Source organism: Nocardioides nitrophenolicus (assembly GCF_016907515.1).
GTDB lineage: Bacteria > Actinomycetota > Actinomycetes > Propionibacteriales > Nocardioidaceae > Nocardioides > Nocardioides nitrophenolicus.
Genome location: NZ_JAFBBY010000001.1, coordinates 5,403,946 through 5,460,525, shown reverse-complemented (window position 1 = coordinate 5,460,525; position 56,580 = coordinate 5,403,946). Strand labels below are relative to the sequence as shown.

56 protein-coding genes (2 of these 56 cut by a window edge) are annotated in these 56,580 nt (G+C 71.8%); 2 read left to right on the top strand and 54 right to left on the bottom strand.

Features of this window, described 5'->3' with window-relative positions; all coding sequences use genetic code 11:
• From metK to JOD66_RS25975, 39 genes are all read right to left on the bottom strand, one after another.
• On the bottom strand, window positions 1-33 hold the beginning of the coding sequence (gene metK / locus JOD66_RS26165) for a methionine adenosyltransferase (protein WP_204839697.1). 1,167 nt of this gene lie to the left of the window's left edge; the window shows 33 of its 1,200 coding nt (coding positions 1-33); it begins with the start codon at window positions 31-33; its stop codon lies beyond the left edge, outside the window.
• Between the two features lie 80 nt (window positions 34-113).
• Window positions 114-1,364: a bifunctional phosphopantothenoylcysteine decarboxylase/phosphopantothenate--cysteine ligase CoaBC gene (coaBC, locus tag JOD66_RS26160; protein WP_204839696.1), complete on the bottom strand. Its 1,251-nt coding sequence runs from the start codon at window positions 1,362-1,364 to the stop codon at window positions 114-116.
• A gap of 10 nt (window positions 1,365-1,374) precedes the next feature.
• Window positions 1,375-1,704, bottom strand: coding sequence for a DNA-directed RNA polymerase subunit omega (gene rpoZ, locus JOD66_RS26155; RefSeq protein WP_204839695.1), 330 nt, complete (start codon window positions 1,702-1,704; stop codon window positions 1,375-1,377).
• 43 nt (window positions 1,705-1,747) lie between these two features.
• The gene (gene gmk, locus JOD66_RS26150; RefSeq protein WP_204839694.1) at window positions 1,748-2,305 is read right to left on the bottom strand and encodes a guanylate kinase; all 558 of its coding nucleotides are present in this window, start codon (window positions 2,303-2,305) and stop codon (window positions 1,748-1,750) included.
• Window positions 2,302-2,622: an integration host factor, actinobacterial type gene (gene mihF / locus JOD66_RS26145; protein ID WP_204839693.1), complete on the bottom strand. Its 321-nt coding sequence runs from the start codon at window positions 2,620-2,622 to the stop codon at window positions 2,302-2,304. The genes gmk and mihF overlap by 4 nt, the downstream gene beginning before the upstream one ends.
• A gap of 88 nt (window positions 2,623-2,710) precedes the next feature.
• Window positions 2,711-3,184, bottom strand: coding sequence for a hypothetical protein (locus JOD66_RS26140; protein WP_204839692.1), 474 nt, complete (start codon window positions 3,182-3,184; stop codon window positions 2,711-2,713).
• Entirely contained in the window at window positions 3,181-4,005 is an 825-nt protein-coding gene (pyrF, locus tag JOD66_RS26135) for an orotidine-5'-phosphate decarboxylase (protein ID WP_204839691.1), read from the bottom strand. Before pyrF ends, JOD66_RS26140 begins: the two co-directional genes overlap by 4 nt.
• The gene (locus tag JOD66_RS26130; RefSeq protein ID WP_204839690.1) at window positions 4,002-5,159 is read right to left on the bottom strand and encodes an alpha-hydroxy-acid oxidizing protein; all 1,158 of its coding nucleotides are present in this window, start codon (window positions 5,157-5,159) and stop codon (window positions 4,002-4,004) included. The genes pyrF and JOD66_RS26130 overlap by 4 nt, the downstream gene beginning before the upstream one ends.
• A gap of 1 nt (window position 5,160) precedes the next feature.
• On the bottom strand, window positions 5,161-6,186 hold the full coding sequence (locus JOD66_RS26125) for a quinone-dependent dihydroorotate dehydrogenase (RefSeq protein ID WP_307823728.1): 1,026 nt from the start codon (window positions 6,184-6,186) through the stop codon (window positions 5,161-5,163).
• The gene (gene carB, locus JOD66_RS26120) at window positions 6,183-9,482 is read right to left on the bottom strand and encodes a carbamoyl-phosphate synthase large subunit (protein WP_204839688.1); all 3,300 of its coding nucleotides are present in this window, start codon (window positions 9,480-9,482) and stop codon (window positions 6,183-6,185) included. Before carB ends, JOD66_RS26125 begins: the two co-directional genes overlap by 4 nt.
• Window positions 9,482-10,603, bottom strand: a complete 1,122-nt coding sequence (gene carA, locus JOD66_RS26115; protein WP_204839687.1) for a glutamine-hydrolyzing carbamoyl-phosphate synthase small subunit — start codon at window positions 10,601-10,603, stop codon at window positions 9,482-9,484. Before carA ends, carB begins: the two co-directional genes overlap by 1 nt.
• Window positions 10,600-11,883 carry a dihydroorotase gene (locus JOD66_RS26110; protein WP_204839686.1) on the bottom strand — a complete coding sequence of 428 codons (1,284 nt, stop codon included), beginning with the start codon at window positions 11,881-11,883 and terminating at the stop codon, window positions 10,600-10,602. Before JOD66_RS26110 ends, carA begins: the two co-directional genes overlap by 4 nt.
• Entirely contained in the window at window positions 11,880-12,815 is a 936-nt protein-coding gene (locus JOD66_RS26105; protein WP_204839685.1) for an aspartate carbamoyltransferase catalytic subunit, read from the bottom strand. The genes JOD66_RS26110 and JOD66_RS26105 overlap by 4 nt, the downstream gene beginning before the upstream one ends.
• Window positions 12,812-13,372 (bottom strand): bifunctional pyr operon transcriptional regulator/uracil phosphoribosyltransferase PyrR, encoded by a 561-nt coding sequence (gene pyrR / locus JOD66_RS26100; protein ID WP_204839684.1) that lies wholly within the window; start codon window positions 13,370-13,372, stop codon window positions 12,812-12,814. The genes JOD66_RS26105 and pyrR overlap by 4 nt, the downstream gene beginning before the upstream one ends.
• 152 nt (window positions 13,373-13,524) lie before the next feature.
• Window positions 13,525-13,695 (bottom strand): CsbD family protein, encoded by a 171-nt coding sequence (locus JOD66_RS26095; protein ID WP_204839683.1) that lies wholly within the window; start codon window positions 13,693-13,695, stop codon window positions 13,525-13,527.
• A gap of 174 nt (window positions 13,696-13,869) precedes the next feature.
• Window positions 13,870-14,802 carry a MinD/ParA family ATP-binding protein gene (locus JOD66_RS26090; protein WP_239545447.1) on the bottom strand — a complete coding sequence of 311 codons (933 nt, stop codon included), beginning with the start codon at window positions 14,800-14,802 and terminating at the stop codon, window positions 13,870-13,872.
• A gap of 295 nt (window positions 14,803-15,097) precedes the next feature.
• The gene (locus tag JOD66_RS26085) at window positions 15,098-16,477 is read right to left on the bottom strand and encodes a dihydrolipoyl dehydrogenase family protein (protein ID WP_204839682.1); all 1,380 of its coding nucleotides are present in this window, start codon (window positions 16,475-16,477) and stop codon (window positions 15,098-15,100) included.
• Window positions 16,478-16,716: 239 nt separating this feature from the next.
• Window positions 16,717-17,124 (bottom strand): transcription antitermination factor NusB, encoded by a 408-nt coding sequence (gene nusB, locus JOD66_RS26080; protein WP_204839681.1) that lies wholly within the window; start codon window positions 17,122-17,124, stop codon window positions 16,717-16,719.
• A gap of 8 nt (window positions 17,125-17,132) precedes the next feature.
• Window positions 17,133-17,699: an elongation factor P gene (gene efp / locus JOD66_RS26075; protein WP_204839680.1), complete on the bottom strand. Its 567-nt coding sequence runs from the start codon at window positions 17,697-17,699 to the stop codon at window positions 17,133-17,135.
• Between the two features lie 62 nt (window positions 17,700-17,761).
• Entirely contained in the window at window positions 17,762-18,211 is a 450-nt protein-coding gene (locus JOD66_RS26070; RefSeq protein WP_204839679.1) for a type II 3-dehydroquinate dehydratase, read from the bottom strand.
• Window positions 18,208-19,308, bottom strand: coding sequence for a 3-dehydroquinate synthase (aroB, locus tag JOD66_RS26065; protein WP_204839678.1), 1,101 nt, complete (start codon window positions 19,306-19,308; stop codon window positions 18,208-18,210). Before aroB ends, JOD66_RS26070 begins: the two co-directional genes overlap by 4 nt.
• Window positions 19,305-19,820 carry a shikimate kinase gene (locus JOD66_RS26060; protein WP_307823727.1) on the bottom strand — a complete coding sequence of 172 codons (516 nt, stop codon included), beginning with the start codon at window positions 19,818-19,820 and terminating at the stop codon, window positions 19,305-19,307. Before JOD66_RS26060 ends, aroB begins: the two co-directional genes overlap by 4 nt.
• Window positions 19,817-20,995, bottom strand: coding sequence for a chorismate synthase (gene aroC / locus JOD66_RS26055; RefSeq protein WP_204839677.1), 1,179 nt, complete (start codon window positions 20,993-20,995; stop codon window positions 19,817-19,819). Before aroC ends, JOD66_RS26060 begins: the two co-directional genes overlap by 4 nt.
• A gap of 24 nt (window positions 20,996-21,019) precedes the next feature.
• Window positions 21,020-21,718 carry an A24 family peptidase gene (locus JOD66_RS26050; RefSeq protein WP_204839676.1) on the bottom strand — a complete coding sequence of 233 codons (699 nt, stop codon included), beginning with the start codon at window positions 21,716-21,718 and terminating at the stop codon, window positions 21,020-21,022.
• 9 nt (window positions 21,719-21,727) lie between these two features.
• A complete protein-coding gene (locus tag JOD66_RS26045) occupies window positions 21,728-22,534 on the bottom strand; it encodes a shikimate dehydrogenase (protein ID WP_204839675.1) in 807 nt (268 codons plus the stop codon).
• 10 nt (window positions 22,535-22,544) lie between these two features.
• Window positions 22,545-23,696: an endolytic transglycosylase MltG gene (gene mltG / locus JOD66_RS26040; protein WP_204839674.1), complete on the bottom strand. Its 1,152-nt coding sequence runs from the start codon at window positions 23,694-23,696 to the stop codon at window positions 22,545-22,547.
• Entirely contained in the window at window positions 23,689-24,159 is a 471-nt protein-coding gene (ruvX, locus tag JOD66_RS26035) for a Holliday junction resolvase RuvX (RefSeq protein ID WP_204839673.1), read from the bottom strand. Before ruvX ends, mltG begins: the two co-directional genes overlap by 8 nt.
• Window positions 24,160-24,163: 4 nt before the next feature.
• Window positions 24,164-26,845: an alanine--tRNA ligase gene (gene alaS / locus JOD66_RS26030; RefSeq protein ID WP_205126565.1), complete on the bottom strand. Its 2,682-nt coding sequence runs from the start codon at window positions 26,843-26,845 to the stop codon at window positions 24,164-24,166.
• An 11-nt stretch (window positions 26,846-26,856) separates the two neighbouring features.
• Entirely contained in the window at window positions 26,857-27,120 is a 264-nt protein-coding gene (locus JOD66_RS26025) for a DUF6167 family protein (RefSeq protein WP_204839672.1), read from the bottom strand.
• Window positions 27,117-27,671 (bottom strand): hypothetical protein, encoded by a 555-nt coding sequence (locus JOD66_RS26020; RefSeq protein WP_204839671.1) that lies wholly within the window; start codon window positions 27,669-27,671, stop codon window positions 27,117-27,119. Before JOD66_RS26020 ends, JOD66_RS26025 begins: the two co-directional genes overlap by 4 nt.
• A gap of 11 nt (window positions 27,672-27,682) precedes the next feature.
• Window positions 27,683-29,065 (bottom strand): replication-associated recombination protein A, encoded by a 1,383-nt coding sequence (locus JOD66_RS26015; RefSeq protein ID WP_372442812.1) that lies wholly within the window; start codon window positions 29,063-29,065, stop codon window positions 27,683-27,685.
• A 212-nt stretch (window positions 29,066-29,277) separates the two neighbouring features.
• The gene (locus JOD66_RS26010; protein WP_204839670.1) at window positions 29,278-30,471 is read right to left on the bottom strand and encodes an ABC transporter ATP-binding protein; all 1,194 of its coding nucleotides are present in this window, start codon (window positions 30,469-30,471) and stop codon (window positions 29,278-29,280) included.
• Window positions 30,471-31,562 carry an ABC transporter ATP-binding protein gene (locus tag JOD66_RS26005; protein WP_204839669.1) on the bottom strand — a complete coding sequence of 364 codons (1,092 nt, stop codon included), beginning with the start codon at window positions 31,560-31,562 and terminating at the stop codon, window positions 30,471-30,473. Before JOD66_RS26005 ends, JOD66_RS26010 begins: the two co-directional genes overlap by 1 nt.
• Before the next feature lie 14 nt (window positions 31,563-31,576).
• Window positions 31,577-32,593, bottom strand: a complete 1,017-nt coding sequence (locus tag JOD66_RS26000) for an ABC transporter permease (protein WP_204839668.1) — start codon at window positions 32,591-32,593, stop codon at window positions 31,577-31,579.
• Between the two features lie 95 nt (window positions 32,594-32,688).
• Window positions 32,689-34,431 carry an ABC transporter substrate-binding protein gene (locus JOD66_RS25995; RefSeq protein WP_204839667.1) on the bottom strand — a complete coding sequence of 581 codons (1,743 nt, stop codon included), beginning with the start codon at window positions 34,429-34,431 and terminating at the stop codon, window positions 32,689-32,691.
• 104 nt (window positions 34,432-34,535) lie between these two features.
• A complete protein-coding gene (locus JOD66_RS25990) occupies window positions 34,536-35,561 on the bottom strand; it encodes an ABC transporter permease (RefSeq protein WP_204839666.1) in 1,026 nt (341 codons plus the stop codon).
• Window positions 35,562-35,865: 304 nt separating this feature from the next.
• Window positions 35,866-37,641 carry an aspartate--tRNA ligase gene (gene aspS / locus JOD66_RS25985; RefSeq protein WP_204839665.1) on the bottom strand — a complete coding sequence of 592 codons (1,776 nt, stop codon included), beginning with the start codon at window positions 37,639-37,641 and terminating at the stop codon, window positions 35,866-35,868.
• Entirely contained in the window at window positions 37,638-39,005 is a 1,368-nt protein-coding gene (gene hisS / locus JOD66_RS25980; protein ID WP_204839664.1) for a histidine--tRNA ligase, read from the bottom strand. Before hisS ends, aspS begins: the two co-directional genes overlap by 4 nt.
• A gap of 7 nt (window positions 39,006-39,012) precedes the next feature.
• Window positions 39,013-39,735, bottom strand: coding sequence for an MBL fold metallo-hydrolase (locus tag JOD66_RS25975; protein WP_204839663.1), 723 nt, complete (start codon window positions 39,733-39,735; stop codon window positions 39,013-39,015).
• A gap of 46 nt (window positions 39,736-39,781) precedes the next feature.
• Between JOD66_RS25975 and JOD66_RS25970 the strand changes: the two genes are divergently transcribed.
• Window positions 39,782-41,020 carry a DUF349 domain-containing protein gene (locus tag JOD66_RS25970; protein WP_307823725.1) on the top strand — a complete coding sequence of 413 codons (1,239 nt, stop codon included), beginning with the start codon at window positions 39,782-39,784 and terminating at the stop codon, window positions 41,018-41,020.
• Window positions 41,021-41,132: 112 nt separating this feature from the next.
• Here JOD66_RS25970 and JOD66_RS25965 read toward each other — a convergent pair whose 3' ends face one another.
• The 6 genes from JOD66_RS25965 to yajC all read right to left on the bottom strand — a co-directional run bounded on the left by JOD66_RS25965 (window position 41,133) and on the right by yajC (window position 48,620).
• Window positions 41,133-41,861 (bottom strand): hypothetical protein, encoded by a 729-nt coding sequence (locus JOD66_RS25965; RefSeq protein WP_204839662.1) that lies wholly within the window; start codon window positions 41,859-41,861, stop codon window positions 41,133-41,135.
• Between the two features lie 438 nt (window positions 41,862-42,299).
• The gene (locus JOD66_RS25960; protein WP_204839661.1) at window positions 42,300-44,609 is read right to left on the bottom strand and encodes a RelA/SpoT family protein; all 2,310 of its coding nucleotides are present in this window, start codon (window positions 44,607-44,609) and stop codon (window positions 42,300-42,302) included.
• Between the two features lie 22 nt (window positions 44,610-44,631).
• Window positions 44,632-45,180, bottom strand: coding sequence for an adenine phosphoribosyltransferase (locus JOD66_RS25955; protein WP_204839660.1), 549 nt, complete (start codon window positions 45,178-45,180; stop codon window positions 44,632-44,634).
• Window positions 45,181-45,184: 4 nt separating this feature from the next.
• Window positions 45,185-46,456, bottom strand: a complete 1,272-nt coding sequence (gene secF / locus JOD66_RS25950; protein WP_204839659.1) for a protein translocase subunit SecF — start codon at window positions 46,454-46,456, stop codon at window positions 45,185-45,187.
• A complete protein-coding gene (gene secD, locus JOD66_RS25945; protein ID WP_204839658.1) occupies window positions 46,456-48,288 on the bottom strand; it encodes a protein translocase subunit SecD in 1,833 nt (610 codons plus the stop codon). The genes secF and secD overlap by 1 nt, the downstream gene beginning before the upstream one ends.
• Window positions 48,289-48,290: 2 nt before the next feature.
• Entirely contained in the window at window positions 48,291-48,620 is a 330-nt protein-coding gene (yajC, locus tag JOD66_RS25940) for a preprotein translocase subunit YajC (RefSeq protein ID WP_204839657.1), read from the bottom strand.
• A gap of 187 nt (window positions 48,621-48,807) precedes the next feature.
• Here yajC and JOD66_RS25935 point away from each other — a divergent pair, with 187 nt between their 5' ends.
• Window positions 48,808-49,698 (top strand): hypothetical protein, encoded by an 891-nt coding sequence (locus JOD66_RS25935; protein WP_204839656.1) that lies wholly within the window; start codon window positions 48,808-48,810, stop codon window positions 49,696-49,698.
• Window positions 49,699-49,718: 20 nt separating this feature from the next.
• Here the strand turns inward: JOD66_RS25935 and ruvB are convergent, their stop codons facing one another.
• The 9 genes from ruvB to JOD66_RS25890 form a co-directional block, all read right to left on the bottom strand.
• Window positions 49,719-50,798 carry a Holliday junction branch migration DNA helicase RuvB gene (ruvB, locus tag JOD66_RS25930; protein WP_204839655.1) on the bottom strand — a complete coding sequence of 360 codons (1,080 nt, stop codon included), beginning with the start codon at window positions 50,796-50,798 and terminating at the stop codon, window positions 49,719-49,721.
• A gap of 17 nt (window positions 50,799-50,815) precedes the next feature.
• Window positions 50,816-51,409: a Holliday junction branch migration protein RuvA gene (gene ruvA, locus JOD66_RS25925; protein WP_204839654.1), complete on the bottom strand. Its 594-nt coding sequence runs from the start codon at window positions 51,407-51,409 to the stop codon at window positions 50,816-50,818.
• Window positions 51,406-51,930: a crossover junction endodeoxyribonuclease RuvC gene (gene ruvC / locus JOD66_RS25920; protein WP_204839653.1), complete on the bottom strand. Its 525-nt coding sequence runs from the start codon at window positions 51,928-51,930 to the stop codon at window positions 51,406-51,408. The genes ruvA and ruvC overlap by 4 nt, the downstream gene beginning before the upstream one ends.
• 90 nt (window positions 51,931-52,020) lie before the next feature.
• Window positions 52,021-52,788 (bottom strand): YebC/PmpR family DNA-binding transcriptional regulator, encoded by a 768-nt coding sequence (locus JOD66_RS25915; RefSeq protein ID WP_204839652.1) that lies wholly within the window; start codon window positions 52,786-52,788, stop codon window positions 52,021-52,023.
• On the bottom strand, window positions 52,704-53,645 hold the full coding sequence (locus tag JOD66_RS25910; protein WP_204839651.1) for an acyltransferase family protein: 942 nt from the start codon (window positions 53,643-53,645) through the stop codon (window positions 52,704-52,706). The genes JOD66_RS25915 and JOD66_RS25910 overlap by 85 nt, the downstream gene beginning before the upstream one ends.
• Before the next feature lie 76 nt (window positions 53,646-53,721).
• Window positions 53,722-54,294, bottom strand: a complete 573-nt coding sequence (gene pdxT / locus JOD66_RS25905) for a pyridoxal 5'-phosphate synthase glutaminase subunit PdxT (RefSeq protein ID WP_204839650.1) — start codon at window positions 54,292-54,294, stop codon at window positions 53,722-53,724.
• An 82-nt stretch (window positions 54,295-54,376) separates the two neighbouring features.
• Window positions 54,377-55,324, bottom strand: coding sequence for a signal peptidase I (locus tag JOD66_RS25900; RefSeq protein ID WP_204839649.1), 948 nt, complete (start codon window positions 55,322-55,324; stop codon window positions 54,377-54,379).
• Window positions 55,324-55,926: a SipW-dependent-type signal peptide-containing protein gene (locus JOD66_RS25895; RefSeq protein WP_204839648.1), complete on the bottom strand. Its 603-nt coding sequence runs from the start codon at window positions 55,924-55,926 to the stop codon at window positions 55,324-55,326. The genes JOD66_RS25900 and JOD66_RS25895 overlap by 1 nt, the downstream gene beginning before the upstream one ends.
• Window positions 55,919-56,580: the 3' portion of a hypothetical protein gene (locus JOD66_RS25890; RefSeq protein ID WP_204839647.1), read on the bottom strand. It continues 37 nt past the right edge of the window; 662 of the gene's 699 nt are visible here — the last part of the coding sequence; the start codon falls outside the window, past its right edge — the gene reads right to left on this strand; its stop codon occupies window positions 55,919-55,921. Before JOD66_RS25890 ends, JOD66_RS25895 begins: the two co-directional genes overlap by 8 nt.

Below are 56,580 nucleotides of genomic sequence, written 5' to 3'. Positions count from 1 at the left end.
CACCGACTCCGACGTGAACAGACGTCCGGTCATGGTGGTGGGAACTCCTGCGTTGGGGGCTGGATGGGCTGTGGTCCAACGATACGGACCGATGGAGGTGATGCCGGCGGGTCTCAGGAAAGTCGGGTGACCACCTGGTCCCAGATGAGGTGGGCGAGGGCCGCCTTCGACCCGTGCGGTACGTCGACCGCGGACCCGTCCGCGCCGAGGATCACCGCCTCGTTATCGGTGCTGCCGAAGACCGCTCCCCCGCTCACGTCGTTGACGACCAGCAGGTCGCAGCCCTTCCGGGCGAGCTTGGCGCGGGCCAGGTCGAGCACGCTGCCCGTGGCGTCGCCCGTCTCGGCGGCGAACCCGACGATCACGGCGTCCGGGCGGGCCCGGTAGGTCGAGATCTCCTTGAGGATGTCGGGATTCTGCTGCAGCGTGATCGTCGGAGCCGATCCGTCGTCGGCCTTCTTGATCTTCACGTCCGACAGCTCGGTGGGACGGAAGTCGGCGGGCGCGGCGGCCATCACGACCGCGTCCGCGCTCGCGGTGGCGCCGACGACGGCGTCGCGCAGGTCGGCGGTCGACTCGACCCGGACGACCTTCACGCCGGCCGGGTCAGGAAGGTCGACGTTGGCGGCGACGAGGGTGACCTCGGCGCCCCGGGCGACGGCGGCCCGGGCGAGGGCGTAGCCCTGGCGGCCCGAGGACCGGTTGCCGAGGAAGCGGACCGGGTCGAGGCGCTCGCGGGTGCCGCCGGCGGACACCACGACGTGGCGCCCGGCCAGGTCGAGCACCCGGGCGCTGTCGGAGCCGTCGGACCGGGCGGACCGCGCCAGCACGTCGCGCGCGACCTCGAAGATCTCGGCCGGCTCGGGCAGCCGCCCCTTGCCGGTGTCGGCGCCGGTGAGCCGGCCCTCGGCCGGCTCGACGACCAGCACGCCGCGCGAGCGCAGCGTGGCGACATTGGCGACCGTGGCCGGGTGCTCCCACATCTCGGTGTGCATCGCCGGGGCGAGCACGACCGGGCACCGCGCGGTGAGCAGGGTGTTGGTGAGCAGGTCGTCGGCCAGACCGTGGGCGGCCTTGGCGAGCAGGTCGGCGGTCGCCGGGGCGACGACGACCAGGTCGGCAGTCTGGCCGAGCCGGACGTGGGGCACCTCGTGGACGCCGTCCCAGACCTCGGCGGACACCGGCTTGCCCGACAGCGCCGCCCAGGTGGGCGCGCCGACGAACTCCAGCGCCGCCGCGGTCGGTACGACGGTCACGTCGTGGCCGGACTCGGTGAGCCGTCGCAGCAGCTCGCACGCCTTGTAGGCGGCGATGCCGCCGGCGACGCCGAGCACCACTCGGGGCCGGGCCCCAGCCGACGTCATGCGGGTCGGATCACTCGGCGTCGGCGACCGGAGCCTCGGCGACGGCGGCGGCCGCTGCCTGCTCGGCGGCGAGCTCGGCCGGGTCGATGTCCTCGCAGGTCAGCAGGTCCTCGTTGATCTCGCGCAGCGCGATCGAGAGGGGCTTCTCCTGGACGTGGGTCTCGACGAGCGGACCGACGTACTCGAGCAGGCCCTCGCCGAGCTGGGAGTAGTAGGCGTTGATCTGCCGGGCGCGCTTGGCGCTGTAGAGCACCAGCTTGTACTTGCTGTCGGTCTTGGACAGCAGGTCGTCGATGGGAGGGTTGGTGACACCCTCGGCGGCGATGTTCGGGGCAGACACGTGGAGAAGCCTCACTGAGGTGGGTGGGTGATCGGGTGTGCGATCAGAGTTCAACCATCAAGGCTACCAACTCCTCCACGGCAGCATGAACTTCCCGGTTGACGATCGTCACGTCGAACTCCGCCTCGGCGGCGAGCTCCTCCCGCGCGGTCGCCAGCCGGCGCTCCCGCTCCTCCTCGTCCTCGGTGCCGCGGCCGACCAGCCGGCGGACCAGCTCGTCCCACGACGGAGGCTTGAGGAAGACGAAGACGGCGTCGGGAGCCGACTCCCTGACCTGGCGCGCGCCCTGGAGGTCGATCTCCAGCAGCGCCGGCCGGCCGGCGGCGAGCGCCTCGTCGACGGGACCGCGCGGGGTGCCGTAGCGGTGCACGCCGTGGACCACGGCCCACTCCAGCATCTGGCCCTCGGCGACCAGCCGGTCGAACTCCTCGGGCGAGACGAAGTGGTAGTGCACGCCGTCGATCTCGCCCGGCCGCGGTGGGCGCGTCGTGGCCGAGACAGAGAGGTAGATCTCGGGGTGCTGCTCGCGCATCGCGGCGGCGACGGTGCCCTTGCCGACCGCGGTGGGCCCGGCGAGGACGAAGAGCTTGGCTCGGCTCATGCGTCGGGGGCGAACTCGCGCTCGAGCGCGGCGACCTGCTTGGCGCCGAGCCCGCGCACCCGGCGCGACTCGGCGATCCCGAGCCGCTCCATGACCTGGCGGGCGCGCACCTTGCCGAGACCCGGCACCGACTGCAACAGGTCGAGCACCTTCATCTTGCCGATGACCTCGTTGACCTGACCCTGCTGGAGCACCTCCTGGATGGAGGCTCCGGAGTTCTTGAGCCGGTTCTTGACCTCGGCCCGCTCCCGGCGGGCGGCGGCTGCCTTCTCGAGGGCAGCCTGGCGCTGTTCGGGGGTGAGCGGGGGCAGGGCCACGAGAGAGATGTCCTTCGTCAACGGGGGCAGCAGCGTCAATCTAGCCATTGCCCGACGTGACGGGCAATGCGGGGCTCGGAGGTGGCCGCTACATGCTCAGCGGCGTCTTGCAGACATCGCGGGCCTGCTGCTCGACGTGGGCCAGCGCGGTGGCCGTGTCCGCGGACCCCAGCCCGGCCGCCGCGGCGTCGATCGAGGCCTTGTCGTCGGCCGGCAGGTCGGCCGGCGGCTGGTCGAAGCGGTACGTCGCCGGGTCCACCCCGGCGGAGTCGAGGGCCTTCTTCAGCGCGCTGATCCGCTCGACGACGAGGCGCCAGTCGCCCGCGATGTCGTCCGGCGACTCCTTCGCCAGTGCCTCGAAGCTGGGCAGGGCCCGCAGCAGGCCGGTGGTCGGACCGGCGCTGAGGGCGGCGCCGACGTCCTGGCGGTGCTCGGCGACCGCCGCGCAGTAGTCCGCGAACGGGTCGTCGTCACCGCTGCCGCGCACCAGCAGCAGCCCGACCGCGAACGCGACGACCAGGGCCGCCACGACGACGAGGGGCAGGATGCGGCGCACGCTCACCCCCGCAGCGCGCGCAGCTCGTCGTTGGTGCGCAGCACCGCGTCGCGCAGCGCCACGGGGTCGGGCCCGAGGCGGAGCACGCCGCGCGAGGAGCTGGCCAGCACGTTGCCGACGGCGGCGCCGAAGATCCGGCGCAGATCGGCGATGGTGCCGCCCTGCTCGCCGTAGCCGGGCGCCAGGATCGGGCCCTGGAAGGCCAGGTCGAGGCCGCGGTCGTCCTCCAGGGTGGCCCCGACGACGGCCCCGAAGGAGCCCAGCGGGGTCGCGTCGGCGTTGAGCCGGCGCAGGTGGTCGAGCATGGCGCCGGAGACGCTGCGGCCCCCGGTGACGGCCTCCTGGACCTCCGGGCCCTCCTTGTTGGAGGTCGCGGCGAGCACGAAGAGGCCGGCGTCGAAGCGTCGCGCGGTGTCGACGAACGGCAGCAGCGAGCCGAAGCCGAGGAACGGGCTCACCGTCACCGCATCGCTCGCGAGCGGGGACGCCGGGTCGAGGTAGGCGTCGGCGTACGCCTGGGAGGTGGAGCCGATGTCGCCGCGCTTGATGTCGAGCAGCACCAGCGCTCCCGCCGCGCGCGACTCCGCGATCACCCGCTCCAGGACCGCGACCCCACGGCTGCCGAAGCGCTCGTAGAAGGCGGACTGGGGCTTGACGATGCCGCAGTACGGCGCGACCGCCTCCACCGCGCCGAGGGCGAAGCGCTCCAGCCCGGCGACGTCGTCGGCGTACCCCCAGGCCTCGAGCAGGCTGGCATGGGGGTCGATGCCGACGCAGAAGGGACCGCGCTCGGCCATCGCGGCGTGCAGGCGGGCGCCGAACGTCATGAGAGCCTCCGCAGGGCGTCGGGGCCGAGGTCGGCCAGGGTGGGATAGCCGTCGACGGCCATGATCAGGTCGGCCTCGGCCTGCATCGCGCGGACCTGGTGGACCGCGCCGGGAACCCCGCCGAGCGCGAGCCCATAGACGTAGGGCCGGCCGATCGCCACCGCGTCGGCGCCGAGCGCGAGCGCCTTGACGACGTCGGCGCCGGTGCGCACGCCGGAGTCGAAGACCACCGGTGCCCGGCCGTCGACCGCCGTGACGACATCGGGCAGCCAGTCGAGCGCCGCTCCCCCGCCGTTGGCCTGCCGGCCGCCGTGGTTGGAGCAGTAGATCCCGTCGGCCCCTTCGTCGAGCGCGCGCCGCGCGTCGTCGGGATGGCAGATGCCCTTGAGCAGGATCGGCAGGTCGGTGAGCGACCGGAGCCAGGGCAGGTCGTCCCAGGTGACGGGGTGCCCGAAGGTGCCGACCCAGGTCATCACGACCGTGCCCGGATCGGGGTTCGGCCCGGTCATCTCCTGGAAGACCGGGTCGGAGGTGTAGTTGGCCAGCGCCTTGCCGCGCAGCTGGGGGAAGTTGCCGCTCGCGAGGTCGCGTGGCCGCCAGCCGGGCACCCAGGTGTCGAGGGTGATCACGATCGCCTCGTAGCCCGCCTGCTCGGCGCGCCGCACCAGGCTGGCCGCGAGGTCGCGGTTCTTGGGGGTGTAGAGCTGGAACCACTTCCCGGCCTCGCCCGCCGCGGCGGCGACCTCCTCGAGCGGGTCGCTCATCAGCGTCGAGCCGATGAGGGGTACGCCGGTCGCGGCGGCCACCTCGGCGGCATGGACGTCGCCGTGCTGGTCGGGGGTGCAGATCCCGACCACGCCGACCGGAGCGAGCAGCAGCGGACTGGCGAGGGTGCGACCGAACAGCTCGACCGACAGGTCGCGCTCGGCCGGAGCGCGCAGCATCCGGGGCACCACGGCATAGCGCTCGAAGGCCGCCACGTTGGCCCGCTGAGTCGCCTCGTCGCCGGCTCCCCCGGCGACGTAGGTGCGCAGCTCGGGGGGCAGCGCGGCGAGCGCACGGGCCTCGAGGTCGGCGTAGTCGAAGGGGTGGGCGGGGAGCACCCCGCCGAGCGCACCGAGGTACAGCTCGATCTGGTAGTCCCCGAAGCTCATCTCACAGCGCCTGGAGGATCTGTCGCGGCCACATCGGGCCACCGTAGACGAGCGCGCTGTAGGCCTGCACGAGATCGGCCCCCGCGGCGACCCGGTCGCGGGCCTGCTGGGGCGTCGTGATCCCGCCGACGCCGATCAGCGTGAGCTCCGGCCCGACCCGCTCGCGCAACAGCCGCAGCACCGCGGTCGAGCGTTCGGTGAGCGGCGCTCCCGACAGGCCACCGGCGCCGATCTCCTCGACCTTCGCGGCGGGGGTGCGCAGCCCCTCGCGCGAGATCGTGGTGTTGGTCGCGATGATCCCGGCGAGGCCGAGGTCGAGCGCCAGGTCGGCGACGGCGAGCACGTCGTCGTCGGACAGGTCGGGGGCGATCTTCACCAGCAGCGGCAGCGGTGCGGACGTGACCTGGTCGGCCGTACGACGGACGTGGGCCAGCAGCGGTGCGAGCTTCTCGACGGCCTGCAGGTTGCGCAGGCCCGGCGTGTTGGGCGAGCTGACGTTGACCACGAGGTAGTCGGCGTGCGGCGCGAGCAGCCGGGTCGAGGTCTCGTAGTCGGCCTCGACGGCGGCCTGGTCGTCGTCGGGGACGACCTTGGACTTGCCGATGTTGACGCCGAGGACCAGGCCGCCGGTCCGGCGCCGGCGCTTCGCGAGGCGGGCCGCGACGGCGACGGCGCCGTCGTTGTTGAAGCCCATCCGGTTGACGATGGCGCGGTCCTCGGGGAGCCGGAACAGCCGCGGCCGGGGGTTGCCGGGCTGGGCCAGCGCGGTGACGGTGCCGATCTCGACGTGGCCGAAGCCGAAGGCGCCCATCCGGTCGTAGACCCGGGCGTTCTTGTCGAAGCCGGGCGCCAGGCCGAGCCGGTTGGGGAAGGTCAGGCCCATGGTGCGCACCGGCGCGACGCCGGGGATCGGTGCCCGGGAGAGCAGCGGGCCGCCGGCGCGCAGCGCGTCGTAGGTCAGGTGGTGCGCCCGCTCGGCGTCCAGCTTGACCAGGACGTGGTCGAACAGGCGGTCGTAGAGCCTCACGCGTGCCACTCCTGGAGGGAGCGCACGCCGATCGTGCCGCCGCGCACCGCCGCGATGCCCTGGACGGCGGCCGCCAGCCCCTGCACGGTGGTGATGCACGGCGTACCGGTCAGCACGGCCGAGGAGCGGATCTCGTAGCCATCGATGCGCGAGTCGCCGCCACCGCCCGACGACGTGGTGGAGCCGTGGGGGGTGTTGACGATCAGGTCGATGTCGCCGGCCAGGATCATGTCGACCACGGTCGGCTCGCCCTCGGGTCCCTTGCCCTCGAAGTGCTTGCGGACGACGGTCGCCTGGACGCCGTTGCGGCGCAGCACCTCGGCGGTGCCCTGGGTGGCGAGGATCTCGAAGCCGTAGTCGACGAGCACCCGCGCCGGGAACACCATGGTCCGCTTGTCGCGGTCGGCGATGGAGATGAAGACCTTGCCCGAGGTCGGCAGCGGGCCGTACGCCGCGGCCTGCGACTTGCTGAACGCCGTGCCGAAGTCGGCGTCGAAGCCCATCACCTCGCCGGTCGACTTCATCTCCGGACCGAGCACGGTGTCGACGAACTGGCCGTCCTTGGTGCGGAACCGGTTGAACGGCAGCACCGCCTCCTTGACCGCGATCGGCGAGTCGGCCGGCAGGGTGCCGCCGTCGCCCTCGGCCGGCAGCACGCCGGTCGCGCGCAGCTCGGCGATCGACTCCCCCAGCATCAGCCGGGCCGCGGCCTTGGCCAGCTGGGTGCCGGTCGCCTTGGACACGAACGGCACCGTGCGCGAGGCGCGCGGGTTGGCCTCGATGACGTAGAGCACGTCGGCGCCCAGCGCGAACTGGATGTTGATCAGGCCGCGCACGCCCACGCCCTCGGCGATTGCCGTGGTGGCCTCGCGGATCCGGGCGATCTCGGCGTTGCCGAGGGTGATCGGCGGGAGCGCGCACGACGAGTCGCCGGAGTGGATGCCGGCCTCCTCGATGTGCTCCATGACGCCGCCGAGGAAGAGGTCGGTGCCGTCGTACAGCGCGTCGACGTCGATCTCGACCGCGTCGTCGATGAACCGGTCGACCAGGACCGGCCGGTCCGGGCTGATCTCGGTCGCCGCCGCGATGTACGCCTCGAGCGCCTGGTCGCTGTAGACGATCTGCATGCCCCGCCCGCCGAGGACGTACGACGGCCGCACCAGCACCGGGTAGCCGATGCTGTGGGCGATCGCCTGGGCCTCGTCGTACGACACGGCGGTGCCGTGCTTGGGCGCGACCAGACCGGCGTCGGCGAGCACCCGCCCGAAGGCACCGCGCTCCTCGGCGAGGTCGATCGCCTCGGGGCTGGTGCCCACGATCGGGACGCCGGCGTCCTGCAGGCCCTGCGCGAGACCGAGCGGCGTCTGCCCGCCGAGCGTCGCGATCACGCCGGCGATCGGGCCCGCTGCCCGCTCGGCCTCGTAGATCTCCAGCACGTCCTCGAGCGTGAGCGGCTCGAAGTAGAGCCGGTCGGAGGTGTCGTAGTCGGTCGAGACCGTCTCGGGGTTGCAGTTGACCATGATCGTCTCGTAGCCCGCCTCGGCCAGCGCGAGGCTGGCGTGGACGCACGAGTAGTCGAACTCGATGCCCTGGCCGATCCGGTTCGGCCCGGAGCCGAGGATGATCACGGCCTGCTTGCCCTCGGCCCGCGGCTGGACCTCGCTCTCCTCGTCGTAGGAGGAGTAGTAGTACGGCGTCTGGGCGGCGAACTCGGCGGCGCAGGTGTCGACCGTCTTGTAGACCGGGCGCACGCCCAGTGTCTGCCGGGCGATCCGGACCTCGGACTCCTGCAGCCCGCGGATCGCCGCGATCTGGGCGTCGGACAGGCCGTGCCGCTTGGCCAGGCGCAGCGCCCCGGCGTCGAGGGTCTCGGTCGCGGCGACCCGCTGGGCGACCTCGTCGATGAGGAAGACCTGGTCGACGAACCACGGGTCGATCTTCGTGGCGTCGTGGATCTCCTCCTGGGTGGCGCCGGCGCGGATCGCCTGCATCACCTTCTGCAGCCGGCCGTCGTGGGGCACCTTGATCTGGTCGAGCAGGGCGGTCTTGTCGCCGACCGGCGAGGCCCAGTCGAACGGCGCGTGCTTGTTCTCCAGCGAGCGCAGTGCCTTGTTGAGCGCCTCGGTGAAGCTGCGGCCGATCGCCATCGCCTCGCCGACCGACTTCATGTGGGTGGTCAGCGTCGGGTCGGCGGTCGGGAACTTCTCGAACGCGAACCGCGGCACCTTCACCACGACGTAGTCGAGGCTCGGCTCGAAGGACGCCGGGGTCTCCTCGGTGATGTCGTTGGGGATCTCGTCGAGGGTGTAGCCCACCGCGACCTTCGCCGCGATCTTCGCGATCGGGAAGCCGGTCGCCTTCGACGCCAGCGCCGAGGACCGGGAGACGCGGGGGTTCATCTCGATCACGATCACCCGGCCGTCGGCGGGGTTCACGGCGTACTGGATGTTGCAGCCGCCGGTGTCGACGCCGACCTCGCGGATGATGCCGATGGCGAGGTCGCGCAGGTGCTGGTACTCGCGGTCGGTGAGGGTCATCGCCGGCGCGACGGTGATCGAGTCGCCGGTGTGGACGCCCATCGGGTCGAAGTTCTCGATCGAGCAGATGATGACGACGTTGTCGGCCTTGTCGCGCATCACCTCCAGCTCGTACTCCTTCCAGCCGATGATCGACTCCTCGATCAGCACCTCGGTCGTCGGCGAGGCCGAGAGCCCGGCGCCGGCGATGCGGTGCATGTCGGCCTCGTCGTAGGCGATGCCGGAGCCGAGGCCGCCCATGGTGAAGGACGGGCGGACGACGATCGGGAAGCCCAGCTCGCCGGCGGCCTTCTCGACCTCGTCCATCGAGTGGCACACGAAGGAGCGGGCGACCTCGCCACCGACCTTCTCGACGATGGCGTTGAACAGCTCGCGGTTCTCGCCGCGGTGGATCGCCTCGAAGCTGGCGCCGATCATCTCGACGCCGTACTTCTCGAGTACGCCGCTCTCGTGCGCCGCGATCGCGGCGTTGAGCGCGGTCTGGCCGCCGAGGGTCGGCAGGATCGCGTCCGGACGCTCCTTGGCGATCACCTTCTCGACGAACTCGGGGGTGATCGGCTCGACGTAGGTCGCGTCGGCGAACTCCGGGTCGGTCATGATCGTGGCCGGGTTGGAGTTGATCAGGATGACCCGCAGGCCCTCCTCCTTGAGGACCCGGCAGGCCTGGGTCCCGGAGTAGTCGAACTCGCAGGCCTGGCCGATCACGATCGGGCCGGAGCCGATGACCAGGACGGACTTGATGTCGTCGCGCTTCGGCATCAGGCGTTCTCCTCCAGGAGCGTGGTGAACCGGTCGAAGAGGTACGCCGCGTCGTGGGGTCCGGCGGCGGCCTCCGGGTGGTACTGGACGGAGAAGCTCTTCAGCTTCCCCTCGGGGGTGCGCAGCTCGAGGCCCTCGACGACGTCGTCGTTGAGGCACACGTGGCTGACCGTGGCGGTGCCGTAGGGCGTCTCGGTGGGCGCATCGAGCGGGGCGTCGACCGCGAACCCGTGGTTGTGGGCGGTGACCTCGACCTTGCGGGTGGTCAGGTCCATCACCGGCTGGTTGATCCCGCGGTGGCCGTACTTCAGCTTGTAGGTGCCGAAGCCGAGCGCGCGCCCGAACAGCTGGTTGCCGAAGCAGATGCCGAAGTAGGGCAGGTCCCGGGCGAGCGCCTGCTGCAGCAGCTCGACCTGGCCGGTCGTCGCGGCCGGGTCACCGGGGCCGTTGGAGAAGAACAGGCCGTCCGGCTGGACCGCCAGCACCTCGTCGATCGACGCGGTGGCGGGCAGCACGTGGACCTCGATGCCGCGCTCGCTCATCCGGTAGGGCGTCATGTCCTTGATGCCGAGGTCGAGCGCGGCCACGGTGAACCGCCGCTCCCCCTGGGCCGGCACGACGTACGCCGCGCTGGTGGAGACGGCCTCCGACAGGTTGGCTCCGCTCATCTCGGCGGACGCCTTCACCTTGGCGAGCAGGGCCTCCGGGTCGGTCTCGACCGTGGAGATGCCGACCCGCATCGCACCCCGCTCGCGCAGGTGGCGGGTCAGCGCGCGGGTGTCGATGCCGGAGATGCCGACGACGCCCTGGGCGTTGAGCTCGTCGTCGAGGCTGCGGCGCGAGCGCCAGTTGCTGGGGATCCGCGCGGGCTCGCGGACGACGTACCCGGCGACCCAGATCCGCTTCGACTCCGGGTCCTCGTCGTTGACGCCGGTGTTGCCGATGTGGGGCGCCGTCATCACGACCACCTGGCGGTGGTACGACGGGTCGGTCAGCGTCTCCTGATAGCCGGTCATGCCGGTGTTGAAGACGGCCTCGCCGAAGGTCTCACCCTCGGCGCCGTAGGCCTCGCCGTGGAACGTACGGCCGTCCTCGAGGACGAGCAGGGCGGGGGTGCTCATGCGAGCGCTCCTTCCAGGACGGTCGGCGTGCCGCGCAGCAGCGTGGCGATCACCTTTCCGGTCAGCTTGCGGTCGTGCCAGGGGTTGTTGCGGCTCAGCGAGACGCTGGCGGCGCGGTCGACGACGACCTGCGCGGCCGGGTCGACCAGGGTGAGGTTGGCGGGCTCACCGACCGCGATCGGCCGGCCGTGGCCCTCCAGGCCGGCGATCGCGGCCGGGTTGGCGCTCATCACCCGGGCCACGCCGGCCCAGTCGAGCAGGCCGTTCTCGACCATCACCGTGGTGACGACCGGCAGCGCGGTCTCGAGGCCGAGCATGCCGAACGCCGCGTCGACGAAGGCGTGCTCCTTGTCGTGGCGCGCGTGGGGGGCGTGGTCGGTGGCGACCGCGTCGATGGTGCCGTCGGCGAGCGCCTCGCGCAGCGCGCGGACGTCCTCGTCGGGGCGCAGCGGCGGGTTGACCTTGAACGTCGGGTCGTAGCCGGTGAGCAGGTCGGTGGTGAGCAGCAGGTGGTGCGGGGTGACCTCCGCGGTCACGCCGATCCCCTGCGCCTTGGCCCAGCGGATCACCTCGACGCTGCCCGCGGTCGACACGTGGGCGACGTGGACCCGGCTGCCGGTGTGGCGGGCGAGCATCACGTCGCGGGCGACGATGACCTCCTCGGCGACGCCGGGCCAGCCGGGCAGGCCGAGCTGTCCGGAGAGCTCGCCCTCGTGGCAGCACGCCGTCGGGCCGGCGAGCGCCGGGTCCTGGCTGTGCTGGCTGACCACGCCGCCGAACGCCTTGACGTACTCCAGCGCCCGGCGCATGACGCGCGGGTCGTGGACGCACCTGCCGTCGTCGGAGAACACCCGGACCCTGGCCCGGCTGCGCGCCATCAGGCCCAGCTCGGCGAGCTCCTCGCCCGCGAGGCCCTTGGTGACCGCGCCGACCGGCTGGACGTCGACCAGGCCGGCCTGGCGACCGAGGTCGTGGACCCGCTCAGCCGCCTCGGCGGTGTCGGTCACCGGACTGGTGTTGGCCATCGCGAGGACGGCGGTGAAGCCGCCCACCGCGGCGGCGCGAGAGCCGGTGAGCACCGTCTCGGCGTCCTCGCGGCCGGGCTCGCGCAGGTGGGTGTGGAGGTCGACGAGGCCGGGCAGCAGGCGCAGACCGGCGGCGTCGATCGTGGCGTCGGCCTTCACCTCGACCGAGCCGATCTCGGTGATGACGCCGTCGTCGACGAGCACGTCGCTCGTCGTACCGTCGGGCAGGGTGGCGCCCTTGATCAGGGTGCTCATGCGGAGGTCTCCTCGCCGGCGAGCAGGTGGTAGAGCACGGACATGCGGACGGCGACGCCCGCGGAGACCTGGTCGAGGACGACCGAGTCGATCGCGTCGGCGGCGTCCGCGGAGATCTCCAGGCCACGGTTCATCGGGCCGGGGTGCAGGATCGGCGTACCGGGCTTCAGCCCGGCGAGCCGGTCACGGGTGAGGCCGTAGCCGACGGTGTACTCGCGCGCGGTCGGGAAGAAGCCGCCGCTCATCCGCTCGCGCTGGACGCGGAGCATCATCACGGCGTCAGCCTGGGGAAGCACCTCGTCGAGGTCGTAGCTGGTCGCGAAGCCGGCGGCCTCGGACCACGCGGTGACCCCGGACGGCATCAGCGTCGGCGGGGCCACCGCGGTGACCGTGGCGCCGAGCTTGGTGAGGCTCTTGACGTTGGAGCGGAACACCCGGCTGTGGGTCAGGTCGCCGACGATCGCGACGTGCTTGCCCTCGAGCGTGCCGAGCCGGCGGGTGAGGGTGTAGCCGTCGAGCAGCGCCTGGGTGGGGTGCTCGTGGGTGCCGTCGCCGGCGTTGATGACGGGTACGTCGATCCACCGGCTGATCTGCTCGGCCGCGCCGCTCGCGCCGTGGCGCACGACCAGCCCGTCGATGCCCATCGCGGTCACCGTGAGCACGGTGTCGCGCAGCGACTCCCCCTTGCTCGCGCTGCTGCCCTTGGCGGACAGGTTGATCACGTCGGCCGAGAGCCACTTGCCGGCGATCTCGAAGCTGGACCGGGTGCGGGTGGAGTCCTCGAAGAACAGGTTGATGACCGTGCGGCCGCGCAGCGCGGGCAGCTTCTTCACCTCGCGGCGCTGCACGTCGTGCATCTCCGCCGCGGTGGTGAACACCTGCTCGATGTCGTCGGTCGTCAGGTCGTCGATGCTGAGGAGGTGCTTGTTCACTTGATCCGCACCTCGTCCTCGCCGTCGGTCTCGACCAGGCGCAGGCTCACCCGCTCGCTCCGCGCGGTCGGCAGGTTCTTGCCCACGTGGTCGGCGCGGATCGGGAGCTCCCGGTGGCCGCGGTCGACCAGCACCGCCAGCCGGACGACCGCCGGGCGGCCCAGGTCCGACAGCGCGTCGAGCGCCGCCCGGATGGTGCGCCCGCTGTAGAGCACGTCGTCGACCAGCACCACGGTCTTCCCGTCGATCCCCCCGGCCGGCACCTGGGTGCGGTGCGGCGCGCGAGTCGGGTTCGAGCGCAGGTCGTCGCGGTACATGGTGACGTCGAGCTCGCCGGTGGCGACCGTCGTACCCTCGACGTCGGCTATGTTGGCGGCCAGCCGGCGCGCGAGCGGGACCCCGCGCGTGTGGAGGCCGAGAAGCAGAAGATCCTCGGCGCCCTTGTTGCGCTCGAGGATCTCGTGGGAAATACGGATCAGCGCCCGGCTGATGTCGCCGGCGTCGAGAACGACGCGGCCCGTGCTCGCGGGCGCCTCCGGAGTCTGCGGTGCAGGCAAGACTGACGGAACCTCCTTCTCCGCCTCACGGGACGGCTCGTTAAAGGATGTTGCGGGGCCGACTTTACAGACCGAGCCGCCGCGGACGCGAACCGGACCCGGCGTGGCTCGCACCACGCCGGGCCCGGTCGGTCGTCTGAGCGTTCGGCCGCCTACTTGAAGGCGTCCTTCACCTTCTCGCCGGCCTGCTTCAGGTTGCCCTTGGCCTTGTCGACCTTGCCCTCGTTCTCGAGGTCCTCGTCGTCCGTGGCCTTCCCGACGGCCTCCTTGGCCTTGCCGGTCATCTCCTCGGCCTTGTTGCTCAGCTTGTCGTCGAGACCCATCCCGGGCTCCTCTCGTCGTCGGTCTGCTGACTCGCGGGAGGTACCCGGTGTCGGGGTGTCGATCCGGGGTCCGGTGGTCATCGACGTTGCGGTTTGGTCCCAAACCGCACAGATCGGGGTCCTGAACCTGCGGTTTGGGACCAAACCGCAACCCGAGACCGCCGGCGAGCGGACCTACAGCGCCGTCGCCATCGCGGCACAGGCCCGCAGCCACGACCGCCGGGTGCCTGTGGACAATTGTGCGTAGGGCACAACGGAGCCCGAGACCAACGCCGGGTCGTAGGGCACCCGGTAGACCCCGCGGGTACGCTGCTCGTAGACCTGCGTGAGGTCGCGCGCGAGCGCCTCGTCGACCTTCGGGCTCGGGTCGGAGAGGACGGTGATGGTCCTGTACTTGAGGTTCTCGTGACCGGCGTCCTGGAGCGCGTCGAGCATCCACAGGCCGCTGTAGCCGGTGTCCTCGCGGACCGTGCTGGTCACGACGAGGAGGTCGGCGGCGTCCGCGGCGGCGAGCCAGTTCTCGGCGCGCAGGTTGTTGCCGGTGTCGATCAGGAGCAGCCGGTAGAACCGCTCGAGCAGGGCGTGCACCTGGGCGAAGTCGCCGGCGTGGATGACGCCGGTGACGTCGGGGCGCTCGTCGGAGGCGAGGACGTCGAAGTGCGCATCGCCCTGGGAGCGGACGAAGGCGCCGAGGTCGCCGATCCGGGACTGGTGGCCGTCGGTGAACCGCCCGAGGTTCTCGAGCAGCTCGCGGGTGGTGTTGCGGTGGGCACTCCGCGTGCCGCGGATCCCGAGGGTGCCTCGCGTCTCGTTGTTGTCCCACGCGATCACCCCGCCGCCGCGCACGGTGCCGAAGGTGTGGCCCGCGGCCAGCACACCGGTCGTCTTGGCCGCGCCGCCCTTCGGGTTCACGAAGGCGATCGTGCGCGGACCGTCGAAGTCCCGCTGGATCGCGGTCCGGTCGGCCTCGTAGGACCGCTCGGCGGCGCCCATCGCCGGGCTGATCAGCCCGCCGGACCAGCGGCGTACGCGACCGCGCCAGCCCCACGTCGCCGGGCCGAGGGTCGCCTCACTGTCGCGTCGGTCGAGGAAGTCGGTCGCGGTCATGAAGCGGCGTGGCTCGACGGCCTCGGGTACGGCGGGCGGTGGGGTCGGCGGCAGGCTCGGCGGTTGACCGGGCGGCGGGCTCGCCGGCGGGCTCGACGGCGGGCTCGACGGCGGCGGACCCACCGGCGGCCCACCCACCGGGGGTGGCGGCGGAACCGGAGCGGCCGGGGGCGGCGGCCCGATCGGGTCGGTCAGTGGGTCGGCCAGGTGATCGGTCACGGGGTCGGTCGAGGAATGACTCACGTGTACCTCCGAGATAGGCAGCGGTCGTCGGCCAACCTACCCCGGCTCCACCTCAGGACACGGCGGAGAGGGCGGTCTCGATCGCACGATGGAAGGTCGGGTACGCGAAGTGCATGCCGCGCAGGGTCGTGAGCGGCACCTCGGCATGGACCGCGGTCACCAGCATGCCGATGATCTCGCCGCCGGCCGGTCCGACCGCGGTCGCACCGACGAGGACGCCGCGGTCGAGGTCGACCACGACCTTGATCAGGCCGTCGTTGCCGGCCTTGTGCAGCCAGCCGCGGCTGGACTCCGGCAGCGCGGTCGTCCCGACGCCGACCCGGATCCCGGACCGGCGGGCCTGGTCCTCGGTGAGACCGACCGAGCCCACTTCGGGATCGGTGAACGTGGCCCGCGACACCGCGCGGTAGTCGGCCCAGGGCCCGTCCTCGCCGGTGAGGTCGCGCAGCGCGACGTTCGCCTGGTACATCGACATGTGGGTGAACGCGCCCTTCCCGGTGATGTCGCCGATCGCCCACAGCCCGTCGACGCCCGCGACCCGCATCCGCTCGTCCACCTCGATCGCCCGCACCCCGTCGTCGAAGCCCAGCGTGTCGAGGCCGATGTCGCCGAGGTTGGTACGACGGCCCGCGGCGACCAGCAGCGCCTGGGCGCCGATCGTCGTACCGTCGGCGAGGGTGATGCCGAACGCGCCGTCGTGGCTGACCGCGGTCACCCCGACGCCGGCCCGGACGGCGATCCCCTCGGCGTCGAGTGCGGCGGCCACGACACCGCTGGCCTCCGGCTCCTCGGGACCGAGGATCCGCTCCCCCGCCTCCACGACCGTGACCTCGACCCCGAACCGCGAGAACGCCTGCGCCAGCTCGCACCCGATCGCACCCCCGCCGAGCACCACGAGGCTGGACGGCAGCTCGCGGAGGCGCACGGCGTCGCGGTTGGTCCAGTACGGCGTGTCGGCGAGCCCCTCGATCGGCGGCACCGCGGGCTCGGTGCCGGTGTTGAGCACCACCCCGCGCCGGGCCGTCACCGTGACCTCGCCGTCGTCGGTCGTGACCACGACCCGCCCCGGGCCGGCCAACCGGCCGTGCCCGCGCACGAACCGCGCCCCGGCCTTCTCCAGCCGCTCGACGGCGACCTCGTCGTCCCAGTCGTCGGTGGCCTCGTCGCGGATCCGGTCCGCGACGACCGTCCAGTCGGGCGTCACCTCGGCCCCGCCGGCCAGCACGGCCACCCGCCTCGCCTCGGCCAGCGCATCGGCGGCGCGGATCATCATCTTCGACGGGATGCACCCGAAGTACGGGCACTCGCCGCCGACCAGCCGCCGGTCGACCCCGACCACGGAGAGGCCGGCGCGCGCAAGTGACGCGGCGAGGTGCTCGCCGCCGGGTCCGAGTCCGATCACGACGACGTCTGCTTCCAGCGGCTCCGGCATGGAGCCACAGTGGCACGGCGGTGGTCGTCAGACCAGCCTGGTGCCAGGGCGCGGCGTGGGTGGTCGCGCCCGGCACCCCGCTCGCTCGGCGTACGTCAGGCTGGCGGGGGCCGGGTGCTCCCGCTGGCGTGGAACCGGTACCAATTGGGCAGAGACCGCGGGGAGGAGGCCCGAATCGTCGCGTTTTGGTCCCAAACCGCAACTGGTCAACTGGTCAGACCAGCCGCCCGGACCACCGCTCAGACGAGCGTCCCCTTCTTCCGCTGGATCGCTCCGAGCACCCCGTTGACGAACGCCGGGGAGTCGTCGGTGGACAGCTCGCGGACCAGCCCCATCGCCTCGGTCACCGCCACCGTGTCGGGGACGTCGTCGGCCCACAGCAGCTCCCACACCCCGATCCGGAGCACGTTGCGGTCGACGGCGGGCATCCGGGCCAGGCTCCAGTCGGTGGAGAACTCCGCGAGCACCTCGTCGATCCGCTCGCGGCGCTCGCTGACGCCGCGCACCAGCTCGGAGGTGTACGGGTTGGCCGGGGGCTCGCCCTCGGCGATGGTCCGCTCCAGCGCCTCGACGCCCGTCTCGCCGCGCAGGTCGGCGGCGTACAGGACGTCGAGGGCGCGCTTGCGGGCCTTGGTCCGGGCTCCCACGAGGGTGCTCAGCCCTTCACGCGCGAGAGGTACGAGCCGCCCTCGCGGGTGTCGACCTTGATCTTCTCGCCCTGCTCGATGAACAGCGGGACCTGGATCTCGGCGCCGGTCTCGAGCGTGGCGGGCTTGGTGCGGCCGGTGGCGGAGTCGCCGACGACGCCGGGCTCGGTGTAGGAGACGACGAGCTCGACCGAGGCGGGCATCTCGATGAACAGGACGCGGCCCTCGTTGGTGGCCAGGATGACCTCCTGGTTCTCCAGGAGGAAGCCGGCGGCGTCACCGACGATGGCGGGGTCGACCTCGAGCTGGTCGTAGTCCTGCACGTCCATGAAGACGTAGTTGGTGCCGTCGTTGTAGAGGTACTGGAACGAGCGGCGGTCGACGGTCGCGGTCTCGACCTTGGTGCCGGCGTTGAAGGTCTTGTCGACGTTCTTGCCCGACTCGACGTGCTTGAGCTTGGTACGGACGAACGCGGGTCCCTTGCCCGGCTTCACGTGCTGGAACTCGACCACCTGCCAGAGCTGGCCCTCCAGGTTCAGCACCATGCCGTTCTTGAGGTCGTTCGTGGTTGCCATGCGTCAGCCTTCTGTTGAGGTGTCCAAGAGCGTGCGGCCCGCAGCCGGGCCGACGGACAATCCTACTGGGCGCCCCGCGCCGCGATGAATTCGAGCGCCTGCCGGTAGCCGTCGATGCCCTGGCCCTCGATCACCTTGGCGGCGTGCGGCGTGACCACCGAGGTGTGCCGGAACTCCTCGGGCCGCTTCGACGGCGCGCTGATGTGGACCTCGACGAGCGGCGCGGTGAGCTGGGCGCAGGCGTCGTAGAGCGCGTAGGAGTAGTGGGTCCAGGCACCCGCGTTGAGCACGACAGGCCAGGCCTTGTCGGCGGCGTTGTTGAGCCAGTCGAGCAGCTCGCCCTCGTGGTTGGTCTGCGAGAAGTGGATCTTGAGCCCGAGCTCCTTGCCCCACCGCGGCATCAGCTCGTTCTGCAGGTCGAAGTGGGTGGTGGTGCCGTAGATCTCCGGCTGGCGCCTGCCGAGGCGGCCCAGGTTGGGGCCGTTGAGGACGTAGACGTCGCGGCGGCTCACGACGCACCGCCCGAGATCGCGTCGTACGCCGCCCTGAGGTCGTCCTCGGACGGCCCGGCGAGCACGACCGGCCGGGCCAGCTCGGAGAGGACGACGAAGCGCAGCTGGTTGCCGCGGGCCTTCTTGTCGACGCGCATCGTGGCGAGCAGGGTGTCGAAGTCGGCGCCGTTCCACGACGTCGGGAGCCCGACCCGGCCGAAGGCGGCGCGGTGGCGGGCCACCACGTCGGGCGCCAGGGAGCCGGCGCGGGCGGCCAGCTCGGCGACGTACACGCAGCCCAGGGCGACCGCCTCGCCGTGGCGGATGGAGTAGTCGGTGGCCTTCTCGATGGCGTGGGCGAGGGTGTGGCCGTAGTTGAGCACCTCGCGCCCGGGGTGGCCGTCGACCCCGCCGGTCTCGCGCAGGTCACCGGCGACGACCTCGGCCTTGACCCGGATCGCGCGCTCGACCAGCTCGCGCAGCACCGGCGAGTCGGGCGTCAGGTCGGAGGGCTCGGTGGCCTCGACCAGCTCGAGGATCCGCGGGTCGGCGATGAAGCCGCACTTCACCACCTCGCCGAGCCCGGCGACGACCTCGGCGCGCGGGAGCGACGCCAGCAGTGCGAGGTCGCACAGGACGCCGGCCGGCTCGTGGAAGGAGCCGACCAGGTTCTTGCCCGCGGGGGTGTTGATGCCGGTCTTGCCGCCGACCGCCGCGTCGACCATGGCGAGCACCGTGGTCGGCACGTGCACGACGGCGACCCCGCGCAGCCAGGTGGCCGCGACGAAGCCCCCCAAGTCGGTGGTCGCGCCGCCGCCGAGCGTCACCACGGCGTCGGAGCGGGTGAAGCCCTCCTCCCCGAGCGACTCCCAGCACGCCGCGGCGACCTCCCAGCTCTTCGCCTCCTCGCCGTCGGGGACCTGGAGCACGATCACGTCGAGACCGTCGAGCAGGTCCTCGAAGGGCTCGAGCAGGTCCTCCAGCGACTCGGGCGTGATGATCGCGACCCGCTGGACGCCCGCGGGCAGGAGGCCGCGGAGCCGGTCGAGGACGCCGTGGCCCACCACGACGTCGTACGGCGCCGCGGTCGGCACCGGGATCACGGTCGGCTGGCTCATGCGGGCTCCCCTTCGAGGCTGGCGACGATCTCGGCGGTGATCTCGGCGGGCTCGCGGCCGTCGGTATCGACGGTGAACCTGGCGACGCCCTGGTAGACCGGCGTGCGCTCGTCGAGCAGCTGCTTGACCCGGGCCCGGACGTTGCCGAGCAGCAGGGGACGCCCGGTGCCGAGGCCGACCCGCTTGACCGCGTCGGCGAGGCCGACCCGCAGGAAGACGACGGGGTGCGCGGCGAGCAGCGCCCGGGTGGCCGGGTCGAGCACGGCGCCCCCGCCGAGCGAGAGCACGCCGTCGTACGACGCGAGCGCCTCGGCGACCACGGCCCGCTCGAGCGCGCGGAACGCCGCCTCGCCGTCCTCGACGAAGATGTCCTGGACGCTCTTGCCGGTCCGCTCCTCCACGATCGCGTCGGTGTCGGCGAACCCGACGCCGAGCCGCGCGGCGACGAGCCGCCCCACCGTGGTCTTGCCGGCACCCATCGAGCCGACCAGGACCGCCCGCGGTCCGGTCACCTGAACCGGAGCGTGTCGAGGTACGACTGCACGTTGCGCCGGGTCTCCTGCACGGAGTCGCCGCCGAACTTCTCCAGCACCGCCTCGGCCAGCACCAGCGCCACCATCGCCTCGGCGACGATGCCGGCGGCGGGGACCGCGCAGACGTCGGAGCGCTGGTGGTGGGCGACCGCCTCCTCGCCGGTGGCGAGGTCGACGGTGCGCAGCGCGCGCGGGACGGTCGCGATCGGCTTCATCGCCGCCCGCACCCGCAGGATCTCGCCGGTGGTCATGCCGCCCTCGGTGCCGCCGGAGCGGCCCGATACCCGGCGCAGGCCGTCCTCGGTGGGCACGATCTCGTCGTGGGCGAGGGAGCCGGGCGTCGCGGCGAGCTCGAAGCCGTCGCCGACCTCGACGCCCTTGATCGCCTGGATGCCCATCAGCGCGCCGGCGAGGCGGGCGTCGAGCCGGCGGTCCCAGTGCACGTGGGAGCCCAGGCCCGGCGGCAGCCCGTGGACCACGACCTCGACCACGCCGCCGAGGGTGTCGCCGTCCTTGTGGGCCTGGTCGATCCGCTCGACCATCAGCTTGGAGCCGTCGGCGTCGAGGCAGCGCACCGGGTCGGCGTCGAGACGCACGACGTCGTCGGGCGTGGGGAGCTCGCGCGAGGGAGTGCGGACGCCGCCGATCTCGAGCACGTGGCTGACGATCCGGGCGCCGGTGGCCTGCTCCAGGAAGTTGCTGGCGACCCGTCCGAGCGCGACCCGGGCCGCCGTCTCGCGGGCGGAGGCGCGCTCCAGGATCGGGCGGGCGTCGGCGAAGTCGTACTTCTGCATGCCCGCGAGGTCGGCGTGACCGGGGCGGGGGCGGGTGAGCGGGGCGTTGCGCGCCTGCGCCTCCAGCACGGCGGGGTCGACCGGGTCGGCCGCCATCACGGTCTCCCACTTCGGCCACTCGGTGTTGCCGACCTGGATCGCGACCGGGCCGCCCTGGGTGCGGCCGTGGCGGACGCCGCCGGTGATGGTGACCTCGTCGGCCTCGAACTTCATCCGGGCGCCCCGGCCGTAGCCGAGGCGGCGGCGGGCGAGCGAGTCGGAGATGTCATCGGTCGTGACCTCGACGTGGGCCGGCAGGCCCTCGAGGATCGCGACCAGGGAGGGGCCGTGGGACTCCCCCGCGGTCAGCCAGCGCAACATGGGCACCAGTCTCCCACGGTGGGCTCAGGCGCTGAGGACCTGTCCCACCACGATCGCGGCGAGCGCCCCGAGCACCAGGAAGGGCCCGTACGGCACCCGCCGCCGGATCATCGTGCCGTTGCGCCGCAGCGGCACCAGCCCCAGCACCGCGAGCACCGCGGCGGCGACCGCCGAGACGATCAGCACGCCGGCGCCGAACGGCCCGAGGGCGATGCCGAGCAGCGCGCCCAGGCGTACGTCGCCACCGGCCATGGCGCGCGGGCTCACCAGCCACATCAGGCCGTAGTAGCCCCCGAGCGCCACGAACCCGATCAGCCCCCACAGCGCCACCCGCGGCTCGCCGACGATGACGGCGACCACCCCCACCAGGACGCCGGTCACCAGCCAGGCCGGCTGGATCAGCCGGGACGGGAGGTACCAGGTGACGTAGTCGATCACGGTCAGCGCGCAGCAGACCGGGACCAGCGGCAGCAGCCACAGCAGCGCCCAGCCCCAGCCGAGCGCCAGCCCGAGTACGCCGGCCGCGAGCCCGCACGCGACGGCGCTCCCCCACCGCAGCCCGGGCCGGGCGGCCAGCCGGGCGAACGGCACGTGGTCCGGGTAGTCCTCCGGGTTCTCGTCGGGATCGTGCTCCGGTTCGGGGCAGCGCGCGACCAGCCACGGGACGAGCAGCCCCAGCGCCGCGCCGATCAGCGCGCAGACCAGCGCCGGGACCCACTCCATGACCGCAACCTACCGAGCCGCGAGGGCCGCTTCGCCCGCCGAGCGCATCGCGTCGAGTGGTCCGTCCTGACCAGTGAACAGGGCGAACTGGAGCACGGCCTGGTGGACGAGCAGGTCCAGCCCGGAGACGACCGTGCTCCCCGCGTCGAGCGCGGCGGCGACCAGGGGCGTGGGCCACTCGGCGTAGGTCACCTCGAACACCACGTCGGCCGGCAGCACCCGCTCGACCAGGTCGGGCGTCTGCGCACTCGCCGGGATCGTGGAGACCAGCACTCCACCGCCGGCGCCGACCGCGGCCAGCGGCAGCACGTCGACGACGGGGCCGCGCGGGTGGCGGCGGATCGCCGCGACCGCCTCCTCGGCGTTCGCCGGGGTGCGGGCGGCGACCGTGATCGCGCCGAGGCCGAGGTCCGCGAGCGCGAGCCCGACACTGGCCGCCGTCGCACCACCACCGAGGACGGTGGCCGCGGTCAGCGGCCCCGCGAAGCGCTCCCGGATCGCCGCGGCGGCGCCCGGGACGTCGGTGTTGTCGGCGTACCAGCGCCCGCCCCGCCGGACCAGCGTGTTCGCGCCCCCGGCCAGCACGGCGAGCTCGGAGACCTCGTCGGCCAGCGCCAGCGCCTCCCGCTTGAGCGGCGCGGTCACCGACAGGCCGCGCCACTCGGGGCCGAGGCCGGCCACGAACCCGGCCAGCTCGCCCGCCGGCACCCGCACGGCGTCGTACGACGCGTCGAGGCCGAGCGCGGCGTACCCGGCCCGGTGCAGGGTCGGCGAGAGCGAGTGGGCGACCGGGTCCCCCAGGACCGCGCACCTCATCGACGCGCCATCAGCAGGCGTCGGAGGTCTTGCAGTACTCACGCAGCCGCTCGGTCGCGGCGTTGTGCTCGGCCAGGGTGGTCGAGAAGACGGTCTCGCCGGTCTTCAGGTTGACCACGACCCAGTACAGCCACGGCCCGTCGGCGGGGTGGAGCGCCGCGTCGATGGTCGCCTTGCCGGGGTTGCCGATCGGGCCCGGCGGCAGGCCGGTGTGCTTGTAGGTGTTGTAGGGCGAGTCGATGTCACGCTGCTCGGAGGTGGTCCAGACCTCACCGGAGAGCCCGTTGGCGTACGCGACCGTGGCGTCGGACTGCAGCGCCATGTCGATGTCGAGCCGGTTGTAGATCGCGCGGGCGACCTTCGGGTAGTCCTCGGTGCGGTTGGCCTCGAACTCCAGCATGCTCGCCACGGTCAGCACCTCGTGGGCGGTGAGGCCGACCTGCTCCGCCTGGGCGTCCAGGCCGAGCTCGGTCATCACCGACTGTCCCTTGGCGACCATCGCGGCCAGGATCGACTGCGGGGTGTCGGCCGGCGTGATGGTGTACGTCGCCGGGAACAGGTAGCCCTCCGGGTTGCCCTCCGCGGACGCCGGCAGGCCGAGCGCGGCCGGGTCGGCGAGCACCGCCTGGAACTGCTTGGCCTTGAAGTCGGTGTTCTTCGCCAGGATCTTCACGATGTCGGAGGTGCGCTTGCCCTCCGGGATGGTCACCGTCTCCTGCGACATCTGCGAGGGGTCGACCAGGATGGTGACGACGTCGGCGGCCTTCATCCGGCTCTTGAGCAGGTAGGTGCCGGCCTGGATCTTGGTGGAGCGGCCGTCCTTGGCGGCGGCGTCGACGAACGCGTCGGACGACTTGACCACGCCGAGGTCCTCGAGCTCGGCGCCCATCGAGGAGACCGACTGGCCGGGGTCGATGACGAAGGTGACCTCGCCGCTGCCGGGACCGGCGTAGTCCTCGGGCCCCGCGAACATGTCCTTGACGTCGGCGATCGCGCCCCGGGCGAACCAGGCGACGATGGCACAGAAGACGAGCACCACCAGCAGCATCGGCAGACAGCCGCCCCGACGGCGCTTCTCCGCGCGACGGCGACCGCCGGCGGGCGTACCGGGGAGCAGGTCGTGACCCGTGGCCTCGACCTGCTCGGGGTGCGGCTCAGTCATGGGTCTCCTCGTGCGTGGGGGTCACCAGCTCGCCCGGAGGGTTGCCGGTCGCGCGTTCTGCGTCCAGCGCCTGCTGGAGGATGACGACGGCCGCGACCTGGTCGACCACGGCTCGGCGCTTCGCTCCCTTGCGCTGGTCGCGCAGCATAGCCTCCGCGGTCACCGTGGTGAGCCGCTCGTCGACGAGGCGCACCGGGACCGGAGCGATCCGCCGCGCCAGGCGTACGGCGAACTCGCGGGTCTTCAGCGCCGCCGGGCCCTCGCCGCCGCCCAGCGAGCGGGGCAGGCCCATCACGACCTCGACGGCGTTCTCCTCGGCGAGGATCCGGTGGATCCGGCGCAGGTCGCCGTTGCCGCGGCGCACCGTCTCGACCGGGGTGGCGAGCATCCCGGAGGGGTCGCTGCGGGCGACGCCGATCCGGGCGTCTCCCGGGTCGACGCCGAGGCGCACGCCGTGCCTCATCGACTCAGCCCCGCGCCACCGCGGCGGTGACGGCGGCGAGCGCCTCGTCGATCCGGGATACGTCCGTGCCGCCGCCCTGGGCCAGGTCGGCCTTGCCGCCGCCCTTGCCGTCGAGGAAGGGCGCCGCCGCGCGGACCAGGTCGCCGGCCGCGAGGCCACGGGCCTGGGCCGCGTCGTTGAGCGCCGCCACGATCGCGGCCTTGCCGTCGGCCGCGCCGACCAGGACGACGACCGCCGGAGCGTCGCCGGCGAGCCGGGCGCGCACGTCGGTGGCGAGGGTGCGGACGTCGCCACCCGAGGCGCCGTCGAGACGCTGGGCGACCAGGCGCACCCCGTTGACCACCTGCGCACCCTCGGCGAGGGCGGCACCTCCGGCGAGCAGCTGCTGGAGCCGGATCCTCTCGATCTCCTTCTCCGTCTGCTTGAGCCGCTCCACGAGGTCGCCGACCCGGCCGACGAGGTCGCCGGGCTGGGTCTTGAGCAGCGTGGACAGCTGGCCGACGACGTCGCGCTCACGGGCGAGGTAGTCGAAGCCCTCGACACCGGTGAGCGCCTCGATCCGGCGGTTGCCGGAGCCGACCGACGCCTCGCTGGTGACCACGATGGTGCCGACCTGGCTGGAGTGGTCGACGTGGGTGCCACCGCACAGCTCACGCGACCACGGACCGCCGATCTCGACCACGCGGACCTTCTGGTCGTCGTACGTCTCGCCGAAGAGGGCGATCGCGCCCCAGTCCTTGGCCTCGCCGAGGGTCATGTACTGCCAGCCGACGGGCAGGTCGGCGCGCAGCGCGTTGTTGGAGACCTGCTCGATCTCGCGGACCTGGTCCGGCGAGAGGGCGTTGAGCCAGCCGAAGTCGAGACGGAGGTAGCCCGGGCGGTTGTAGGAGCCGGACTGCAGCGCGGTCGGCCCGAGCACCTCGCGCAGCGCGGCATGCACGATGTGGGTGCCGGAGTGCGCCTGGCGGGCGCCGATGCGCCACTGCGGGTCGACCTTCGCGTGCAGCAGCCGCGCGTCGGCCGGCAGCTCGCCGTCGACGACCCGGACCTGGTGGACGACCAGGCCGCGCACCGGCCGCTGGACGTCGAGCACCTCCAGGGCGCCGCCCTCGAACTCGATCACGCCGGCGTCGGCGACCTGGCCGCCGGACTCGGCGTAGAACGGGGTGCGGTCGAGGACCAGCTCGCCGATCTCACCCCCGGCGAGCACCGGCACGGCCGCGCCCTCGCGCAGCAGCGCCAGCGGCCGGGACTCGGTCTCGAGGGTCTCGTAGGCGAGCCACTCGGTCGGGCCGTTGGCGTCGAGGATGTCGCGGTAGACGGCGGTGTCGGCGTGCTGGCCCTTCTTCGCGCGCGCGTCGGCCTTGGCCCGCTCGCGCTGCTCGGCCATCAGCTGCCGGAAGCCGGACTCGTCGACGTTCAGCCCGGCCTCGGCCGCCATCTCGAGAGTGAGGTCGATCGGGAAGCCGTAGGTGTCGTGGAGCGCGAACGCCTTCTCGCCCGGGATGGTGCTCGCGCCGGACTGCTTCACCTCGCCCGCCGCGAGGTCGAAGATCTGGGTGCCGGCCTGGAGGGTCTTGCGGAAGGCCTCCTCCTCGGCGTACGCGACCTGGGCGATCCGGTCCCAGCCGGAGACCAGCTCGGGGTAGCTCTCCCCCATCCTGTCGCGCGAGACCGGCAGCAGCTCGGGCAGCGCCGGGTCCTGGTAGCCGAGCAGCCGCATGTTGCGCACCGCGCGGCGCAGCAGCCGGCGCAGGACGTAGCCGCGGCCCTCGTTGCCGGGGGTGACGCCGTCGCCGATCAGCATCAGCGAGCTGCGGACGTGGTCGGCGACCACGCGGAAGCGCACGTCGTCGACGTGGCCGTCGGCCCCGGGCGCGCCGTACCTCTTGCCGGAGAGGTCCATCGCCTTCTCGATCACGGGGAAGACCGTGTCGATCTCGTACATGTTGTGCTTGCCCTGGAGCAGGTACGCGACCCGCTCCAGGCCCATGCCGGTGTCGATGTTCTTGCTCGGCAGCGGGCCCGCGATGTCGAAGTCGTCCTTCGCCCGGACGGCGCTGAGCTCCTCCTGCATGAAGACCAGGTTCCAGATCTCCAGGAACCGGTCCTCGTCGGCCTCGGGGCCGCCGTCGGGCCCGAACTCGGCCCCCCGGTCGATGTAGATCTCGCTGCAGGGACCACCGGGACCGGGCACGCCCATGTTCCAGTAGTTGTCCTTCAGCCCGCGCGGCTGGATCCGCTCGTCGGGCAGGCCCGCGATCCGCTTCCACGCCTCGCGTGCCTCGTCGTCCTCGGGCAGCACCGTGACCCAGATCCGGTCGGGGTCGAAGCCGAAGCCGCCGTCGGCCTGGGCGTTGGTTATCAGCTCCCAGGCGAACCGGACCGCGCCCTCCTTGAAGTAGTCGCCGAAGGAGAAGTTGCCGTTCATCTGGAAGAAGGTGCCGTGGCGGGTGGTCTTGCCGACCTCCTCGATGTCGAGGGTCCGCACGCACTTCTGCACGCTGGTCGCCCGCTGGAAGGGCGGCGTCTCCTGGCCCAGGAAGTAGGGCTTGAACGGCACCATTCCGGCGTTGACGAAGAGCAGGTTGGGGTCGTCGAGCAGCAGCGAGGCCGACGGTACGACGGTGTGGCCGCGGTTCTCGAAGTGGGCGAGGAACCGGTTGCGGATCTCCGCGCTGCTCAGGTACTGCTCGCTCAACGGGTGCCTTCCTTGCTGGACTGGGGATTCATGAGTTGGGGCGGACCAGCGTCCGCGCCGTCGAAGCGCTGTCGCAAGTGGATTTCGGCCGCGGCCTGGCCGCGGGCGACCTCCTCGCCGAACATCCGCGCGCCGAGGACGGCCGCGCCGATCCGGTCGCGCATGCCGTCGGGCGTGAACGCCTCGGCGAGGCGGCGTACCCGGACCATGCCGTAGACGCCGGCGGCGGCTCCCGCCGCGAACCAGACGCCGGCCTTCACGACGACACCTCCACGTCCGGGCGCAGGGTCGCGCGCTGCCGGGACTCCAGGTCGCGGCGGGCCGCCTTGAGCAGCAGCCGGCGCTCCTTGCGCGAGCGCTTGACCTCGCGCTTCATCTCGAAGCGGATCCGGTTGCGGACCTCGGGCGAGAGCGCCCGCCGCAGCCCGGCGGCCAGCGCCGCCGTCTTGATCACGCTCTCGCGCAGCACGATGTCGGCGAACATCGGCGCCGGCACGACCCGAGCCGGGACCCGCGGCCCGTGCTCCTGGCCCAGGTCGGTGATGACGTACTCACGGTCGTCGACCACGGCCACCGGCGTCCGCTCGCGCCGGGTGGCGCCGTCCTGCGCGGCCTGCAGCTCCGTCTCGATCCGCGCCAGCTGCTCGCGCAGCGCCTCGGCGTCCTGTGCGGCGGCGGTGAGCAGCGCCTCGGTCTGGCCGCGCGCCTGGCGCACGGACCGGGACAGCCGGTACGCCACGACCGCGAGCGCCGCGACGGCGACGAGGGTCACCACGACCAGCCAGGTCGGGACGGCGAGGTCGGAGGTCACGACGAGCAAGCCTACTTGCTCGCCCGCCCACGGATGATCCGGCGTACCCGCTCCCACCGCTGCTTGACCGCGGCCTCGGCGCCGAGCTCGGTCGGCCGGTAGTAGGCCGCGTCCAGGACCACGTCGGGCGCGTACTGCTGCTCGGCGACGCCGTAGGGCGCGTCGTGGCTGTAGACGTAGCCCTGTCCGTGGCCCAGCGACTTCGCACCGGCGTAGTGGGCGTCGCGCAGATGGGGCGGCACCTGGCCGATCTTGCCGGCCCGGACGTCGCCGATCGCCTCGAAGATCGCGGTGGTGACGGCATTGGACTTCGGCGCCACCGCCAGCGCGATGGTCGCGTGGGCCAAGGTCAGCTGGGCCTCGGGCATGCCGATCAGCTGCACCGTCTGCGCGGCGGCCACGGCGGTGCTCAGCGCGGTGGGGTCCGCCAGACCGATGTCCTCGCTGGCGAGGATCATCAGCCGGCGGGCGATGAAGCGGGGGTCCTCCCCCGCCTCGATCATCCGGGCGAGATAGTGCAGCGCGGCGTCGGCGTCGGAGCCGCGCACCGACTTGATGAAGGCGCTCACCACGTCGTAGTGCTGGTCGCCGTCGCGGTCGTAGCGCACCGCCGCCTGGTCGGCCGCCGTCTCGGCGGTCTCGACGTCGATGGTGCGGCTGCCCTTGCTGCGGGCGGCGCCCGCCGCGGCCTCCAGATAGGTCAGCGAACGCCGGGCGTCGCCCCCGGCGAGGCGCACGATGTGGTCGCGGGCGGCGTCCTCGAGCACCAGCTCGCCGTCGAGCCCCCGCTCGTCGGCCACGGCCAGGTCGAGCACCGCCGCGATGTCGTCGTCGGTCAGCGACTGCAGCCGCAGCAGCAGGCTGCGGGAGAGCAGCGGCGAGATCACGCTGAACGACGGGTTCTCGGTGGTCGCCGCGACCAGCGTCACCCACCGGTTCTCGACGCCCGGCAGCAGCGCGTCCTGCTGGGCCTTGCTGAACCGGTGCACCTCGTCGACGAAGAGGACGGTCTCCTCGCCCGTCGCCACCAGCTGGCGGCGCGCGGAGTCGATCGCGGCCCGCACCTCCTTGACCCCGGCGGACACCGCCGAGACCTCGACGAAGCGCCGACCGGTCTGCTGGCTGATGATCGAGGCGATGGTGGTCTTGCCCGTGCCGGGCGGCCCCCACAGCAGGAGCGACAACGACTGGTCCCCCTCGACCAGCTGCCGCAGCGGCGAGCCCGGGGCCCGCAGCTGCTCCTGGCCGACCAGCTCCTCGAGCGTGCGCGGACGCATCCGCACCGCCAGCGGCGCCGAGGAGTGCGTGGCGTCGGCCAGCGAGCCGCCCGAGCTCCCCGCACCGAAGCCGGCCGCCGAGCCCGGGGTGTCGAACAGCTGGGGCTCGTCATCCACGATGAGCAAGCCTAGTCAGCGACGTCGACACCCGAACGCGCCGACCCGGCAGAAAGTAGCTCCCCGAACGCGCCGACCCGGCAGAAGGTGGCTCGCCGAACGCGCCGACCCGGCAGAAAGTGGCCTCGTGCGAGGTCATCTTCTGCCGGGTCGGCGCGAAATCGGGGCCACTTCGAGCCGGGTCGCCGGAACAGACCGACCGCGAGACTCGCTCAGGCGCGACCGATCGACTTGTTGTCGAGGTCGAACCAGGTGTCGGCGTACCCGGGCTGCTCGACCAGGTCGGTGCTCGGGCTGGCGCCGGGGTCGGGACGGCCCTCTGCGTCGACGCCGAGCAGGCCGGCGGTGAGCGGCTCGTGGGGCGCCTGGCCCAGGCGGCCCGGGAAGTGGCAGGCGACCTTGTGCTTGCGGCCGATCTGGAGCAGCGGCGGCTCGTGCCGGGCGCAGATCTCCTGGGCGATCGGGCAGCGGGTGCGGAAGCGGCAGCCGGAGGGCGGGTCGATCGGGCTGGGTACGTCGCCCTGGAGCCGGATCCGCTCGATCCGCCCGCCGGTGGCGGCCTGCTTCACGTCGGGCACGGCCGAGAGCAGCGCCTGGGTGTAGGGGTGGTGGGCGTTGTTGTAGATCGACTCCCGGTCACCGATCTCGACGATCTTGCCGAGGTACATCACCGCGATCTCGGGACAGAAGTGGCGCACGATCGCGAGGTCGTGGGCGATGAAGAGGAACGCGACTCCGAACTCGCGCTGGATGTCCTGGAGCAGGTTGATGACCTGCGCCTGGATCGACACGTCGAGCGCGGAGACCGGCTCGTCGGCGACGAGCAGCTTGGGCTGGAGGGTCAGCGCGCGGGCGATGCCGATGCGCTGGCGCTGGCCGCCGGAGAACTCGTGGGGGTAGCGGTTGTAGTGCTCGGGGTTGAGGCCGACGATCTCGAGCAGCTCCTGGACCCGCGGGAGGATCTTGTCCTTCGGGAGCACCTTGTGGATCGCGAGCGGGGCGCCGACGATCGAGCCGACCGTCTGCCGCGGGTTCAGCGAGGTGTACGGGTCCTGGAAGATCATCTGGATCTCGCGGCGCAGCGGCTTGAGCTCGGCCGCGTTGGCCTGCGCGATGTCCTGGCCCTCGAACCGGATCGCGCCCGCGGTCGGCTTGTAGAGCCGGGTGATCAGCCGGCCGGTCGTGGACTTGCCGCAGCCCGACTCGCCGACCAGCCCGAGCGAGGTGGCCTCGGCGACCTGGAAGGAGACCCCGTCGACGGCCTGGACCTGCCCGACCGTACGCCGGATCAGGCCCGGGGACTTGACGGGGAAGTACATCCGCAGCTGTTCGACCTCGAGGATCGGCTTGGCGTCGCTGGGCGCGACGGACGCGCCGTGGCCCGGGATGGTGGTCTCGTTCGTCATCACAGCTCCTCGGCCAGGTCCGGCGCGATGACCGGGAGCACCTCGGCCGCGTAGATCGCGTCGGGGTTGGGCAGGTGGCAGCGCTTGGTGTGGTGCGCCCCGCGCTGGCCGGGCACGAGCAGCGGCAGCTCGGTGCGGCACAGGTCGCCGGGCACCTTGTCGCGGTGGGGGCACCGCGGGTGGAAGGCGCACCCGGTCGGCGGGTTGAGCAGGCTCGGCGGGTTGCCGGGGATCGGGATCAGCCGGGCCTCGGTGTCGCCGGTCAGGTCCGGGACGCTGGAGAGGAGGCCCCAGGTGTAGGGCATCTCCGGGTGCGTGAGGATCTCCTTGCACGGGCCGTGCTCGACTGCGCGGCCGGCGTACATCACCAGCACGTCGTCGGCCATCTCCGCCACCACGCCGAGGTCGTGGGTGATGATGATGATCGCCGAGTTGAACTCCCGCTGCAGGTCCTGCAGCAGGTCGAGGATCTGGGCCTGCACCGTCACGTCGAGCGCGGTGGTCGGCTCGTCGGCGATCAGCAGGTTGGGGTCGTTGATCAGCCCCATGGCGATCATCGCGCGCTGCCGCATGCCGCCGGAGAACTGGTGGGGGTAGTCGTTGACCCGCTTGTCGGGGTTGGGGATGCCGACCCGGTCGAGCATCTCGATCGCGCGCTGCTTGGCGATCTTGCGGGACACGTCGTGGTGCACCTTGTACGCCTCGGCGATCTGGTTGCCGACGGTGTAGTAGGGGTGCATCGCCGACAGCGGGTCCTGGAAGATCATCGAGACCTCGCGGCCGCGCTTCTTGCGCATCTCCTCCGCACTGATGTCGAGGAGGTTGACGCCGTCGAGGACGATCTCGCCGCTCAGCTGGGCGTTGGTGCCGCGGTGCAGGCCCATGATCGCCATGCTCGACACCGACTTGCCGGAGCCCGACTCGCCGACGATGCCGAGCGTCTTGCCGCGGTCGAGGTCGAAGGTGAGCCCGTTGACTGCCTTGACCAGGCCGTCCTGGGTCGGGAAGTGGACCTGCAGCTCACGCACCGACAGCAGCGGGCCGGTGCCCGTGGCGCTCGTGGTGGTGGCGGACGGGGAGGTGGTGGACATTCGGGAGGTTCCTCTCAGCCCAGCCGCACGCGCGGGTCGATGACGGCGTACAACAGGTCCACGATGATGTTGGCGAGGATGACGAAGGCGGCCAGCAGGACGACCAGGCCGACGGTGGTCGGCAGGTCGAAGTCCGAGCTGGCGCGCACGGCCAGCTTGCCCATGCCGGGGTAGTTGAAGACCGACTCGGTGATGATCGCGCCGCCCATCAGGCCGGCGAAGTCGAGGCCGGCCATGGTGACGATCGGGGTCAGTGCGGCCCGCAGGGCGTGCTTGTAGGTGACCGTGCGCTCGGGCAGTCCCTTGGACCGGGCGGTGCGCACGTAGTCCTCCTGGAAGGACTCGATCACGTACGACCGCGTCATGCGGACGTAGGCGGCCATGAAGAACACGGCCAGGGTGATCGCGGGCAGGGTCAGGCCGGACAGCCAGCCACCGATTCCGCCGTCGGCGATCGAGGTGTAGTGGGGGATCTCGGTCAGCCCCCACTTGATGGCGACGAACTTGTAGAGCACGAGGCCGACGAAGAACGTCGGGAAGGCATAGGCGATCAGGGACAGGCCGACCAGTCCGCGGTCGATGATGGAGCCCTTCTTCAGGGCCGCCGTGACACCGAGCAGGACGCCGCCGACCATCCACAGGACGAAGGCGGAGATGGCGAGCGAGAAGGAGACCGGGAAGGTGTCCTTGATCAGGTTGGTGACGGTGTCGCCGCGCTCGCGGGAGTAGCCCAGGCAGGGTGCGTCGCAGTGGACGATGGTGTCGGGCGCGGTCTCGCGCAGCTTCGGGTCGTCGGGGTAGTCACGGCCCTGGACGACGCCCTTGGCGAACTTCCACCACTGCTCGGCGAACGGATCGTCGTAGCCCATCGCGGCGGAGGTCTGCTTCTTCTGGGCGGCCGAGCAGTTCTTGCCGCAGATGAAGGACGCCTCGTCGATCGGAGAGGCGAAGAACAGGGCGAAGGTGACGATGCTCATCACGATGAGCATGATCACGCCGGCGAAGAGCCGGCGGATGACGTACGCGAGCACAGATGACCTCAGGGTGGGAGGAGCGGGCCGGTGGGCACCGACAGTCGGGGGCCGCCCTGGGGGCGACCCCCGACTGTCTCGTGGTTAGCGGAGAATCACTTCTCCACGCCGATCACGGCGAGGTCGGCGTAGCCGTTCACCGAGACGTTGTTGGCGTAGCCGGTGATCTTTCCTCCGTGGAGGAAGTTGAAGATCGTGATCTCCAGCGGGATGTACGCGACGTCCTGGCCCAGCTTGGCGTCGACGGCGGTCCACTTGTCCGCCGCCGCGTCGAGGTCGGGCTCGGCGTAGGCGTCGTCGATCATCTGGTTGACCTCGGGGCCACCCTTGTAGTTGCCGTAGTCGTTGCCGTTCGAGTCACCGGTCAGGTTGATCCGGCTGTCGAACAGCGGCGGGATGACGGTGCCGGCGGAGGACCAGTCAGCACCCCAACCACCCCAGGTGACGTCGAAGTCGGCGTCCGGCTTCTGGATCACGGAGTAGTAGGTGTCCTCCAGCGGGTCCAGCTCGGTCTCGAAGCCGGCCTTGTCCCAGCCGGCCTTCAGCGCGGAGGCCTGCTTGTCGGAGGTGGGCGTGCCACCGGAGTAGGTGAACTTGATCTTCACCGGCTTCGGCGCGGCGCACTTGTCGAGCGCGGCCTTGGCGGCCTCGGGGTCGCCGGACTCGCCCATGGCGTCGAAGGCCGGGTTGGGCGCGTAGCCGGGCACGCTCGGGTTGATGACCGAGTCGGCGGCCGTGAAGTACTCGGGGCCACCGCCGGCCTTGATCCAGGCAGCGCGGTCGGTCGCGAGCTTCAGCGCCTCGCGGCAGTTCGCGTCCTTGAAGACCTCGGAGTTGAAGTTCGGCAGCACGTAGTCGACGTACGGCGACTCGACCTGCGTGTAGCGGTCGCCCGCCTCGTCCTTGCGGCTGAACAGGGCCGGCGGCAGACGACGCTCGGTCACGGCGTACTGCGCGTCACCGGAGTCGGCGAGCAGCTGCTCGTAGATGGCCTCGTCGGTGTCACCCTCGCGGAAGTCCCAGGTGTCGGGGAAGGCCTTGCGGATCGGGTCGCTCGACGCGTCCCAGTTCTCGTTGCGGACGAACTTGCCGCCGGTGCCCTCCTTCCAGGCGCCGTCGAGCTTGTAGGGACCGTTGGAGATGATCGCGAAGTTGTTCGCGTCGCCCTTGTCGAGGTCCTCGCGGTACGGGTCCATGTAGCGCAGCTGCGCGATCGACAGCGGGAAGTCCGGCCACGCCTTCTTGAACCGGTAGGTGATCGTCTTCCCGTCGCAGGTGACGGCCTTGTCGAAGAGCTCCTGGCCCTTCTTGGTGTACGGGCCCTTGTAGGCCGGCAGGTCGTCGTCACCGGTGGGGATGTCGAGGTAGGTGAACAGGTAGTTGGCGGGACCGCCGATGATCACGTCGGTCGCGAAGTTGCGCGACGCGCCGTACTTGAAGTCCTCACACGTGATGTCCTTGCCGTCCTCCCACTTCACGCCGTCCTTGACGGTGAAGCTCCAGGACTTGCCACCGTCGGTGGTGGTGCCGGTGTCGGTGGCGAGGTCGGCGATCGGCGTGGTGCCCTCGACCGGGTCGTTGGACGCGGGCAGCGCCACGAGGCTGCGGTAGAACAGCCGGCCCGAGTTGTTGAGGTCACGACCGATGTACATGCGCTGGGGGTCCCAGTGCTCGACGTTGCGGACGCCGACCAGGAAGATGGCGTTGCCGCCCTTCTCGGCCTTCCCGCCGCTGCTGCCGCTGTTGTTGTCGCCGTCGTCGCTGCCGCCACCGCAGGCGGCGAGTGTCGCCGCGAGCGCCGTGGCGGCCACGGCGGCCAATGGCTTCTTGAGGGCCATCCAACTATCTCCTTTTCGGTAGTGACGCCGGCCCGGGCCGGCGCCGCAGTGCTCCGGGTCCCCTTGTGGCGACGGAGTACTGGGGTCTGGGTGGGTCGATGCTGTTATCGGTGCGACTTCGGGTCGAGCGCGTCGCGCGCGCCGTCGCCGACGAGGTTGAAGGCCACGACGATCAGCGCGAGCAGGATGCCGGGCAGGAAGAAGTACGTCGGGTCGGCGCTGGTGAAGCTCACCGAGTCGGCGAGGATGTTGCCCAGCGTGGGGGTCGGCGGCTTGATGCCGACGCCGAGGAAGTTGAACGCCGCCTCGGCGGAGATGTACGCCGGAACCAGCAGCGTGACGTAGACCAGGACCGGTGCCCACACATTCGGGAGCACCTCCTTGAAGTACAGCCGGCGCCGCGAGGCGCCCAGCAGCCGCGCCGCCTCGATGAACTCCCGCTCACGGATCGACAGCACCTGGCCGCGGACCACACGGGCCACCGGGGGCCAGCCGAACGCGGCCAGGATCAGGATCACGAAGAAGCCGTTGGCCAGGTCGGCGTTCTCGAAGAACCCGAGGCCCGGGAAGTCGGAGATCTGCTTGCGGAACATCAGGACCACCGGCCCGGACAGCGCCAGCAGCATCAGGGTCTGCGGGAAGGAGAGCGTCAGGTCGATGATCCGGCCGACGACCGCGTCCACGAAGCCACCGGTGAAGCCGGCGACGATGCCGAGCACGGAGCCGATGATCACGGTCAGAATGGTGCCGGTCAGCGCGATCGTCAGCGACGAGGTGATCGCGAGGAGCAACCGGGACAGCAGGTCCCGCCCCAGGCCGGGGTCGACGCCGAACGGGTGGCTCCACGAGACGCCGCCGAAGGCGCCCTCGGGCGCGATGCCGTCGGCCGAGAGCAGGTCCTGGTGCTGCTCGTTGGGCGCCAGGACGCCCATCGCCACCAGGATCGGGGCCGCGATCGCGCAGAGAAGGATGAACACCGACAGCACGAACGAGATCATCGAGAGCCGGTCGGCCCGGAACCGGGCGATGGCCAGCTGGGTCGGGGACCGGCCGGCCACCGAGACGACCGAGTCGTCCTCGATCGGGGCGTCAGTCTCGTGGATCTCCAGTTCGGAGCCCGGGATCGTCATCTTCACCTCGTCGCCGTGAGTCACGGATGCGACGCGGGCCACTCTGGCCACGCGCCGTCCGTGACACTAGGCGCACCCGGTGCGTCAAGGCGATAGCGGCGCGGTAACGGTTTGGTCTCGGCCACCGGAAAACCGTCCGGCGCAACGGCCCCACCGCCGGACTTTCCTTCGCCGTGGGTGTCCTCCTACGGTCGTCCTTCCCGGTGTCTACGGCGTGCCGACGTCCGTGATCGACGCCCGGGGCCAACGAGCCGCGGCCCGGCCCCTTCGTCCGGGGCCGGGCCGCGCTCAGTCGCTCAGTCGCTCAGTCGCTCAGTCGCTCAGTCGGCTCCGCCGGGCGGGCGTCCACGCCCGCCTCCTTGCGCTGCTCCGGCGTGATCGGCGCGGGCGCGGCCGTCAGCGGGTCGTAGCCGCCCCCGGTCTTCGGGAACGCGATCACGTCGCGGATGGAGTCGGTGCCGGCCAGCAGCGCGACCACGCGGTCCCAGCCGAACGCGATGCCGCCGTGCGGGGGCGCGCCGTACTTGAACGCCTCGAGCAGGAAGCCGAACTTCTCCTCCGCCTCGGCCTCGCCGATCCCCATCACCTCGAAGACCCGCTTCTGGATGTCCTCGCGGTGGATACGGATCGATCCGCCGCCGATCTCGTTGCCGTTGCAGACGATGTCGTAGGCCCAGGCCAGGGCGTTGCCCGGGTCCTGGTCGAAGCCCTCGAGGTCCTGGGGGCTGGTGAAGGCGTGGTGGACGGCGGTCCACGCTCCCCCGCCGACCGCGACGTCACCGGCCGCGGTGGCCTCGTCGGCCGGCTCGAACAGCGGCGCGTCGACGACCCAGAGGAAGCTCCAGGCGCTCTCGTCGAGCAGCCCGCCGCGCCGGCCGATCTCGAGCCGAGCGGCACCGAGCAGGGCCCGGCTGGCCTTCACCGCGCCGGCGGCGAAGAAGATGCAGTCGCCGGGCTGCGCGCCGACGTGGGCGGCCAGGCCGGCCTTCTCCTCGTCGGTGATGTTCTTGGCCACCGGGCCGCCGAGCTCGCCGTCCTCCTGGACCAGGACGTACGCCAGGCCCTTCGCACCGCGCTGCTTGGCCCACTCCTGCCAGGCGTCGAGCTGCTTGCGGGGCTGGCTGGCGCCGCCGGGCATGACCACGGCGCCGACGTACGGCGCCTGGAAGACCCGGAACGGGGTGTCCTTGAAGTAGTCGGTGCACTCGACGAGCTCGAGGCCCATCCGCAGGTCGGGCTTGTCGGAGCCGTAGCGGGCCATCGCCTCGGCGTACGTCATCCGCGGCAGCGGCAGCGGGACGTCGACGCCGACCAGCTTCCAGAGGGCGGCGACGATCTGCTCGCCCAGGGCGATCACGTCATCCTGGGTCACGAAGCTCATCTCGATGTCGAGCTGGGTGAACTCGGGCTGCCGGTCGGCGCGGAAGTCCTCGTCGCGGTAGCACCGGGCGATCTGGTAGTAGCGCTCCATGCCGGCGACCATGAGCAGCTGCTTGAACAGCTGGGGGCTCTGCGGCAGGGCGTACCAGCTGCCGGGCTGGAGGCGCGCCGGCACCAGGAAGTCGCGGGCGCCCTCGGGGGTGCTGCGGGTCAGCGTCGGCGTCTCGATCTCGACGAAGTCATGGCCGGCCAGCACGTCGCGCGCGGCCTTGTTGACCTGGCTGCGCAGCCGGATCGCGTTGCCGGGAGCACTGCGGCGCAGGTCGAGGTAGCGGTGCTTGAGGCGCACCTCCTCGCCCACGTCGACGTGGTCGCTGATCGGGAACGGCAGCGGCGCGGCGGCGCTGAGCACCTCGACCTCGCTGGCCACGACCTCGATCGCCCCGGTGGGGAGGTTGGGGTTCTCGCGGCCCTCGCCGCGGGCGACGACCTCGCCGGTGACCTTGAGGCAGAACTCCGAGCGGAGGCTGTGGGCGACCTCCTCGTCGCGGATCACCACCTGGACCACGCCGCTGGCCTCGCGCAGGTCGATGAAGGCCACGCCGCCGTGATCGCGCCGATTCGCCACCCACCCGGCGAGGGTGACGGTCTGGCCGACGTTCTCGGCGCGGAGGGCGCCGGCGTCATGGGTGCGGATCACGAGGATTCCCCTTCAGAGGTGGAGGTGGTGACGACCTGCGGTCGCAGGTCCTGGGTAGGAGGCTGCCAGGTCGCGGGGTCCGCCGCGACCTGGTTCCCGTCGCGGATGTCCTTGACCTCCCCCTGGTCCGGGAACCAGACGTAGGGGATGCCACGACGCTCGGCGTGCCGGATCTGCTTGCCGAACTTGGCCGCGCTGGGTGCGACCTCGCACGGGATCCCGCGAGCGCGCAGCGCGGTCGCGACCGCGTCGGCCTCGGCGCGGGTCTCCTCGGCGGTGACCGCGACGACGACCACGCTCGGCACCGAGCGGTCGGCGCTCAGTACGCCGCGCTGGACGAGCGGGACGAGCAGACGGCTCAGGCCGAGGGAGATGCCGACGCCGGGGTACGTCGTGCGGCCGTCGGAGGCGAGGGCGTCGTACCGGCCGCCGGAGCAGATCGAGCCGAGCGACTCGAAGCCGTCGAGGCGGGTCTCGAAGACGGTGCCGGTGTAGTAGTCGAGGCCACGGGCGATCGAGAGGTCGGCCTCGATCCGGGTGCGGCCCGTCGCCAGGGGGGCGCAGGCGCGCACCAGCGTCGCGAGCTCGTCGAGGCCCTCGTCGAGCAGCTCGCTCTCGACACCGAGCACGCGGACCCGGGCGACGAAGGAGTCGTCGCTGGTCCGGATCGTCGCCAGGGCGAGCGCCTTGTCGGCCTGGTCCTCGGTGACGCCGGCCTCGGTGAGCAGCAGCTCGCGGACCTTGGCCGGGTCGAGCTTGTCGAGCTTGTCGACCAGGCGCATCACCTCGTCGATGCCGTGCTCGTCGAGGCCCAGGCCGGCGTAGAAGCCCTGGATCAGCTTGCGGTTGTTGACCTGGAGCCGGAAGCCGGGCAGGAAGTCCAGCCCCGACAGCGCCTCGAGCATCACCCGGGCCACCTCGACGTCGTGGTGGAAGGGCAGGGCGTCGCGCCCGACGATGTCGATGTCGGCCTGGGTGAACTCCCGGAAGCGGCCCTCCTGGGGCCGCTCGCCGCGCCACACCTTCTGGATCTGGTAGCGCCGGAAGGGGAACTCCAGCCTGCCGGCGTTCTCGAGCACGTAGCGGGCGAACGGGACGGTCAGGTCGAAGTGGAGGCCGATGCCCTTGTCACGATCACTCGCGCTGCCGTCCACGGCTGCCTGCAACCGGCGCAGGACGTAGACCTCCTTGGAGGTGTCGCCCTTGCGAAGCAGCTGGTCGAGCGGCTCCACGGCCCGGGTCTCGACGTTGGCGAACCCATGCAACTCGAAGGTGCGCGCCAGGGTCGCGACGACCTGCTGCTCGACGTAGCGCTGGGCGGGCAGGAGCTCGGGGAATCCGCTGAGCGGAGTCGGCTTGGCCATCAGGCGATCACAGTCCTCGGGTGACTCGACCGGGCGGCGTACCGGGGCCGGAGTCGAGCAGGTCGAGCAGGAAGGGGTTGGTGGCGCGCTCGCGCCCGATCGAGGTCTGCTCGCCGTGGCCCGGGAGGACGACGACGTCGTCGGCCAGCGGCAGCACCTTCGAGCGCAGCGAGCGGAGCATCTTCGCGTGGTCGCCGCCGGGCAGGTCGGTGCGGCCGATCGAGCCCTGGAAGAGCAGGTCGCCCGAGAACATCACCTCGGAGATGTCGGCGCCCTGGTCCCAGGGGGTGCGGAAGGTGACCGAGCCCTCGGTGTGGCCCGGCGTGTGGTCGACGACCAGGCGCAGGCCCGCCAGCTCCAGACTGGCACCGTCGGTCAGCTCCGCGACGTCGTCGGGCTCGGTGAACCTGTAGTCGCCGCCGAGCAGCATCCCGGCCGACTCCGGCGAGAGACCCGCCATCGGGTCGGCGAGCAGGTGCCGGTCGTCCGGATGGATCCACGCGGTGGCGTCGTAGGCGCCCGCGACCGGCGTCACCGACCACATGTGGTCGACGTGGCCATGGGTCAGCAGCACGGCCACCGGCTTCAACCGGTGCTCCCGGACGACCTCGGCGACACCGGCCGCCGCGTCCTTGCCGGGGTCGATCACGATGCACTCGGAGCCTGGTGCGGTGGCCGCGACATAGCAGTTGGTGCCCCACGGTCCGGCGGGGAAAGCGGCGATCAGCACCGGGCCAGCCTATCGAGGGCCGAGGCTTTGATTAGCATGGGCCACTGTGACTACCTCCGACTGGGGCCGCGTCGACGACGACGGCACCGTCTACGTGAAGACGACCGATGGCGAGCGGGCCGTGGGGCAGATGCCTGACGCGACCCCGGAGGAGGCCCTGGCCTTCTACACCAAGCGGTACGAGAACCTCTCGCTCGAGGTGGACCTGCTCCACCAACGGGTGCTGACCGGCGTACTGTCGCCCGAGGAGGCGACCTCATCGGTCAAGCTCGTGCGCGAGCAGCTCGTCGACGTCCACGCCGTCGGAGACCTCGCCGCCCTGGCCCGCAAGCTCGACGAGCTCGGCCCGGTCATCGCCACCCAGCGCGACGCCCGCCGCGCCGCCAAGGCCGAGCGGGCCGCCGAGGCCCGGGCCGAGAAGGAGCGACTCGCCGGCGAGGCCGAGAAGATCGCCTCCGGTCGCGACTGGCGCAACGGCGCCAACCGGCTGCGCGAGCTGCTCGAGGAGTGGAAGAAGCTCCCCCGCATCGACAAGGCCGCCGACGACGAGCTGTGGCGCCGCTTCTCCTCCGCGCGCTCGGCGTACACCAAGGCGCGCAAGGCCCACTTCGCCGAGCAGGACGAGAAGCGGGAGGGCGCCCGGGTCGTCAAGGAGCGTCTGGTCGCCGAGGCCGAGGCCCTGTCGTCCTCCACCGAATGGGGCCCCACCTCGGGCCGCTACCGCGACCTGATGCGCGACTGGAAGGCCGCCGGCCCCGCACCCAAGGCCGTCGACGACGAGCTCTGGCGCCGCTTCCGCGGCGCCCAGGACACCTTCTTCGGCGCCCGTGACGCCGCCAACGCGGCCCTCGACACCGAGTTCGCCGCGAACGCCGTGGTCAAGGAATCACTCCTGGTGGAGGCAGAGGCTGTGGCCGCCGCACTGGAGGCTTCCGGTGACCTCGCCGCCGCCAAGACCGCCTTCCGGGCCGTCGCCGACAAGTGGGACGAGGCCGGCAAGGTCCCCCGCGACCGGATCAAGGACCTCGAGGGCCGCATGCGCGCCGTCGAGCAGGTCCTGCGCCGCGCCGAGGACGACCAGTGGCGTCGTACCGACCCCGAGAAGTCCGCCCGCGCCGACGACATGGTCTCCAAGCTCGAGGCCGCCATCGCCGAGGCCGAGGCCAAGCTCGAGGCCGCCCGGGCGCGTGGGGACGAGAAGAAGGTCCGCGAGCTGGAGGAGAACCTCGAGGGGCGGAAGTCGTTCCTGGAGATGGCCAAGAAGGCGTCCGCGGACTTCAGCTGAGCTGGTGCGTGCGCTGCAGGTGCGGGAATCGCCGGTCGACCGGCGATTCCTGCACTTGTCGGCCGTTGCAACGCAGGTCAAGTGCAGGAACTGCCCCACAAGTCCACGCCTATCAGCTCGCGCGCCGCTCAGCCGCGCGCCGTCTGGCACAGGCGACAGACTCGATCAGCGCATGGATGCGGGCGGCCAACCGGACGGGGTCCGCAAGGTCGGCCCACGTGATCCGGAGGCACCGCCAGCCGGTCAGCTCAGCCACGCGATTCTCCCTCTGCTTCTCGCGGACGACTGCATCCGCCGGCGACTCGCCCGGCCGAAGGAACTTCTCGTACTTGGCCTTGCCGTCGAACTCCAGCCAGATCCCGTGCTCCGGAAGCGCGAAGTCGAGCTTCGCGACGAGCTCCTGACCGTCCCAGATCTCAAGCTGTGGGATGGGCTTGGGAAGACTCGACCGGTAGAGGAAGTACCAACACCGGCTCTCCCCGACGGACTCGATCCGTGGATCTGCGAGACGTAGGACGATGGGGGTCCCCAACGACTGTGGCCAGTGGGCCATCGCCTCGTCGTAGCGCTCGTGCAGCTCCTCTGGCGTCACCAGCCCCCGGTGGAGGAAGTCATTGGCCACCACCAGCGCCGACTCGATCGATCCCACGGTCGCGCACTCGAGCACGGTGCGCGCCGGGGCACTGATGTGGAAGTCGTGGACGGCGACCACGTCGTCCTCCCGCAACTGGCCCCGGTGCTGCCGGACGCCGCGCTCCTTGCGACCAGTCAGACCGTCACGGCGCGTGATGTGGACGTCGCTCAACGGCTGTCCCCACAGGGGGCCATCGTAGAAAGGCACGGCCGAACTGTGGCTGAGGACCACATCGGTCCTTGCTTGGCGTTCCACCGCCCGGGATCGCACGGCGTACTGCTCCGCGGGTGACAGCTGCGCCCATGCAGAGGCGGAGACGTACGCGCCGCGCCGTGGTCTGTGGAGCTGGCCGCGGCGTACGGCTGAGGCCAGGGACCTGTCGGTATGACCGATGCGCAGGAGGTCTGCTCGAAGGTCGATCGGGAGAAGGCGGGCGTCATCGGAGGGAATCTGCATGCGGGGGACAGTGCACGGCAGCTCCGACAAAACCGCTTCTGGAGCCCTCCAGGCTGTGGAGAACCCCCGATCACGCCGTACTTGACGGCCAGTTCTGTCACTTGTCGGGCGTTGCAACGCTCGACAAGTGACAGAATCGCCGGTCGACCGGCGATTCCTGCACCCCGGATCGCGCCTGCTCAGGACCGGCTACTGGGTGACCCGGTACGCGTCGAACACCCCGGGGACGGAGCGGACGGCGTTGAGGACGGTGTCGAGGTGCTTGGCGTCGGCCATCTCGAAGGTGAAGCGCGACTTGGCGGTGCGGTCGCGGGAGGTGGTGAGGTTCGCGGAGAGGATGTTCACGTGGGCGTCCGAGAGCACCATGGTGATGTCCGAGAGCAGCCGGGAGCGGTCGAGGGCCTCGACCTGGATGTTGACCAGGAAGGTCGACTGGCCGGTGGGGGCCCATTCGACGTCGACGAGCTTCTCGGGCTGGGCGAGCAGGCTGGCGGCGTTGGTGCAGTCCTTGCGGTGCACCGAGACTCCCCCACCCTTGGTCACGAAGCCGAGGATCGCGTCGGGCGGGACCGGGGTGCAGCACTTGGCGAGCTTGACCCATACGTCGGGTGAGCCGGTGACGATGACGCCGGCGTCGCCGCTGGAGGGGCGGCGGGGGCGGCCGCGGCGGCCGGTGATGGTGACGGCCTCGGCGAGGTCCTCCTGGGCGCCCTCGTCGCCGCCGTGCAGCTCGATCACCTTGCGTACGACGGTCTGGGCGCCGAGGTTGCCCTCGCCCACCGCGGCGTAGAGGGCGGTGACGTCGGTGAGCCGGAAGGCCGAGGCGACCAGGGTGAGCGAGTCGTGGGACAGCAGCCGTTTGAGGGGCAGGCCCTCCTTGCGCATCAGCTTGGCGATCTCGTCCTTGCCGCGCTCGATCGCCTCCTCGCGCCGCTCCTTGGTGAACCACTGGCGGATCTTGGAGCGGGCGCGCTGGGACTTCACGAAGTTCAGCCAGTCGCGCGAGGGCCCGGCACCCTCGGCCTTGGAGGTGAAGACCTCGACCACGTCGCCGTTCTCGAGGGTCGACTCGAGCGGGACGAGGCGGCCGTTGACGCGGGCGCCGATGGTGCGGTTGCCGACCTCGGTGTGGACGGCGTACGCGAAGTCGACGGGGGTCGAGCCGGACGGCAGCGCGATCACGTCGCCACGTGGGGTGAAGACGTAGGTCTCGGCCTGGTTGATCTCGAAGCGCAGCGACTCCAGGAACTCGCCCGGGTCCTCGACCTCGCTCTGCCAGTCGAGCAGCTGGCGCACCCAGCTCATGTCGTCGAGGTCGCCGGGCTTGTCGGTGTCGTTGCCGGCACGGCCGTCCTCCTTGTACTTCCAGTGCGCGGCGACGCCGTACTCGGCGCGGCGGTGCATCGCGAAGGTGCGGATCTGCATCTCCACCGGCTTGCCCTGCGGACCGATCACCGTGGTGTGGAGGGACTGGTACATGTTGAACTTCGGCATCGCGACGTAGTCCTTGAACCGGCCCAGGACCGGGTTCCACCGCGAGTGCAGCACGCCGAGGACGCCGTAGCAGTCGCGGTCCTCCTCGACCAGGATGCGGATGCCGACCAGGTCGTAGATGTCGGAGAAGTCGCGGCCGCCGACGATCATCTTCTGGTAGATCGAGTAGTAGTGCTTCGGCCGGCCGGTGACGGTCGCCTTGATCTTGGCCTCGCGCAGGTCCTTCTCGACCTGGCTGATCACCTCGGCGAGGAAGGAGTCGCGCGACGGGGCCCGCTCGGCGACGAGGCGGACGATCTCGTCGTAGATCTTGGGGTGGAGGGTCGCGAAGGCGAGGTCCTCGAGCTCCCACTTGATGGTGTTCATGCCGAGCCGGTGGGCCAGCGGGGCGTAGATGTCGAGCGTCTCGCGAGCCTTGCGCTCCTGGGTGGACTGCTTGACGAAGCGCAGCGTGCGCATGTTGTGGAGCCGGTCGGCGAGCTTGATGACCAGCACCCGGATGTCGCGCGACATCGCCACGATCATCTTGCGGATGGTCTCGGCGTTGGCGGAGTCGCCGTAGACGACCTTGTCGAGCTTGGTCACGCCGTCGACGAGCAGCGCGACCTCGTCACCGAAGTCGCGGCGACACTCCTCGAGGGTGTACGGCGTGTCCTCGACCGTGTCGTGGAGCAGCGCCGCCACCAGCGTCGGCTCGGTCATGCCGATGCCGGCGAGGATCGTGGTGACCGCGAGCGGGTGGGTGATGTAGGGGTCGCCGCTCTTGCGCTTCTGCTCGGCGTGCAGCCGCTCCGCGGTGAGGTAGGCGCGCTCCAGTAGCTGGAGGTCGGCCTTGGGGTGGTTGGCCCGGACCGCGCGGAACAGCGGCTCGAGGACCGGGTTCGCGGCCTGGGCGCGGCTGCCCATCCGGGCCAGGCGGGCACGCACGCCGCGACCGCCGGTGGGCTCGCTGGGGACCGGGGTGGGCGCCGTCGGCACCCGTGGCGTCGTGCGCTCCTCGGTCATGGCGACCAGTCTAGTGCTGGCCTCAGACCCGCTGCAGGGCGTGCACGGGTACGTCGCCGACGGCCGCCCGCCCGTCGAGGAAGCCCAGCTCCATCAGGACGGCGAACGCCACCGGCTCGGCGCCGCAGCGGCGCACCAGCTCGCAGGTCGCGCCCGCGGTGCCGCCGGTGGCGAGCACGTCGTCGACCAGCAGCACCCGCTCCCCCGGCGCGACGGCGTCCTGGTGCAGCTCGAGCACCGCCTCGCCGTACTCCAGGGCGTAGTCGACCTGGTGGGTGTCGTGCGGCAGCTTGCCGGCCTTGCGCACCGGCGCGAAGCCGACGCCGAGGGCCAGCGCCACGGGAGCCGCGAGGATGAAGCCGCGCGCCTCCATGCCGACCACCTTGTCGACGACGACCGCCCCGCGCTCGTCGCGTCCGGACTCGGCCAGCGCCGCCACGACCGATCCGAACCCGGCCGGGTCGGCCAACAGCGGCGTGATGTCCTTGAAGACGATGCCCGGCTCGGGGAAGTCCGGGATGTCCCGGACCAGCCGGGTGAGGGCCTCGACCGCGCGCTCGCGGACGCTCACGGCGCTACTTCTTGCCGCGCTTGGACCGCGTCTGCCGCACCGGCTGGTTGCGGCCGGAGCTGCCGGTGTCGCTGACCGGGCGGTTGCTGGTCGGCACCACGCGGCCCTTGCCGCTGGCCTCGGTGTTGGGTGCCGTACGACGCGGGGCCGGGTCGCCCTCGACCTCGATCTCGAACTCCTCCTCGAGCAGCTCGTCGGGGATCGCGTCGGGGTCGCCGCCACGCGCACCAACGAGCGGCGCCTCGTCGTCGGTGCCGACGGGAACCGAGGCGTAGCGGTCGGCGAGCGCCCGCTGCTTGGCCTTGGCGCGGCGCGCCTGGATCTGGACCTCGGTCTCCTGCATCTTCAGGTGGACCAGCACGCGCGGGGCGAGCATCACCGAGGAGTAGACGCCGACGCCCATGCCGACGAACTGCGCGAGCGCGAGGTCCTGCAGCGAGCTGGCGCCGAGCTGGACGGCCGACACGTAGAGGATCGCGCCGATCGGGATGAGCGCGACGATCGAGGTGTTGATCGAGCGGACCAGGGTCTGGTTGACCGCGAGGTTGGCCGCGTCGGCGTACGACTGGGTGTTCTTGCGGAGAACGGTGGTGTTCTCCTTGATCTTGTCGAAGACGACCACGGTGTCGTAGAGCGAGAAGCCGAGGATCGCGAGCAGACCGGTGACCGCCGCCGGGGTCACCTGGAAGCCGGACAGCGCGTAGACGCCGACGGTCAGCATCACGTCGTGGATCAGGGCGATGAGCGCGGCGACCGACATCCGCCACTCGCGGAAGTAGCCCCAGATGAACAGCACGACGAGGAACAGGAAGATCGCGACGCCGATCGCGGCGCGCTTGGCGACCTCCTGACCCCAGCTGGGTCCGATGTCCTGGACCGACAGGTCGCCGTCGGAGACGTTCGGGTACTCGTCGTGTACCAGCGCGGAGATCTCGCCACGCTGCTTCTCGCTGAGGTTCTCGACCTGGATCACGAGCGAGGAGTCGCCCTCGGTGGTGACGATCGGGTTCTCGGCGTTCTGGATGCCGGAGTCGGCGACCTTGGTCCGCAGGTCGTCGGCGGCCGACTGGGTCGCCTTGCCGGCCCCGACGGGGACCGACACGGTCGTGCCGCCGGTGAACTCGACGCCCATGTTGAGCGGCTTGAGGAAGAGGATCAGCACGGCCGCGGCGACCAGCACGGCGGAGATGCCGTAGAACAGCCACGGCCTGCCGATGAAGTTGATCGACTTGCGGCCCTGGTAGAGCTCGTTGCCGAGCCGGGACATCTTGCCCATCAGGCGTCACCTCCGGCGACGGCGGGACGTCGGGGGCGGGAGGGCGTGATGTCCATGCCCAGCGTCTCCTTGCTGAGGCCGGACAGCTTGTGCCCGGAGTTGAACGCCTTGAACTGCGCGAGCCAGGACACCATCGGCTTGGTGAACCAGAACAGCACCGCGAGGTCGATCAGCGTGGTGAGGCCGAGCGCGAAGCCGAAGCCCTTCACGGCGCCGGTGGCGAAGATGTAGAGCACCAGCGCGGAGAGGATCTGCACCGTGTTGGCCGCGACCCGGGTGACCCGGGCTCGGGCCCAGCCGGTCTCGACCGCGACCCGCATCGACTTGCCCTCGCGCATCTCGTCACGGATGCGCTCGAAGAAGATGACGAACGAGTCGGCGGTGACACCCACCGCGATGATCAGGCCGGCGATGCCGGGCAGCGTCAGCGTGAATCCGGCGGTCTTGCTGAGCAGCAGCACCAGCGCGTAGGTGATGATCGCCGCCACGAACAGCGAGCTGACCACCACCAGGCCGAGGCCGCGGTAGTAGAAGAGGCAGTAGAGCATCACCAGGATCAGGCCGATGGCGCCCGCGGTCAGACCGGCGGAGAGCTGGTTGCCGGCCAGGGACGGCCCGATCTCCTCGACGGAGGTCTGCTCGTCGTTGAACTTGATCGGCAGGGCGCCGAACTTGAGGCTGTTGGCGAGGTCGAGCGCCTGCTGCTCGGTGAAGTCGCCGGTGATGCTCGACCGGCCGTCGGTGATCACCGCGTTCATGACGGGCGCGGAGATGACGCTGCCGTCGAGGACGATCGCGAACTGCTCCTCGGTGCCGTTGAACGCCCGCGAGACCTCCTCGAAGTCCGAGGACGCGCCGGCGGAGCCCTTCGGGTGGGCCCGGTCCTTGCTGTTGCCCATCTCGATCTGCACCTCCCAGCCGACCCCGTTCTGGGGGGTGCCGGCGGCGGCGTTGTCGAGCTCGGTGCCCTCGACGACCGACTGGCTCAGCAGGTACTTGATGCTCAGCCCGTCCTCCGGCTGGGAGCACGCGACGAGCGGCTTGTCGGGGTCGTCGGGCAGCTCGGCGGCCTTGCCCTCGGCATCGAGGAGCACGCCCTTGGCGTCGCAGGCGTACTGGCCGAACTCGGCGATCGAGGCCTGGTCGGGGCTGCGGGACCAGGCGATGCTGTCCTTGACGGTCCAGGCCTTGCCGTCGCCGCCCGGGTCCTCCGCGGTCGGGGCGTCGGTCGCACCGTCGGTCGGCGCGTCGCTGGGGACGTCGGTCGGCGCGTCGCTCGGGGCGGTCGCGCCGTCGGTCGGCGTCGCGCCGTCGGTCGCGCCGTCGGTCGCGCCGTCGGTCGGCGTGGCACCGTCGGTCGGGTCGTCCTCGGCGAGCGAGAGCGGCGCACGGCCCAGGCCCATCCCGCCCGTGCTGGCGGAGGTGTCACAGGCACCGGGCCGCTGGTCGGAGCAGGCGACCAGGCGGAAGCGGAGCTGGGCCTGCCGCTTGACCGTCTCCTCGAGCTGGTTGCGGTTCTTGGTCTTGCCGGGGACCTCGACCACGATGTTGCGGCCGCCCTGGGTGGTGACCGCGGCCTCGGCGACGCCGGAGCCGTTGACGCGCTGGTCGATGATCCGGCGGGCCTCGTCGAGGTTCTCCTTCGAGGGAGCCTTCTCGGCGGTCAGGGTGATCCGGGTGCCGCCCTGGAGGTCGAGCCCGAGCGCGGGGCGCCACGGGGTCTCCGGGTCCTTGACCCCGGCCTGGGAGAGCGCGGTCAGGCCGTAGAGCACGGCCAGGCCGAGGAAGAAGACGATCAGGTGGCGCCCAGGGCGCGGGCGGCGGGACGCCATGCTCAGCGCTCCTCTTCGTCGTCGGGACGGTCGGTCGGGTCTTCGGAGCCGGTCTCGGCGGCCTCGGGCGCGGCGTCGCGGCGTACGGACGCGACCGCGCCGCGAACGACCCGGATCACGACGCCGGGCGCGAGCTCCACCTCGAGGTGGTCGTCGGCCTCGCCGGTGATGGTGCCGAAGATGCCGGAGGTCAGCATCACGTCGTCGCCGACCGCGAGGCTGGCCTGCAGCGAGGCGGCCTCCTTGCGCTGGCGCGAGGCGGGGCGGATGATCAGCAGCCAGAAGATGGCCGCGATCGCCACGATCGGCAGCAGGGACGCAGCGTCTTTCACAGACAAACCTCTCCAAAGGGCACGGACGGATCCCCGCAGGACGAACTCGTCCCCGGGACCGCCGGTCAGTGTAGCCAGGGACCCTGACCGCGCACGGATCGACGCCGGATATCAGATCCGGAAGTTCTCCCGGCCCACGCGGCCCACGGTCGTTGACGCGGACGCCGGCCGACCTCACCATCGGCCCGTGGGACGTGCGCGGGGACGGCTGCTGGCGGCGCTGGGCATCATCGCGGCGGGCGCCCTGGGCGCCTCTGGGTCCGCGGAGTCGAGCGCCGCGGACACCGCGCGGACGCTCAGCCGGGCCGTCGCCGAGCTGAGCACCTGGTGGGGCTCCACGGCCGACCGGCAGGCGGCCGAGGTCGTCGTGACACACCGGCTCAACGGCTCGTACGACGACTGCCTGGCCGAGCGCGGCCTCCCCGGGACCGACTGGCGCGGGTCCGTCCCCCGGGTCGGCAGCTCCTCACCCCTCGGCGGCGTCGTGTGGCTCGTCGAGCCCGGGTTCCGGCCGTTCTCCGCGGACCTCGACGTGAACGCGACGAACGCGGCGACCGAGGACCGTCGGAACCACCCGCCGTCCCGACCGGCCGATCAGGTCCGGGCCGAGGACGACTGCCTGGAGCGGACCCGCGGGGAGGGGCCGAGCGACGACGAGGTCGAGGAGCTGCGGCTCCCGGCGGTGGTCGAGCGCCTGAGAGAGGCGTGGACCGACGCCCTCGCCGCGGCGTACGACGACCTCGGGTCGCCGGAGGACTTCGTGGCGTGCGTCGACGAGCAGCAGGTGCCCGAGCTGCGCGGCCGTTCGCTCGCCGAGGCCGCCCGGCTGGCCGCGGAGGTCGAGCGCGAGCTCGGCATCGGCACGGGTGAGCTCACCGAGGAGAAGAGGGAGTCCTTCCGCGCCTGGGAGGCGCCGATCGCCGCGGCGATCGAGACCTGCGTCGCGCCGCACCACGTGGCGGCGGTGGCCGCCCTGCCCGGTCTGGTGGCGAGCTTCGAGCGGGCGCACGCCGACGAGATCGCCGACGCGGAAGAAGCGTGGGCACGACGCCGGGCCGAGGCCGCGAGTCTCGGCTGAGCCGCTCGGTCCGCCGGCGCTCAGTCCTCGAAGAGGGTGGGCCCGCTCGCGTCGTACGGCAGCGCGGGCGGGGTGAGCCCGAGGTGCAGCCAGGCGGCGGGCGTCGCGATCCGGCCGCGGGGGGTGCGGGCCAGGAAACCGTTGCGGACCAGGAAGGGCTCGGCGACCTCCTCGACGGTCTCGCGCTCCTCGCCCACCGCGACGGCGAGCGTCGACACGCCGACCGGTCCCCCGCCGAAGCGGCGGCACAGCGCCTCGAGGACGCCCCGGTCGAGCCGGTCGAGCCCGAGCTCGTCGACCTCGTACAGGTCGAGCGCCGCCTGGGCCACCGGCCGGGTGACGACGCCGTCGGCGCGGACCTGGGCGTAGTCGCGGACCCGGCGCAGCAGCCGGTTGGCGATCCGGGGCGTGCCGCGCGAGCGCCCGGCGATCTCGGAGGAGCCGTCGGGCGCGAGGTCGACGCCGAGCAGGTCGGCGGAGCGGCGCACGATCCGGTCCAGCTCGTCGGGCTCGTAGAACTCCAGGTGGGCGGTGAACCCGAACCGGTCGCGCAGCGGACCCGGCAGCAGTCCGGCCCGGGTGGTGGCGCCGACCAGGGTGAACGGCGGCAGCTCCAGCGGGATCGCGGTCGCCCCCGGCCCCTTGCCGATCACGACGTCGACCCGGAAGTCCTCCATGGCGAGGTAGAGCATCTCCTCGGCCGGACGCGACATCCGGTGGATCTCGTCGACGAAGAGCACCTCGCCCTCGTTGAGACCGGACAGGATGGCGGCGAGGTCGCCGGCATGGGTGATCGCGGGGCCGCTGGTGATGCGCAGCGGGGCGTTCATCTCGTGGGAGATGATCATCGCCAGCGTGGTCTTGCCGAGTCCGGGCGGGCCGGAGAGCAGCACGTGGTCGGGCGCCCGGCCGCGCTGCCGGGCCGCCTCGAGGACCAGGCCGAGCTGGTCGCGCACCCGGGCCTGACCCACCACCTCGTCGAGACTGCGCGGACGCAGCGCGGCCTCGACCGCGCGCTCGTCGCCCTCGGCCTCGGCGGCGGTCAGCGAGCGGAGGTGGTGGTCCTCCGCCGCCTCCAGGTCGTCCTCGTGGAAGGGCATCCCTCAGCCTCTCAGGCTCATGCCTTGGACAGGGAGCGCAGGGCCGCCCGCAGCAGCGCGCGTACGTCGGGCGCCGAGCCCGCCTCGCCCGCGACCGCGTCGACCGCCTTCTCGGCGTCCTTGGCGTTGTAGCCGAGGCCGACCAGGCCCTGGTGCACCTGGTCGCGCCATGCCTGGTCGGCGACGGAGCCCGGCGTGGAGGTGCCGGCGGCGACGCCGATGCGGTCCTTGAGCTCGAGGATGATCCGCTGTGCGCCCTTCTGGCCGATGCCGGGCACCTTGGTGAGGGTGCGCACGTCGTCGGAGGCGATCGCGCTGCGCACGCCGTCGGGCGAGAGCACCGCGACGATGGCCTGGGCGAGCTTGGGGCCGACGCCGGAGGCGGTCTGGACGAGCTCGAAGATCGTCTTCTCCTCCTCGTCGGCGAAGCCGTAGAGCGTCAGCGAGTCCTCGCGCACGATCATGCTGGTGGGCAGCGTGGCCGTGGCGCCGGTGCGCAGCTGGGCGAGGGTGCCGGGGGTGCACATCAGCTCCAGGCCGACTCCCCCGACCTCCACGACGGCACTGGTGAGGGTGAGCGCGGCCACCTGGCCACGGACGAACGCGATCATCGGGTCCGCCTTCCTGCGGCCGCGAGCGCCGCGTCGATCCGGGCCTGGCTGCCGCCGCGCCAGATGTGGGTGATGGCGAGGGCGAGCGCGTCGGCGGCGTCGGCGGGCTTCGGCGGCGCGTCGAGGCGCAGGATCCGGGCCACCATGGCGCCGACCTGGGCCTTGTCGGCACGGCCGTTGCCGGACACCGCCGCCTTGACCTCGCTGGGGGTGTGCAGCGCGACGGGCAGGCCGCGGCGCGCGGCGCACACCATGGCGATGCCGGCGGCCTGGGCGGTGCCCATGATCGTGCTGACGTCGGAGCGGGCGAAGATCCGCTCGATGGCGACCGCGTCGGGCTGGTACTCGTCGAGCCGGGCGTCGATCCCCCGCTCGATGGTGACCAGCCGCTCGGGGACGCCGAGCTGGGCGGAGGTGCGCACCACGCTCACGTCGACCAGGGTCAGCGGACGCCCGATGGAGCCCTCGACCACGCCGAGGCCGCAGCGGGTCAGCCCCGGGTCGATCCCGAGCACGCGCACGTCGTCACCTTTCGCCCGAACATGTGTTCGGAGACGAATGTATAGGTGTAGACACGCCGGATCGGCTGGGACACGCCCGGCCGTCGTACCTCAGTCCTCGAGCTGGTCCAGGACCTCGTCGGGGATGTCGGCGTTGGTGAAGACGTTCTGCACGTCGTCGAGGTCGTCGACCGCGTCGACCAGCTTGAACACCTTGCCGGCCGCGGTGGGGTCGCCGACGGGGATGTCCATGGTGGCGACGAACTGGACCTCGGCGGAGTCGTAGTCGATGCCGGCGTCCTGCAGGGCGGTGCGGACCGCGACCACGTCGGTGGCCTCGGACTGGACCTCGAAGCTCTCACCGAGGTCGTTGACCTCCTCGGCGCCGGCGTCGAGGGTGGCCTCGAGCAGGTCGTCCTCGGAGACCTCCTTGGCGTCCTGGCTCTTGGCGACCACGACCACGCCCTTGCGGGTGAACAGCCGCGAGACCGAGCCGGGGTCGGCCATGGTGCCGCCGTTGCGGGTCACGGCGGTGCGGACCTCCATCGCGGCGCGGTTGCGGTTGTCGGTGAGGCACTCGACGAGCAGGGCCACGCCCTGGGGGCCGTAGACCTCGTACATGATCGTCTCGTAGTCGACGCCGCCGCCCTCGAGGCCGCCGCCGCGCTTGACCGCGGAGTCGATGTTCTTGTTGGGCACCGACTGCTTCTTGGCCTTCTGGATGGCGTCGAAGAGCGTGGGATTTCCGGAGGGGTCGGGGCCACCCATCTTCGCGGCGATCTCGATGTTCTTGATCAGCTTGGCGAAGAGCTTGCCGCGCTTGGCGTCGATCGCGGCCTTCTTGTGCTTCGTGGTCGCCCACTTGGAGTGGCCAGACATTCCCGTCCCTCTTGGTCTCGGTGCGCATCGGCACCGCTCTGCTCGGCGCCGGCCGTGGAGTCTACCCGGGGCCACACGAACAGCGCGTCCACCCAGCGGTGCCGGCGCAGCCACACCAGCAGCGCCCCCACCCCCAGCGGTACGACGACCGCCACCGGCACGACCAGCCGTGGCTCGCTCATCCCGAGCCGGTGGACCAGGCGCACGGCGTACACCATCACGATCAGGTGACAGGCGTAGTAGACGACCGACTGCCGCCCGATCGCGGCCAGGGGACCCCACCGCACCCGGCCGACCAACGCGCGGAGGCCCGCCGGCACCCGCGGGCCGACCACGCGACCGAGCAGGTCACCCACCAGGAACCAGCCGGCCAGGGTGACGAAGCGGTGTGGGTCGGTGGCCTCGACCGTGCCGCCGAGGACCACCAGTGCGGGCCCGGCGACGCCGCGCAGCCAGGGCGCGAGCGGCGTGGCGAGCAGGTGGTAGCAGAACAGGAACCCGAGGAACCACAGGTAGCCCGACGGGTTGTAGACCGCCAGCCGGAGCAGGTCGCGTGGCAGCGGCTCGCCGGTCGCGAGCAGATGGACGCACACCTGCAGCAGGTCGATGCTCGCCCACACGACGTACGGCCACAGCACGGCGCGCGCCTTGCCGGCCAGGTGCCGGCGCGGGCCCTTCGCGAGCGAGCGCGACAGCAGGAGCCCGGACAGGACCATGAGCAGCGGCATCCGGACGTGGGCCAGGTCCTGGTTGGCAGCCGCCAGCCACCCCAGCGGCCCGGCGACGAGCTCGGCGTGGAAGACGACGACCGCGAGCATCGCGAGGCCGCGGACCCCGTCGACCCACTGCTGGCGCACCCGCCGACGATGGCGTCCCGCGGCGTCGTCCGGGCGACGCGACCCCGAACGGCGGCTGAATCTCTCGGGCCGCCGGCTACCCGACGAGGTCGAGGAAGTACCGGTGCACCCGGCCGTCGCCGTCGACCTCCGGGTGGAAGGAGGTCGCCATCAGGTGTCCCTGTCGTACGGCGACCGGGTGGCCCTGCGCCTCGGCCAGGACCTCGACCTCGGGGCCGGTGCGCTCGACCCAGGGCGCCCGGATGAACACCGCGTGCACCGGCTCGGCGAGCCCCGCGAACGCCAGCTCCGCCTCGAACGAGTCGACCTGGCGCCCGAAGGCGTTGCGCCGCACGGTGACGTCGAGCCCACCGATCGTCTCCTGGTCGGCGGTGCCGCCCTCGATCCGGTCGGCCAGCAGGATCATCCCGGCACAGGTCCCGAAGGTCGGCATCCCCGCGCGCACCCGGGCGCGCAGCGGCTCGAGCAGCTCGAAGGTGCGGGCCAGCTTGGCCATGGTGGTCGACTCCCCGCCGGGGAGGACGAGGCCGTCGCAGCGCTCGAGCTCGGCGGGCCGGCGTACGGCGAAGGCGTCGGCGCCGAGGGCGGTGAGGGTCTGGAGGTGCTCGCGCACGTCACCTTGCAGCGCGAAGACTCCGATCGAGGGCATGGGCACCGATCCTAGGGGTGGGTCGGGCGACGCTGGTCATGCCGGTCCGTCGCCGGGCGGCGACCGGTTCAGCGGGTCCGGATCAGTTCTGGTAACTGCAGTACAACCCGTGGCTGCCCTGCGCGCCGATCTGCTGGGTCGTCGAGCCGAGTGCGGAGCCGCCCTGCTTCGTGGTGACGACGATGTCCCAGCTCGTGGTGCCCGGCTTCGTCGAGGTCAGGGTGAACGACACGGTGCCGTTGACGGCCGTGGCCGCGCCGAGTCCGGAGCCGGAGGTCGGCGAGATGTCGTTGCTGCTCGTCGCTCCGCCGCCCGGCGCCAGCTTGATCCAGTCATAGGTGTAGGCGCTGTTGGTCTTGGTCCACGACAGCGTGATCGTCTCGTTGGCGTTGCGGACGCAGCTGATCACCGGGCCAGCCGGTGCCGTGGCGGTCACGGTCGCCTTCGCCGAGTCGGTCCAGTACGCCGAGGTGAAGGCCCACGGCGTTACGCCCGTCGCACCGAGGCCGACGCCGGCGACCACCGTGGCGACCAGGCCGACCGGCACCAGCCGCCGGCCGCGCCCGAAGCCGGCCAGCAGCGCGCCGGTCGCCACTACCGCCGCCGCGGCGAGGCCGAACGGGCTCGCGGCGGCGTTGAGCACGTAGCCCGCGTACGGGACGCCGAGGACGACCCGGTCGGCCGAGCCGACCAGGTAGGTCTGGGCGTCGGGCACCTCGTTCGCGTCGCCGCGCAGGGTGAGCAGGGCGCGCTTGCCGCGCGCCTCGATCGCGACCACCCGGTGGGTGACCCGGGAGCCGGTGGCTTCGTGGACGCTGACCACGTCGCCGACGGCGAGGTCGGTCGCGTCGACCTGGCGCGCGATGCCCAGCGCACCCGCGTCGTACGCCGGGCTCATCGACGCCGAGGAGAAGACCAGCGGGGTCGCCTGCAGCGCCCAGCCGGCGAGCAGCGACAGGAGGCAGAGCGCCCCGAGGATGCCACCGACCCAGAGCAGCGCCTCGCGGGCGACCCGCGTCGTGGAGGTCATCACGGCACCTGCTTCGCGGGGAAGGTGAAGGTCAGGGTCGCCTGGGAGCCGGCGTTGACGGCGGCGCCCGTCCGCGACACCTCGACGCACAGCGTCTGCGACCCGCCGGGGGCGATGTTCGCTCCGGCCGGCTGGTTGAAGGGGAAGGTGCTGGCTCCGGGGCCGGCGATCTGGGTGCCGGTGCAGGTCGGGTTGGGGGGCGTGGTCACGCCGCCCCGCCACACCCTGATCCGCAGCGCGGCGGCCAGGTTGCCGCTCCCCACGTCCGCGGCCTCGGCCTTGACGTCGTAGGAGAACGACAGCCGCGGGTCGCTGTGGTTGCTGACGACCAGGGTCGCGACCCGGGACCCGTTGGCGGCGATGCCGGTGAGGTCGAAGCCGGACCAGGCGTAGGTCTCGTTGCGCACCCGGTTGGAGCCCGGCAGGTCGATGTGCAGGGCGCCGCTGTGCACGGTCACACCGGGCACGGTCTCCTTGTCGGTCCAGTACGCCGAGGTCGCCACCGCCCCGGTTCCCAGCAGGAGGCCCGCCGACAGCAGGGCGCGGGTCCGGCCCCGGCCGAACCAACGGGCCCGCGGTGCGCGGTGCTGGCCGCTAGCCATGGGTCACCACGCTCTCGTCGTCGCGCTCGCGACGCGGACGGACCAGCGCGAGGCCGGCGCCGATCAGGCCGGCCGCCAGCCAGATCAGCCCGGTGCCGACGGGCGAGCCGGTGTCCGGGAGCCCGCTCGCCTCACCACCGACCTCCCCCTGGTCGCCCTTGCCGCCCTTGCCGCCGCCCTTGCCTTCCTGCTGGCCGGCGACGTCGCCGTCCTCGGACAGGGTGACCCGCACCTCGAACGGCGCGATCGCGTCCATGCCCGCGGTCGCCTCGGGCCGGAAGGTGCCGCGCACCGAGACGCTCGTCTGCGCGCCGCGGGGTACGTCGAGCACCGCGCTCTGCAGCGGCGTGACACCCGCGCCCACCTCGACCCAGGCTCCCGACCCGACCCGGGCCTCGAGCAGGAAGTCGGGCGAGGCGAGCAGCGCCTGCGGGTCCTGGGCGACCACCTGCACGGTGAGCTCGCCGGCGGACGGACCGTCGTTGCGGACCCGGAAGGAGCGCTCCTCCACGTCGCCGGGCACCCACGCGAAGCCGGGGTCGTACAGCGGCGTGGTCAGCTGGTGCACCCAGGTGACCCCGTCGCTGCTCAGCCCGATCTCGTCGTCCGCCCACGCCGGCCCGGCCATCGCCACGGCCGCGACGACAGCCAGCA

What these genes read in the sequence shown, in the direction of transcription:
- coaBC (WP_204839696.1), bottom strand. Translation starts at nt 1,364, where the DNA reads ATGACGTCGGCTGGGGCCCGGCCCCGAGTGGTGCTCGGCGTCGCCGGC.
- gmk (WP_204839694.1), bottom strand. Translation starts at nt 2,305, where the DNA reads ATGAGCCGAGCCAAGCTCTTCGTCCTCGCCGGGCCCACCGCGGTCGGC.
- pyrF (WP_204839691.1), bottom strand. Translation starts at nt 4,005, where the DNA reads ATGACGTTCGGCGCCCGCCTGCACGCCGCGATGGCCGAGCGCGGTCCC.
- JOD66_RS26130 (WP_204839690.1), bottom strand. Translation starts at nt 5,159, where the DNA reads ATGAGCTTCGGGGACTACCAGATCGAGCTGTACCTCGGTGCGCTCGGC.
- carB (WP_204839688.1), bottom strand. Translation starts at nt 9,482, where the DNA reads ATGCCGAAGCGCGACGACATCAAGTCCGTCCTGGTCATCGGCTCCGGC.
- carA (WP_204839687.1), bottom strand. Translation starts at nt 10,603, where the DNA reads ATGAGCACCCCCGCCCTGCTCGTCCTCGAGGACGGCCGTACGTTCCAC.
- JOD66_RS26110 (WP_204839686.1), bottom strand. Translation starts at nt 11,883, where the DNA reads ATGAGCACCCTGATCAAGGGCGCCACCCTGCCCGACGGTACGACGAGC.
- JOD66_RS26095 (WP_204839683.1), bottom strand. Translation starts at nt 13,695, where the DNA reads ATGGGTCTCGACGACAAGCTGAGCAACAAGGCCGAGGAGATGACCGGC.
- JOD66_RS26090 (WP_239545447.1), bottom strand. Translation starts at nt 14,802, where the DNA reads ATGACCGCGACCGACTTCCTCGACCGACGCGACAGTGAGGCGACCCTC.
- JOD66_RS26085 (WP_204839682.1), bottom strand. Translation starts at nt 16,477, where the DNA reads ATGCCGGAGCCGCTGGAAGCAGACGTCGTCGTGATCGGACTCGGACCC.
- efp (WP_204839680.1), bottom strand. Translation starts at nt 17,699, where the DNA reads ATGGCAACCACGAACGACCTCAAGAACGGCATGGTGCTGAACCTGGAG.
- aroB (WP_204839678.1), bottom strand. Translation starts at nt 19,308, where the DNA reads ATGAGCCAGCCGACCGTGATCCCGGTGCCGACCGCGGCGCCGTACGAC.
- aroC (WP_204839677.1), bottom strand. Translation starts at nt 20,995, where the DNA reads ATGTTGCGCTGGCTGACCGCGGGGGAGTCCCACGGCCCCTCCCTGGTC.
- JOD66_RS26050 (WP_204839676.1), bottom strand. Translation starts at nt 21,718, where the DNA reads ATGGAGTGGGTCCCGGCGCTGGTCTGCGCGCTGATCGGCGCGGCGCTG.
- JOD66_RS26045 (WP_204839675.1), bottom strand. Translation starts at nt 22,534, where the DNA reads ATGAGGTGCGCGGTCCTGGGGGACCCGGTCGCCCACTCGCTCTCGCCG.
- mltG (WP_204839674.1), bottom strand. Translation starts at nt 23,696, where the DNA reads ATGACTGAGCCGCACCCCGAGCAGGTCGAGGCCACGGGTCACGACCTG.
- ruvX (WP_204839673.1), bottom strand. Translation starts at nt 24,159, where the DNA reads ATGAGGCACGGCGTGCGCCTCGGCGTCGACCCGGGAGACGCCCGGATC.
- JOD66_RS26010 (WP_204839670.1), bottom strand. Translation starts at nt 30,471, where the DNA reads ATGACGAACGAGACCACCATCCCGGGCCACGGCGCGTCCGTCGCGCCC.
- JOD66_RS26005 (WP_204839669.1), bottom strand. Translation starts at nt 31,562, where the DNA reads ATGTCCACCACCTCCCCGTCCGCCACCACCACGAGCGCCACGGGCACC.
- JOD66_RS25995 (WP_204839667.1), bottom strand. Translation starts at nt 34,431, where the DNA reads ATGGCCCTCAAGAAGCCATTGGCCGCCGTGGCCGCCACGGCGCTCGCG.
- JOD66_RS25990 (WP_204839666.1), bottom strand. Translation starts at nt 35,561, where the DNA reads ATGACGATCCCGGGCTCCGAACTGGAGATCCACGAGACTGACGCCCCG.
- hisS (WP_204839664.1), bottom strand. Translation starts at nt 39,005, where the DNA reads ATGGCCAAGCCGACTCCGCTCAGCGGATTCCCCGAGCTCCTGCCCGCC.
- JOD66_RS25960 (WP_204839661.1), bottom strand. Translation starts at nt 44,609, where the DNA reads ATGACCGAGGAGCGCACGACGCCACGGGTGCCGACGGCGCCCACCCCG.
- secF (WP_204839659.1), bottom strand. Translation starts at nt 46,456, where the DNA reads ATGGGCAAGATGTCCCGGCTCGGCAACGAGCTCTACCAGGGCCGCAAG.
- secD (WP_204839658.1), bottom strand. Translation starts at nt 48,288, where the DNA reads ATGGCGTCCCGCCGCCCGCGCCCTGGGCGCCACCTGATCGTCTTCTTC.
- ruvB (WP_204839655.1), bottom strand. Translation starts at nt 50,798, where the DNA reads ATGCCCTTCCACGAGGACGACCTGGAGGCGGCGGAGGACCACCACCTC.
- ruvA (WP_204839654.1), bottom strand. Translation starts at nt 51,409, where the DNA reads ATGATCGCGTTCGTCCGTGGCCAGGTGGCCGCGCTCACCCTCACCAGT.
- JOD66_RS25915 (WP_204839652.1), bottom strand. Translation starts at nt 52,788, where the DNA reads ATGTCTGGCCACTCCAAGTGGGCGACCACGAAGCACAAGAAGGCCGCG.
- pdxT (WP_204839650.1), bottom strand. Translation starts at nt 54,294, where the DNA reads ATGCCCTCGATCGGAGTCTTCGCGCTGCAAGGTGACGTGCGCGAGCAC.
- JOD66_RS25900 (WP_204839649.1), bottom strand. Translation starts at nt 55,324, where the DNA reads ATGACCTCCACGACGCGGGTCGCCCGCGAGGCGCTGCTCTGGGTCGGT.
- JOD66_RS25895 (WP_204839648.1), bottom strand. Translation starts at nt 55,926, where the DNA reads ATGGCTAGCGGCCAGCACCGCGCACCGCGGGCCCGTTGGTTCGGCCGG.